At 60.0% G+C, this 57,671-nt stretch carries 50 protein-coding genes (2 of these 50 only partly in view); 6 read left to right on the forward strand and 44 right to left on the reverse strand.

Features of this window, described 5'->3' with window-relative positions; translation table 11 throughout:
- The 15 genes from hflC to B9Z33_RS10810 all read right to left on the reverse strand — a co-directional run.
- A protein-coding gene (gene hflC, locus B9Z33_RS10740; RefSeq protein ID WP_108286958.1) for a protease modulator HflC crosses the window boundary here: on the reverse strand, positions 1–231 show its beginning. It extends 669 nt beyond the left edge of the window; 231 of the gene's 900 nt are visible here — the first part of the coding sequence; it begins with the start codon at positions 229–231; the stop codon falls past the left edge of the window.
- 11 nt (positions 232–242) lie between these two features.
- Positions 243–1,622, reverse strand: a complete 1,380-nt coding sequence (hflK, locus tag B9Z33_RS10745) for an FtsH protease activity modulator HflK (protein ID WP_108286959.1) — start codon at positions 1,620–1,622, stop codon at positions 243–245.
- Positions 1,623–1,678: 56 nt separating this feature from the next.
- The gene (gene hflX, locus B9Z33_RS10750) at positions 1,679–2,866 is read right to left on the reverse strand and encodes a GTPase HflX (protein ID WP_108287109.1); all 1,188 of its coding nucleotides are present in this window, start codon (positions 2,864–2,866) and stop codon (positions 1,679–1,681) included.
- A gap of 52 nt (positions 2,867–2,918) precedes the next feature.
- On the reverse strand, positions 2,919–3,182 hold the full coding sequence (hfq, locus tag B9Z33_RS10755; protein ID WP_082431612.1) for an RNA chaperone Hfq: 264 nt from the start codon (positions 3,180–3,182) through the stop codon (positions 2,919–2,921).
- A 70-nt stretch (positions 3,183–3,252) separates the two neighbouring features.
- Complete coding sequence (der, locus tag B9Z33_RS10760; RefSeq protein ID WP_108286960.1) at positions 3,253–4,593, reverse strand: ribosome biogenesis GTPase Der; 1,341 nt, start codon at positions 4,591–4,593, stop codon at positions 3,253–3,255.
- Positions 4,594–4,612: 19 nt separating this feature from the next.
- Positions 4,613–5,746: an outer membrane protein assembly factor BamB gene (gene bamB / locus B9Z33_RS10765; protein WP_108286961.1), complete on the reverse strand. Its 1,134-nt coding sequence runs from the start codon at positions 5,744–5,746 to the stop codon at positions 4,613–4,615.
- A complete protein-coding gene (locus B9Z33_RS10770) occupies positions 5,746–6,417 on the reverse strand; it encodes a tetratricopeptide repeat protein (protein WP_108286962.1) in 672 nt (223 codons plus the stop codon). The genes bamB and B9Z33_RS10770 overlap by 1 nt, the downstream gene beginning before the upstream one ends.
- 25 nt (positions 6,418–6,442) lie before the next feature.
- Positions 6,443–7,783 (reverse strand): histidine--tRNA ligase, encoded by a 1,341-nt coding sequence (gene hisS / locus B9Z33_RS10775; RefSeq protein WP_108286963.1) that lies wholly within the window; start codon positions 7,781–7,783, stop codon positions 6,443–6,445.
- Entirely contained in the window at positions 7,780–9,051 is a 1,272-nt protein-coding gene (gene ispG / locus B9Z33_RS10780) for a flavodoxin-dependent (E)-4-hydroxy-3-methylbut-2-enyl-diphosphate synthase (RefSeq protein WP_108286964.1), read from the reverse strand. The genes hisS and ispG overlap by 4 nt, the downstream gene beginning before the upstream one ends.
- Complete coding sequence (locus B9Z33_RS10785; RefSeq protein WP_158270208.1) at positions 9,048–10,007, reverse strand: helix-turn-helix domain-containing protein; 960 nt, start codon at positions 10,005–10,007, stop codon at positions 9,048–9,050. Before B9Z33_RS10785 ends, ispG begins: the two co-directional genes overlap by 4 nt.
- Positions 10,000–11,151: a 23S rRNA (adenine(2503)-C(2))-methyltransferase RlmN gene (rlmN, locus tag B9Z33_RS10790; protein ID WP_108286966.1), complete on the reverse strand. Its 1,152-nt coding sequence runs from the start codon at positions 11,149–11,151 to the stop codon at positions 10,000–10,002. Before rlmN ends, B9Z33_RS10785 begins: the two co-directional genes overlap by 8 nt.
- Positions 11,152–11,182: 31 nt before the next feature.
- Positions 11,183–11,608 (reverse strand): nucleoside-diphosphate kinase, encoded by a 426-nt coding sequence (ndk, locus tag B9Z33_RS10795; RefSeq protein WP_108286967.1) that lies wholly within the window; start codon positions 11,606–11,608, stop codon positions 11,183–11,185.
- 125 nt (positions 11,609–11,733) lie between these two features.
- A complete protein-coding gene (locus B9Z33_RS10800; RefSeq protein ID WP_108286968.1) occupies positions 11,734–12,942 on the reverse strand; it encodes a pseudouridine synthase in 1,209 nt (402 codons plus the stop codon).
- The gene (gene scpB / locus B9Z33_RS10805) at positions 12,939–13,706 is read right to left on the reverse strand and encodes an SMC-Scp complex subunit ScpB (protein WP_108286969.1); all 768 of its coding nucleotides are present in this window, start codon (positions 13,704–13,706) and stop codon (positions 12,939–12,941) included. Before scpB ends, B9Z33_RS10800 begins: the two co-directional genes overlap by 4 nt.
- A gap of 142 nt (positions 13,707–13,848) precedes the next feature.
- Positions 13,849–14,850, reverse strand: a complete 1,002-nt coding sequence (locus B9Z33_RS10810; RefSeq protein ID WP_108286970.1) for an RluA family pseudouridine synthase — start codon at positions 14,848–14,850, stop codon at positions 13,849–13,851.
- A 73-nt stretch (positions 14,851–14,923) separates the two neighbouring features.
- Here B9Z33_RS10810 and B9Z33_RS10815 point away from each other — a divergent pair, with 73 nt between their 5' ends.
- The gene (locus tag B9Z33_RS10815) at positions 14,924–15,709 is read left to right on the forward strand and encodes an outer membrane protein assembly factor BamD (protein ID WP_108286971.1); all 786 of its coding nucleotides are present in this window, start codon (positions 14,924–14,926) and stop codon (positions 15,707–15,709) included.
- Here B9Z33_RS10815 and B9Z33_RS10820 read toward each other — a convergent pair.
- The 9 genes from B9Z33_RS10820 to B9Z33_RS10860 form a co-directional block, all read right to left on the reverse strand.
- A complete protein-coding gene (locus B9Z33_RS10820) occupies positions 15,675–17,693 on the reverse strand; it encodes an ATP-dependent DNA helicase (RefSeq protein WP_233252808.1) in 2,019 nt (672 codons plus the stop codon). The two genes, B9Z33_RS10815 and B9Z33_RS10820, sit on opposite strands and share 35 nt — an antisense overlap.
- A 95-nt stretch (positions 17,694–17,788) precedes the next feature.
- The gene (locus B9Z33_RS10825; protein WP_108287110.1) at positions 17,789–18,004 is read right to left on the reverse strand and encodes a DUF465 domain-containing protein; all 216 of its coding nucleotides are present in this window, start codon (positions 18,002–18,004) and stop codon (positions 17,789–17,791) included.
- Entirely contained in the window at positions 18,004–18,342 is a 339-nt protein-coding gene (locus B9Z33_RS10830) for a hypothetical protein (RefSeq protein ID WP_108286973.1), read from the reverse strand. Before B9Z33_RS10830 ends, B9Z33_RS10825 begins: the two co-directional genes overlap by 1 nt.
- A complete protein-coding gene (gene zapE / locus B9Z33_RS10835) occupies positions 18,339–19,436 on the reverse strand; it encodes a cell division protein ZapE (protein WP_108286974.1) in 1,098 nt (365 codons plus the stop codon). The genes B9Z33_RS10830 and zapE overlap by 4 nt, the downstream gene beginning before the upstream one ends.
- Positions 19,437–19,549: 113 nt before the next feature.
- Complete coding sequence (gene lpdA, locus B9Z33_RS10840; protein ID WP_108287111.1) at positions 19,550–20,977, reverse strand: dihydrolipoyl dehydrogenase; 1,428 nt, start codon at positions 20,975–20,977, stop codon at positions 19,550–19,552.
- 60 nt (positions 20,978–21,037) lie between these two features.
- Positions 21,038–22,273, reverse strand: coding sequence for a 2-oxoglutarate dehydrogenase complex dihydrolipoyllysine-residue succinyltransferase (odhB, locus tag B9Z33_RS10845; RefSeq protein ID WP_108286975.1), 1,236 nt, complete (start codon positions 22,271–22,273; stop codon positions 21,038–21,040).
- Positions 22,274–22,317: 44 nt separating this feature from the next.
- Positions 22,318–25,185, reverse strand: a complete 2,868-nt coding sequence (locus B9Z33_RS10850; protein WP_108286976.1) for a 2-oxoglutarate dehydrogenase E1 component — start codon at positions 25,183–25,185, stop codon at positions 22,318–22,320.
- 208 nt (positions 25,186–25,393) lie between these two features.
- Complete coding sequence (locus tag B9Z33_RS10855) at positions 25,394–27,292, reverse strand: propionate--CoA ligase (protein WP_108286977.1); 1,899 nt, start codon at positions 27,290–27,292, stop codon at positions 25,394–25,396.
- Between the two features lie 191 nt (positions 27,293–27,483).
- On the reverse strand, positions 27,484–28,089 hold the full coding sequence (locus B9Z33_RS10860; RefSeq protein WP_108287112.1) for an isochorismatase family protein: 606 nt from the start codon (positions 28,087–28,089) through the stop codon (positions 27,484–27,486).
- Between the two features lie 88 nt (positions 28,090–28,177).
- Between B9Z33_RS10860 and B9Z33_RS10865 the strand changes: the two genes are divergently transcribed.
- On the forward strand, positions 28,178–28,885 hold the full coding sequence (locus B9Z33_RS10865; RefSeq protein WP_108287113.1) for a VOC family protein: 708 nt from the start codon (positions 28,178–28,180) through the stop codon (positions 28,883–28,885).
- Positions 28,886–29,008: 123 nt separating this feature from the next.
- Here the strand turns inward: B9Z33_RS10865 and B9Z33_RS10870 are convergent, their stop codons facing one another.
- On the reverse strand, positions 29,009–30,202 hold the full coding sequence (locus B9Z33_RS10870) for a YbfB/YjiJ family MFS transporter (RefSeq protein ID WP_108286978.1): 1,194 nt from the start codon (positions 30,200–30,202) through the stop codon (positions 29,009–29,011).
- A 181-nt stretch (positions 30,203–30,383) separates the two neighbouring features.
- On the opposite strand from B9Z33_RS10870, the gene B9Z33_RS10875 reads away from it, so the two are divergent.
- On the forward strand, positions 30,384–31,409 hold the full coding sequence (locus B9Z33_RS10875) for a tripartite tricarboxylate transporter substrate binding protein (RefSeq protein ID WP_108287114.1): 1,026 nt from the start codon (positions 30,384–30,386) through the stop codon (positions 31,407–31,409).
- Between the two features lie 37 nt (positions 31,410–31,446).
- On the opposite strand, the gene B9Z33_RS10880 is transcribed toward B9Z33_RS10875, so the two are convergent.
- From B9Z33_RS10880 to B9Z33_RS10890, 3 genes are all read right to left on the reverse strand, one after another.
- Positions 31,447–31,941, reverse strand: a complete 495-nt coding sequence (locus B9Z33_RS10880) for a hypothetical protein (protein WP_108286979.1) — start codon at positions 31,939–31,941, stop codon at positions 31,447–31,449.
- A 218-nt stretch (positions 31,942–32,159) separates the two neighbouring features.
- Positions 32,160–34,238: an ATP-dependent DNA helicase RecQ gene (locus B9Z33_RS10885; protein ID WP_199220325.1), complete on the reverse strand. Its 2,079-nt coding sequence runs from the start codon at positions 34,236–34,238 to the stop codon at positions 32,160–32,162.
- Positions 34,239–34,621: 383 nt separating this feature from the next.
- Complete coding sequence (locus tag B9Z33_RS10890; protein ID WP_108286980.1) at positions 34,622–35,782, reverse strand: nitroreductase family protein; 1,161 nt, start codon at positions 35,780–35,782, stop codon at positions 34,622–34,624.
- 107 nt (positions 35,783–35,889) lie between these two features.
- Between B9Z33_RS10890 and B9Z33_RS10895 the strand changes: the two genes are divergently transcribed.
- Both B9Z33_RS10895 and B9Z33_RS10900 read left to right on the forward strand, forming a co-directional pair.
- Complete coding sequence (locus B9Z33_RS10895) at positions 35,890–36,813, forward strand: LysR family transcriptional regulator (protein ID WP_108286981.1); 924 nt, start codon at positions 35,890–35,892, stop codon at positions 36,811–36,813.
- A 329-nt stretch (positions 36,814–37,142) separates the two neighbouring features.
- Positions 37,143–37,802, forward strand: a complete 660-nt coding sequence (locus tag B9Z33_RS10900; RefSeq protein ID WP_158270209.1) for a helix-turn-helix domain-containing protein — start codon at positions 37,143–37,145, stop codon at positions 37,800–37,802.
- A gap of 52 nt (positions 37,803–37,854) precedes the next feature.
- Here B9Z33_RS10900 and B9Z33_RS10905 read toward each other — a convergent pair whose 3' ends face one another.
- The 10 genes from B9Z33_RS10905 to B9Z33_RS10945 form a co-directional block, all read right to left on the reverse strand.
- Positions 37,855–40,347, reverse strand: a complete 2,493-nt coding sequence (locus B9Z33_RS10905) for a penicillin acylase family protein (protein ID WP_108286983.1) — start codon at positions 40,345–40,347, stop codon at positions 37,855–37,857.
- A gap of 88 nt (positions 40,348–40,435) precedes the next feature.
- Positions 40,436–41,347 carry an LD-carboxypeptidase gene (locus tag B9Z33_RS10910; protein WP_108286984.1) on the reverse strand — a complete coding sequence of 304 codons (912 nt, stop codon included), beginning with the start codon at positions 41,345–41,347 and terminating at the stop codon, positions 40,436–40,438.
- Positions 41,348–41,362: 15 nt separating this feature from the next.
- The gene (tadA, locus tag B9Z33_RS10915; RefSeq protein WP_255418208.1) at positions 41,363–42,736 is read right to left on the reverse strand and encodes a tRNA adenosine(34) deaminase TadA; all 1,374 of its coding nucleotides are present in this window, start codon (positions 42,734–42,736) and stop codon (positions 41,363–41,365) included.
- Positions 42,737–42,738: 2 nt separating this feature from the next.
- On the reverse strand, positions 42,739–43,353 hold the full coding sequence (locus B9Z33_RS10920; protein ID WP_108286985.1) for an FMN-binding negative transcriptional regulator: 615 nt from the start codon (positions 43,351–43,353) through the stop codon (positions 42,739–42,741).
- A 677-nt stretch (positions 43,354–44,030) separates the two neighbouring features.
- Positions 44,031–44,504 carry a hypothetical protein gene (locus tag B9Z33_RS15460; RefSeq protein ID WP_146183857.1) on the reverse strand — a complete coding sequence of 158 codons (474 nt, stop codon included), beginning with the start codon at positions 44,502–44,504 and terminating at the stop codon, positions 44,031–44,033.
- A 454-nt stretch (positions 44,505–44,958) separates the two neighbouring features.
- Complete coding sequence (gene guaA / locus B9Z33_RS10925) at positions 44,959–46,572, reverse strand: glutamine-hydrolyzing GMP synthase (RefSeq protein ID WP_108286986.1); 1,614 nt, start codon at positions 46,570–46,572, stop codon at positions 44,959–44,961.
- 70 nt (positions 46,573–46,642) lie between these two features.
- Positions 46,643–48,112, reverse strand: a complete 1,470-nt coding sequence (gene guaB, locus B9Z33_RS10930) for an IMP dehydrogenase (protein WP_108286987.1) — start codon at positions 48,110–48,112, stop codon at positions 46,643–46,645.
- A gap of 99 nt (positions 48,113–48,211) precedes the next feature.
- On the reverse strand, positions 48,212–49,120 hold the full coding sequence (locus tag B9Z33_RS10935) for a class I SAM-dependent methyltransferase (RefSeq protein ID WP_108286988.1): 909 nt from the start codon (positions 49,118–49,120) through the stop codon (positions 48,212–48,214).
- Positions 49,121–49,128: 8 nt separating this feature from the next.
- Positions 49,129–49,497, reverse strand: coding sequence for an RnfH family protein (locus B9Z33_RS10940; protein ID WP_108286989.1), 369 nt, complete (start codon positions 49,495–49,497; stop codon positions 49,129–49,131).
- Positions 49,490–49,930, reverse strand: coding sequence for a type II toxin-antitoxin system RatA family toxin (locus tag B9Z33_RS10945; RefSeq protein ID WP_108286990.1), 441 nt, complete (start codon positions 49,928–49,930; stop codon positions 49,490–49,492). Before B9Z33_RS10945 ends, B9Z33_RS10940 begins: the two co-directional genes overlap by 8 nt.
- A 94-nt stretch (positions 49,931–50,024) precedes the next feature.
- Here B9Z33_RS10945 and smpB point away from each other — a divergent pair, with 94 nt between their 5' ends.
- Positions 50,025–50,513, forward strand: coding sequence for an SsrA-binding protein SmpB (gene smpB, locus B9Z33_RS10950; protein ID WP_108286991.1), 489 nt, complete (start codon positions 50,025–50,027; stop codon positions 50,511–50,513).
- Between the two features lie 102 nt (positions 50,514–50,615).
- On the opposite strand, the gene B9Z33_RS10955 is transcribed toward smpB, so the two are convergent.
- The 6 genes in view from B9Z33_RS10955 to infB are tightly spaced (at most 14 nt apart) and all read right to left on the reverse strand, a layout consistent with a single transcriptional unit that may run on beyond the window.
- Positions 50,616–51,698, reverse strand: a complete 1,083-nt coding sequence (locus tag B9Z33_RS10955) for an enoyl-CoA hydratase/isomerase family protein (protein WP_108286992.1) — start codon at positions 51,696–51,698, stop codon at positions 50,616–50,618.
- On the reverse strand, positions 51,691–52,575 hold the full coding sequence (locus B9Z33_RS10960) for a DMT family transporter (RefSeq protein ID WP_108286993.1): 885 nt from the start codon (positions 52,573–52,575) through the stop codon (positions 51,691–51,693). Before B9Z33_RS10960 ends, B9Z33_RS10955 begins: the two co-directional genes overlap by 8 nt.
- A gap of 14 nt (positions 52,576–52,589) precedes the next feature.
- Positions 52,590–54,407 (reverse strand): translational GTPase TypA, encoded by a 1,818-nt coding sequence (typA, locus tag B9Z33_RS10965; protein WP_108286994.1) that lies wholly within the window; start codon positions 54,405–54,407, stop codon positions 52,590–52,592.
- 13 nt (positions 54,408–54,420) lie between these two features.
- Positions 54,421–55,401 carry a tRNA pseudouridine(55) synthase TruB gene (truB, locus tag B9Z33_RS10970; RefSeq protein WP_108286995.1) on the reverse strand — a complete coding sequence of 327 codons (981 nt, stop codon included), beginning with the start codon at positions 55,399–55,401 and terminating at the stop codon, positions 54,421–54,423.
- A 2-nt stretch (positions 55,402–55,403) separates the two neighbouring features.
- Positions 55,404–55,778 (reverse strand): 30S ribosome-binding factor RbfA, encoded by a 375-nt coding sequence (rbfA, locus tag B9Z33_RS10975; RefSeq protein WP_108286996.1) that lies wholly within the window; start codon positions 55,776–55,778, stop codon positions 55,404–55,406.
- On the reverse strand, positions 55,779–57,671 hold the 3' portion of the coding sequence (gene infB / locus B9Z33_RS10980) for a translation initiation factor IF-2 (protein ID WP_108286997.1). 1,098 nt of this gene lie beyond the right edge of the window; only the last 1,893 of its 2,991 coding nucleotides appear in the window; its start codon lies beyond the right edge, outside the window; it ends in the stop codon at positions 55,779–55,781.

A 57,671-nucleotide genomic window follows, 5' to 3' on the forward strand; every position in this document is an offset into this window, starting at 1 on the left:
CATGGGTTCGTTGTCAGGGCTGTCCAGCGTCAACAAGCGCTTGTCGATGTAATTGACGTTTTGCAACGGGGGCGGCAATTTGAAGTGCAAACCGGGCTCGGTGATGACTTCCTTGATTTGCCCCAAAGCGTAGACCACGCCAAATTGGCGCTGATCGACCACAAACACGGTCGAGCTGAACAGCACAAAGGCCAGCAGCAAAGTCGAAATCCACAATCCAATGCGATTCATTTTGTTTGTCCTTATCGTGGATCGCGGTCACGCGAACGCTGCAGGTCACGCGAACGGGTGTCCACGGCTCCGTTGGCAGTGGCGGCAGGCGTTGCTGCAGCAGCAGCTGGCACATCTGCGGCAGGTGGGGTCACGGCCGTGACCTGCTGCATGATTTTGTCGAGTGGCAAATAAAGCATGTTCGAGCCCTGCTTGCTGTCCACCAGCACCTTGGTCACATTGCTGTAAATCTGCTGCATGGTGTCGGTGTACATCCGGTCACGCATGACTTGCGGGGCCTTTTGATATTCAGGCAGGATGGTCTTGAAGCGCTGGGCATCGCCTTCGGCTTGCGCCACGATGCGTTCGCGGTAAGCGTCGGCCTCTTCTTTCAGGCGCGATGCCGCACCCACAGCGCGGGGCACCACGTCGTTGGCATAGGCTTGCGCTTCGTTTTTGGCACGCTCGCGCTCCTGGCCGGCTTTGAGCACATCGTCAAAAGCGGCTTGAACTTGCTCCGGAGGACGCACGCCGCCTTGTTGCAAGTTGATGCCCACCACCTCGATTCCCACTTTGTAGCGGTCCAGGATGGTTTGCATTTTTTCGCGCACGCGGGGGGCGATCTGGTCGCGCTCTTCGGCCAGAGCAGAATCCATCTTCATCTTGCCCACCACTTCACGCACAGCGGTCTCTGCCGACTGCACCACGGCTTCGGTGGGGTTGCGGCTTTCAAACAGGTACGCACGGGCATCGTTCAGGCGGTATTGCACGGCAAATTTGATCTCGACGATGTTCTCGTCTTCGGTCAGCATGGCCGACTCACGCAAGCCTGTGGCTTTGATGATGTTGTCGCGACCAATGTCCACCGAACGGATCTGGGTCACAAACACCAACTCGTGGCGCTGGATGGGGTAAGGCATGCGCCAGTTGAAACCGGCCCCCACGGTGGAGTGGTATTTGCCAAATTGGGTGATCACGGCTTGCTGACCTTCTTGCACGATGAAGAAGCCCGTGCCCAACCAGACCAGCAATGCCGCCGCCAAAATGACGCCCAAGCCCAGGTTCTTGAAGAAAGCGGGCATGCCAGGGCCACCCGAGCCACCGCCAGAACCTTGCGGGCCTTGAGGTCCACCTTTGCCACCGAACAGCTGGCCCAACTTGCGGTTGAAGTCACGCCACAGTTCATCCAGATCCGGAGGGCCACTTTGTTGTGGCTGCTGCCCACGGGGCGGCTGCCATGCGTCCGGTTTGGGCCCTGGGGGCGGCGGCGGCAAATCGCCTGACGCTTTGTTGCCCGAGTCAGGTGTTGATTTGTCATCGTCCCGACCCCAACGTGGGTCATTCAGATTGAACATGCCTCGGATCTTTGCCGGGAGCAAGGACCATCGCAGGGCTGGGAGTTGAAAATTCATGGTGAAGTGTCTTTGTCAGAATGACGAATCCGCATTGTGCCGAATTCGGTTGGCCTTCAATGCAGATCACCCGGATATTCCCGGGTCAAGTCACGGGGATCTGTGGGTTCTTGAACAACGGGGGGTAAGGCGGCCTTGACGATGTCGGACAAGGCCGAACGCAACAAGTCGAGCCCCTTGCCGGATTTGGCACTCAAAAATACGCGGGGCACGGCCACACCGTCTTGCTCGTACTGGTCCTGCATTTGCAAGGGATAGCGCTCTGGCTCTAGGGCATCCAGCTTGTTGAACACCAGCAATTGGGGCACGGTATCGGCACCAATCTCAGCCAGGACTTTTTGCACCTCGGCCATCTGCTCCGGGAAATCCGGGTTGGCCGCGTCCACCACATGCAGCAGCAAATCGGCTTCGGTCGCCTCTTGCAAGGTGGCCTGAAAAGCCTCCACCAAACCGTGCGGCAAATCACGGATAAAGCCCACCGTGTCGGACAAGGACACCGAACGGCCGGCCTCGCCCAAATAAAGCTGTCGCGTGGTGGTGTCCAAGGTGGCAAACAACTGGTCGGCGGCATAGGCCCGCGCTTTGACCAAGGCATTGAACAAAGTGGATTTGCCTGCGTTGGTGTAACCCACCAGCGAAATGTTGAAAGTGTCGCGCCGCTCGCGTTGGCGGCGCTGTGTGTTGCGCTGTTTTTTGACCTTGACCAAGCGCTCCTTGATGCGCTTGATCGAGTCGTTGATCATGCGGCGGTCCAGCTCGATCTGGGTCTCGCCCGGGCCACCGCGCATGCCGATGCCGCCGCTTTGCCGCTCCAGGTGCGACCAGCGGCGCACCAATCGGGTACTCAGGTATTGCTGACGGGCCAACTCGACTTGCAACTTGCCTTCGTGGCTGTGCGCGCGTTGGCCAAAGATTTCAAGGATCAGCAAGGTGCGGTCATTCACTGGCAAGCCAATGTGGCGCTCCAGATTTCGCTGCTGCGCCGGGCTCAGGGCCTGGTCAAACAAGACCTCGACAGCGCCATGCATCAAGGCCAATTCCTTGATTTCGTCGGCTTTTCCGCTGCCCACAAACAGCGCAGGATCCGGTGCTTTGCGCTTGCAGGTCAGGCGAGCGACGGGCTTGAGCCCGCCCGATTCGGCCAGCAGACCCAGCTCTTTCAGGTCGGCGTCGAAATGCGGTAGCCCAAAGTCAACGCCGACCAATAAGGTCGGCGCGGGCTGGTTGGAAGATGTTTCAGACAATGTCAGCAACCTCCGGCGGTGGGTTCAAACCGCCGGCCGAGCAAAAACCGCATCAAGCGGTGATTTCACCCGTTTCGGGTGTGCTGAAAGTCACAGAACGACCGGGAACGATGGTCGAAATGGCGTGCTTGTAGACCATTTGCGTCACGGTGTTGCGCAAGAGAACCACGTATTGGTCAAAAGATTCGATCTGACCTTGCAGCTTGATGCCGTTCACGAGGTAAATCGAGACAGGCACGTGCTCGCGGCGCAGTGCGTTCAAGAAGGGGTCTTGCAAAAGTTGACCTTTGTTGCTCACGATATTCTCCGTGTTCAGAAGTTTTGAAGCCATGACCTTACCACAGGGCCAACAGCTGATTGAGAGAAAAACGCTATTTCCTCAAATCTCAACTGGATTCCTTGTCGGCAAACGGGTTGGTAGATGTCTTCATCTCGATGCGCAAAGGCGTGCCCGACAAATTGAAGGCTTTGCGGAAGCGTCCTTCCAGAAAACGCTTGTACGTGTCGGTCACATGTTCGAGCGAGTTGCCATGGATCACGATCACCGGCGGGTTCATGCCACCCTGGTGGGCGTAGCGCAACTTGGGGCGGAACATGCCGCCGCGCTGCGGACTTTGAAACTGCACGGCCTCCAGCAGCAGGCGGGTCAAAATCGGCGTGCTCATCTTGCACATGGCCGATTTGTGCGCCTGGATGATCGACGCCCAGACCGGGCCCAATCCCTGGCGTTTTTTGGCCGAGATGAAGTGCATGTTGGCAAAGCTCAAAAACGGCAGGCGGTTTTCAATCGAGCGCTGCACCAACTGGCGCTGGTATTCATCGATCGCATCCCACTTGTTGACAGCCAGCACCATGGCGCGGCCACTTTCAAGGGCGTAGCCTGCAATGTGCGCATCTTGGTCGGTCACGCCCTGCTCGGCGTCGAGCAAGAGCAAAACCACGTTGGCTGACTCGATGGCTTGCAGGGTTTTGACGACCGAAAACTTTTCGATGGCTTCAAACACCTTGCCTTTGCGGCGCAAACCGGCGGTGTCGATCAGCTCGAATTTTTGGCCTTGGCGCTCGAACGGCACCGAAATCGCGTCGCGCGTGGTGCCCGGCATGTCAAAAGCCACCAGACGCTCTTCACCGAGCCAAGTGTTGATCAGGGTCGACTTGCCCACGTTGGGACGTCCTGCCACGGCCAGCTTGATGACCGAGGGATCTTCTTCGGTTTCTTCGGGCTCATCGGGCAAATTGAGCAACTCAAAGGCCAACTCGACCAGACCACGTGTGCCCTGGCCGTGCGCAGCCGAGATGGCGATCACCTCACCCAGACCCAGTTCATAGAACTCGGTCAGCTGGATGCCTTCCAGCATGCCCTCAGCCTTGTTGGCGACCAAGAGGCAAGGTTTGCCGATCTTTCGCAGGTATTTGGCGATGTCGTGGTCTTGTGCGGACAAACCGCCGCGGGCATCGACCACAAAAATGACCACATCGGCCTCAGCCACAGCTTGCTGCGTTTGCTTGGCCATCTCTTTGTAAATGCCGCTGCTGGCGTCGGGCTCAAAACCACCCGTGTCGATCACAATGAATTCTTGACGACCTTGTTTGCCATTGCCGTAATGGCGGTCACGGGTCAGACCCGCAAAGTCGGCCACGATGGCATCCCGGCTCTTGGTGAGTCGGTTGAACAGCGTGGATTTGCCCACATTGGGGCGGCCAACGAGGGCCAGTACAGGTTTCACTTAAAAATTTTCCGATCCATCATTCAGGGCGAAATCCGAAGACGCCCCCGGTGCGTGTCACCACCACCAAAGTTTGGCCAGCGGCCACGGGTTTGCCCACCACGGCGCTGCCATCTGTGCTCAAGCGTTGCAACGCTTGGCCATCCTGACGCGCCAAAAAGTGAACCAAGCCCTTGTCATCTCCCAGCACCACCGAGCGCCCCAGCACCAAGGGCGCACTCAGGCCCCGAAAGCGCAAAGCGTCTTGCGTCCAGGCGGGCTGACCGCCCTGCCGCTGCCAAGCCACGACCTTGCTGTCGGACTCAGCGCCAAAAACCAGATTTTCGTCACCATCCAAACCTTCGTGGCCTTGCGCTGGGCGTGTCCACAAAGTGGTGCCACGGTTGGCATCCACGCACGACACAGCCGACTGGAATGCGCGCACGCACACCGCATTGCCCTGACGGCTGGCCCCTGCGACCAAGTCCACCATACGCTCAACTTCGTTGGTGCCCCGCGACGAACCGATCAGGGTTTCCCAGCGCACAGCGCCTGTGCTCGGGTTGAGGGAAGCCAGACGCCCACCCCAGCCCGCCAGCAAGGTGTCGCCAAACGGGATCAGCAAACCAGCCTGCTGCAACACCAGCGGATCGCCCGTGCGCTGCTGGGTCCAGAGCTTTTGTCCGGAAGCACCATCGAGCGCTGTGACAGCACGGTCAGCGGTCAACACAAAAACGCGGGCACCGGCCACCAAAGGCGCGGTGTAAGACAAGGCGGGCAAGCGGTAGCGCCAAACCACTTTGCCCGCTTCGATGGCCACCACTTCATTGGTTTGCGTGATCACGGCAAAACGCTGACCGTCACCGCTCACACCCGCCTGAATGGGCGTATTGAGGTTGAGACGCCAAACATCCTGACCTGTGCCCGCATTGATCAAGGCCACTTGGCCTTGTGTGGAGGCCACAGCGACTTGATCGCCATGAACCGAAGCAAACAAAGGGGTCGTGACAGCGCCAATGCTGTTGGACCAGATTTTTTGGACCGCCAACTGCCCCGACACAGCGGGCAATGCCGCTGGCTGTGGTTTTTCAGGTGCGCTGGAACAGGCAGAAATGGCAATCGCCAAAGCGCCCAGCAAAGACACGCGAATCCAGGTGTTCGAAAAAACAGTCATCACTTTTGGGTCTCCGAAACAACAGCCGTGTCAGGCTCGACGCCCAAGGCATTGAGTTTGGCTTGCACCAAACGACGATAGTCAGGGGTTTCCACCAGTTTTTGCCAAGCTTGCTGGTAAGCCGCAATGGCTTCAGCTGTTTGCCCCCTGGCTTGCAAAACATCCCCACGCAAATCCGCAGCCAAGCCGACCATGGCCGGTGTGAACTCTTGGGTCAATTGTTTCAAGGCATCGTCGTAAGCCTTGGCATCCAGCTGCAAAGCGGCCAAACGCAAACGGGCGATGTCACGGTAAGCCTTGTCAGAGGCCCCGTTGGCAACCCAGCTCAATGCCTCACGGGCCGCATCGGATTTGCCTTGGGCTTGCAGTGTTTTGGCGGCCAACAAAGCCGATTGCTGGGCAAACTGCGTTGCGCCAAACTTGTCTTTCATGTCGGCCAGACTGCGCTTCACGCGAGCGACATCACCCGACGCAGCGGCGCGCTCGACTTCGTCGTAAAGTGCCGCAGCCTTGGTGGCCTGCGTCCGTTCCCAATATTGGTAACCGTTCCAGGCTGCATAGCTGCCCAAAATCGCGATCAACAACCAGGAGATCAGGTTGCCATAGGTCTTCCAGAAATGCTTGATCTGGTCGAGTTGTTCTTGTTCTTCGAGGTCGAGTGGGGTGGCCATGGTGTTTTTAAATGCAATGAACGCGTCAAGTGTTGGATTGTAGGCTGTGGGCCCATTCGGCCACCTGCGCCAAAGGCTCGGTGCGCTGGGCACCTGCGCCATCGCGCAGCGATTTGACTGCGACCAGGCCCTGGGCCAGTTCTTCTGCGCCAAAAACCAGCGCATAACGGGCACCCGAGCCATCGGCTTTTTTGAACTGGGACTTCATGCTGCCCATGCCGTCGCCCCCCGCCCCGCTTGCACCCGCGTGCATCTGGGCCGACACGCCCTGCGCGCGCAAAGCTTGCAGCACCTGCATCGCCACCGGCAAGGCGGCGGTCTCCGGGATGATGGCGTAGACATCGGGGGCCAGATCGGGCAAAGCCTCGCCTTGCTCTTTGATGAGTTCGAGCACGCGCTCGACCCCCAGCGCCCAGCCCACCGCAGGCGACGGCTTGCCACCAACTTGCTCTATCAGGTAATCGTAGCGACCACCGCCACAGATCGTGCCTTGCGAGCCCAAACTGGTGGTGATGAACTCGAACACCGTGAGGTTGTAGTAGTCCATGCCGCGCACCAGGCGCGGGTTGATGCTGTAGGCCACGCCATTGGCATCCAGAATGGCTTTGACCGCGTTGAAGTGGGCCAAAGAGGCTTCACCCAAAAAGTCGAGCAGACGCGGTGCCGACTCGACCACGCTTTGCATGGCCGGGTTCTTGGTGTCCAGAATGCGCAGCGGGTTGCTGTGCAGGCGGCGCTTGGCCTCTTCGTCGAGCACATCGCTGTGTTTTTCGAGGTGAGCAATCAGTGCGGCGCGGTGGGCTTGGCGCTCTGCAGGCTGACCGAGGCTGTTGAGTTCCAGGCGAACATCTTTCAGGCCCAGCACTTTCCAGAGGTCGTTGGCCAGCAAGATGAGTTCGGCGTCGACCTCAGCACCGCCAAAACCCAGCACTTCGGCACCGATCTGGTGAAACTGGCGGTAGCGGCCGCGTTGGGGGCGCTCATGGCGGAACATGGGGCCCATGTAATACAGGCGTTTGCCGCCTTCGTAGAGCAAGTTGTGCTCGACCACGGCGCGCACCAAACCGGCCGTGCCTTCAGGGCGCAGGGTCAATTGCTCGCCGTTCAGGCGGTCTTCAAAGGAGTACATCTCCTTTTCGACGATGTCGGTCACCTCGCCCAGACCGCGCACAAACAGTGCCGTGGGCTCGACGATGGGCAGGCGCACATTGCGATAGGCATAGCGGGCCATCAGGCCGCGTACTTGCGCTTCCAGCCATTCCCAGCGCGCCGAGTCGGGCGGCAGGATGTCGTTCATGCCCTTGACGCCCACCAGCTTCTGGGCTTTGGCCGCCTTGGGCGCTTGTTCTTTTTGAGGCTCGCTCATTTTTTCTCAGCAGATCCTGAACCAAAACGGTTCTCAATGTAGTTTTCAACCAGCACCTGAAACTCTTGCGCAATGCCCTCGCCGCGCAACGTCAGGCGCTTTTCGCCATCGATGAACACGGGGGCAGCAGGCGCTTCACCCGTGCCGGGCAAGCTGATGCCGATGTCGGCGTGCTTGCTTTCACCAGGGCCATTCACGATGCAGCCCATGACCGCCACCTTGAGGTTTTCCACCCCGGGGTAGCGCACACGCCAGACGGGCATCTGGGCGCGCAAAAAGTCGTCGATTTGCTTGGCCAGCTCCTGGAAAGTGCTGCTGGTGGTGCGGCCGCAGCCGGGGCAGGCCGTCACGCTGGGCACAAAAATGCGCAAACCCAGCGACTGCAAAATCTCAGACGCGATCACCACCTCTTGCGTGCGGGCTTCGCCCGGCTGGGGCGTGAGCGAGACACGAATCGTGTCGCCAATGCCCTCTTGCAACAGCACCGACAATGCCGCAGCCGAGGCCACCGTGCCCTTGGTGCCCATGCCCGCTTCGGTCAGCCCCAGGTGCAGTGGGTAATCGCAGTGGCGGCCCAACTCGCGGTAAACCGAAATCAGATCCTGCACACCCGAGACTTTGCAGGACAAGGCAATTTGCGCCCCGTTCATGCCCATAGCCTCAGCACGCTGCGCAGACGAGATGGCCGAGGTGATCAGCGCCTCGTACATGACCTGGCGTGCTTCCCAGGGCTGGGCGCGCTGGCTGTTGGCATCCATCAGCTCGGCCAGCAATTCCTGGTCGAGGCTGCCCCAGTTCACGCCGATGCGGATGGCTTTGTCAAAACGCATGGCCGCTTCGATCATCTGACCGAACTGCACATCGCGCTTGTCGCCTTTGCCCACGTTGCCGGGGTTGATGCGGTATTTGGACAGCGCCTCGGCGCAAGCCGGGTAATCGGTCAGCAGGCGGTGTCCGTTGTAATGGAAGTCACCGATCAGCGGCACATCGATGCCCATTTTGTCGAGCTGATCGCGGATGTGCGGCACGGCCTCGGCGGCTTCGGGGGTGTTCACGGTGATGCGCACCATCTCGGAGCCGGCAATCGCCAGCTCCTTGACCTGGATAGCGGTGCCGATCACATCCACCGTGTCGGTGTTGGTCATGGACTGCACGCGCACGGGTGCGCCGCCGCCCACAGTCACCACACGCGAACCCCAGACCACTTTGGACTGGCGGCTCGTGCGCTGTGCGGGCACAGCGATGGCAATGGCCTTGGGCGAGTTCATGGCTGCACCTCGAAACGTGCCACGTTGACCTTGGTATGGGGCTTGAGATCGAAGGCCTGGCCTTTGAAAGTAACCTGAATGGCCTCTGCTCGGCCAATCACCACATTCACGGCTTGCGGTGTGGGCAAGCGATTCGTTTCACCCGCTTTCAAAACGCCATTCCAGACCACTTGGTTTTTGGCATCGCGGACTTCGATCCAGCTGCTTTCTGTGGCGGTGAATTGCAATTGCGGCACGGGCCCACTGGCAGCGGGCGGTGGCGACTTCGGCGCGGCGTTGGCTGCCGCTGGCAGGTTTTGAATGGCCACAGACGTTTCGAGAACCGTCGTCACCGATGGCGACGATGCAGGTGCTGTCACCACGGTGGGCACCACAGAAACAGCCCCCAAGGGCGCGGCATCTGCCGCAGAAGTCGAGGCTTGAGCGTCGGGCTCGGAGGTGACCGTTCGCACCTCGGGGGCCGATGCGGTGAATTGAGCAGATACCTGATCCAGCCAGGCCCACTGCGCAGGACTTGGCAACCAGATCAAGGCCGCAATCATGACCAACATGCTGGCAGCTGCCCAACCGGCACGCGCTGGAATACGCGGCGATGGGCCACGCATACGACCAAAATCAGTGGGGCGCACATAAGCTTGACGCACAGCGCCATGCGGCTCCAGATAGGTGCCACCATGGGGCAACAAAGCCAAAACAGGTGCAGGGTCGATGCGCAGTTGCCGACAAACACTGGAAGCCAAGCCGCGGACAAACACCGGACTCTGGTCAAGCTGGTATTGATCCGCCTCCAAAGCCTCCAGTTGACGAACCGGGATCTTCAGGTTCACGGACAAAACGGCCAAATGCACGCCGGCTCGAAGGCGCGCAGCTTTGAGCCATTGCCCAGCCGTTTTTGCAGCATCCGGGGTGCTGTCGGGCGTGACCAAAACTTCATCCTGCGTTGGGTTTTCAGACATCACCAGGCTCCTGGGGTTGAACAGAAGAAACAGGCACCAACTGGATGGTGCGTTGTTGTGCCATGCGACTTTGCACTTGTGTGCGGTCTTTGACATCGCCCGCCAATTGCCCGCAAGCGGCGTCAATGTCATCGCCCCGGGTTTTGCGCACCGTGGTCACCAAACCCGCGTCCTGCAGTTGTTTGGCAAAGGCTTGCACACGGGCTTGCGACGAACGCAACAGGCCCGAAGCAGGGAAAGGATTGAAAGGAATCAAATTGAACTTGCAGCGCAGGCCCTGTTTGGCGTGTTTTTGCACCAGATCGATCAGTTGATGCGCGTGCTCTGCCTGGTCATTCACACCATCGAGCATGCAATATTCAAAGGTGATGAAATCACGCGGCGCATGGGCCAAATAGCCAATGCAAGCCTGCATCAGTTCATCCAGTGGGTATTTGCGGTTCAGCGGCACCAGGTTGTCACGCAGCGCGTCGTTGGGCGCATGCAGCGACACCGCCAGCGCCACAGGGCAATCGGCCGACAAACGTTCGATCATCGGCACCACACCCGATGTGGACACGGTCACCCGGCGACGAGACAGGCCGTAGCCATGGTCGTCGAGCATGGCGCGCAAAGCAGGTACCAAAGCCGAGTAGTTTTGCAAGGGCTCGCCCATGCCCATCATCACCACATTGGAGATGACGCGCTCTTCGGTCTTGAGGTGCTTGCGCAAAAAGTGTTCGGCAAACCACAGTTGGGCGAGGATTTCGCCTGTGGTCAGGTTGCGGCTGAAGCCTTGGTGGCCTGTGGAGCAAAAACGGCAGCCCACGGCGCAACCGGCCTGGGAAGAAATGCACAAGGTGCCCCGATCGTCTTCGGGAATGAACACCGATTCGATGGCATTGCCATCGCCGACATCGAACAGCCACTTGATGGTGCCATCGGTCGACATGTGTTGACTGATCACGGGCAGCGCCGAAACGTGCGCGTGAGATGTGAGTTTTTGACGCAAAGACTTGGCCAAATCACTCATCTGATCGAAATCAGAAGCGCCCCGCTGGTGAATCCAGCGGAACAACTGGGTGGCCCGAAAGCGCTTTTCGCCCAGCCCCTCACAAAAAACGGCCAGACCTTCCAGGTCGAATTCGAGAAGGTTGGCCGTCATGGGGTCTGGTCGCGCTGGAGCCGCGACGCTATCAGCGTGGGTAAACGTTCATGCCAGCGAAGAAGAATGCGACTTCAGCGGCAGCAGTTTCAGGGGCGTCAGAACCGTGCACAGCGTTGGCATCGATGCTGTCAGCGAAGTCAGCACGGATGGTGCCAGCGTCAGCTTTCTTGGGGTCGGTAGCGCCCATCAGGTCACGGTTCTTGGCGATGGCGTTCTCGCCTTCCAGAGCCTGGATCATCACGGGACCGGAGATCATGAAGTCAACCAGGTCCTTGAAGAAAGGACGTGCTTTGTGCACAGCGTAGAACTGCTCGGCTTCGCCGCGTGACAAGTGAGCCATCTTGGCGGCGACCACTTTCAGGCCTGCAGCTTCGAAACGGGCATAGATCTGACCGATGACGTTCTTGGCGACGGCGTCAGGCTTGATGATGGAGAGGGTGCGTTCGATGGCCATGGTATTTCCTGTAACGAGAGAGTTTTTAAAGCATTTTTGCCATGCGGCAAAGCCTACTATTCTAACCTGAGCAGACCTGCCAAATGACACCGCGAAGCCACATGGCCCCACGGGAGAAACTGAAATTAACGGCTGCGACCACCGCCGCCACGCCCACCCCGGCCTGGACCACCCGGGGCCTTTTTCAAGCGGTTGAAGCTCTCGGCGCCAATGTACTTGGCCTCGCTTTTCGGGGCATCCGCTTTGGCATGCAAGCCAGAACCGCCGGGGGCCTGGTTGGGCTTGGCTGCGGGTTTGGCGCGCGGCACGGCGGTTCCTGCCCTGCCCTGTCCACCCGTACGGGGGCGGCGGTCGTTGCGGTCGGTGCGTGAAACCGGGCGAGGCGCGGTTGGCCGCGTCCGGTCAACGGTGCCCGCAGCACGCATGAGCGAGCGGATATCGGCTTCGTCCAGCTCAAGCCAAGCGCCGCGACGCAAACCATGCGGCAACACCATGGCCCCGTAACGGATACGGATCAGGCGACTGACCGCGTGGCCCACGGCCTCCATCATGCGGCGCACCTCGCGGTTGCGGCCTTCCGAAATCGTGACGCGGTACCAGCAATTGGAGCCTTCGCCGCCTCCGTCCTCGATGGAGCCAAACTGGGCTGCACCGTCGTCCAGCATCACGCCGTCCAGCAGGCGCTGCTTTTCTTCCTTGCTCAAAGCGCCCAGCACGCGAACAGCGTATTCGCGCTCCAAGCCAAAACGAGGGTGCATCAGCTGGTTGGCCAGCTCACCCGAGCTGGTAAACAACAACAAACCCTCTGTGTTCAAGTCCAGGCGGCCTACCGACTGCCATTTGCCGTTTTGCAGGCGTGGCAATTTGCGAAACACCGAGGGGCGGTTTTGCGGATCGTCGTGGCTGACGATCTCACCCGCAGGCTTGTGGTAGGCGATGACACGCGGTGGTGGCGGGTCAATGCGGATGTGGATTGGCTTGCCGTTGACCTTGATCTGGTCACCGTATTGCACGCGCTGGCCCACGTGGGCGGGCTCGTTGTTGACCGAAATGCGGCCTTCGGCAATCAGCTTTTCCATCTCCAGGCGCGAGCCCATGCCCGCTTGCGCCAGCACTTTGTGCAGCTTGGGCGAATCGGTCTGGGGTGCCAAAACGCGCTTGCCCAAATCGATGGCAACGTCTTCGGTGGCCTCTTCGTCATCGAATTGCCCCGACACCACATCGGCCAACTCAATCGGCTTGTACACCGACTCGGCAGGCGCATCGGCCTTGGTTGAACGGCCAGCGGTGTCTGGTTTGGACGAGCGGCTGTCGTCTTGAGGATCTTGGTTCATGTATTGGAGGACTCTTCGCCATGCAGCGGACGGTCAGTGGGGTTATCTGTGTTCGCAGACAGGCTAGGATCATCGCTGTGATCGGGTGGCACGCCAGAGGCGTCTTGGGGTTCAAAAGGTGCGGCAGATTCAGCCGCCTCATCGGGCACGATGGGCATCTCAAAAGGCAAGGCATTGATGGCCTCTTCCAGAGACAAGGACGGCTGCACGGGCAACTCGTCCACCAAACCCGACAAGGCGGTCGTTTGGCCGTCGACCTGCGAGAGCATGGGCAATTGGTCGAGTGCAGACAAGCCCAAATCGTCCAGAAACTGGCGCGTGGTGGCATACAGGCCTGGTCGGCCTACGGTTTCACGGTGGCCAATGACTTCGACCCATCCTCGGTCTTCCAATTGCTTGAGAATTTGCGAGTTGATGGTCACACCCCGAATGTCTTCCATGTCACCACGGGTCACCGGTTGCCGATAAGCAATGATGGCCAGGGTTTCCAGCACCGCACGGGTGTATTTGGGTGGTTTTTCGGGATGCAGCCGGTCCAGGTACTGGCGCAATTCGGGGCGGCTTTGAAAACGCCAACCGCTGGCCACACTGGTCAGTTCCAGGCCTTTCTGGGCCCATTCTTGTTGCAGGTCTTGCAGCATTTGCCGCAGGGTGTCGGCCCCTAGCGCATCGTCAAATAAAACGCGCATGTCGCGCAATGACAATGGCTGACCCGCTGTGAGCAAGGCCGTTTCCAAGACACGCTTGGCTTGCGCCGTATTCATGTGTCGATCTTTCGGGAAAAAAACGCCTCACGGCGTCGAAGGTGCAGAGGTCATAGCCGTTTCCATCAAGAAACAACCCCGTTCTGGAAGGGGTTTGGCTGAAAGGCCAAACCCTGGATGCGCTCAAACCAGCGAATCTGGCTCAAGCTCCCTGAGTGGGCAGATTGTAGCCGAGGCCCCAAACCGCCAAGGCATCGGCCATGTCTGCGGGCAAGGCAGACCTGAGATCAATCGACTGCCCGGTGATGGGGTGGACAAAAGCCAAGTGCCAGGCATGCAAGGCCTGGCGTTCAATGCCTGCTGCCTTGGCCCCTCCGTAAACAGCATCCGCCAGCAAGGGATGCCCGATGTGGGCCATGTGAACCCGAATCTGGTGGGTGCGGCCGGTGTGCAGCGTGCACTGCACCAGGCAACCCAGGTGGTTTTGGTCCAGCACCTCGATCGTGGTGGCGGCTGTTTTGCCCGACTGGTAAGTCAAATCCACCACCGCCATGCGCAAACGGTTGGCCGGGTCACGGCCAATGGCGGCCTCTACCTTGGTTGGCGACGGCGCAGTCCAGGGCTTGTGGGCGATGGCCAGGTACTGGCGATGCACATCACGCGCCGCAATTTGCTGAACCAAAGCGTCCATGGCCTGGCGGGTTCGTGCAACCACCATCAAACCACTGGTGTCTTTGTCCAGGCGGTGGACAATGCCTGCCCGGGGCACATCGGATGCCAGCGGGTCAAGGGCCAACAGCCCATTCAGCAAGGTGCCGCGCCAGTTGCCCGGGGCCGGATGCACGACCAAACCCGCTGGCTTGTTGATCACGCGCAAATGCGCGTCTTCGTAAACCACATCGATCGGCATCTCTTCAGGCACAAAAGCCTGTGACTGCGGCGTAGCGCGCAGCGTGACCTCGACCCGGTGCCCCAAGCGGACTTTGGTTGACACCTTGGTCACGACACGCCCATCGATCAGGGCATCGCCCTGCTCGATCAGCTGCTGCAAATAGCTGCGCGAGAACTCCGGCACCATTTGCGCCAAAGCGCGGTCCAGACGCTGCCCATGCAGCGCCATCGGCACCTGCGTTGTGCGCACCTCTTCGTCCGACGCTTCCAGCGCACGTTCGCCATCCTCCATCAAGGCGGTGGCTTCTTCCATTTCGGGGTCGGTCGATATAATCAAGGGGTTCAACAGTACAAGGGTGTCACAGATGCGAAGCTTCAGATTATCGATGGTTCCAGGTGGCCTGGTTTTGGCCGTCGGCCTGTTTCTGTCGGGCTGCGCCAACACCCCCAAAGATGTGACCGCTGGCTGGACACCCGAAAAAATCTACGCAGAGGCCAGAGATGAAGCCAATGCCGGGGCCTGGGACAAAGCCATCGGTTTCTATGAAAAGCTGGAAGGCCGCGCTGCAGGCACCGTTCTGGCGCAACAAGCCCAGATCGACAAGGCTTACGCCCAATACAAAACCGGCGACAAAATCCAGGCCATTGCCACCCTGGACCGCTTTATCCGCCTGCACCCCGCCAGTCCTGCTTTGGACTACGCGATCTACCTCAAAGGTCTGGTCAACTTCAACGACAACTTGGGCATGTTCTCGTTCCTGACCAAGCAAGACTTGTCTGAACGTGACCAAAAAGCCGCCAAAGACTCTTACGAATCCTTCAAAGAGTTGACCACGCGCTTTCCCACCTCCAAATACGCCCCCGAAGCACGCCAACGCATGCTGCACATCGTCAACGCCTTGGCCGCTTACGAAGTCCATGTGGCACGCTACTACGCCAGCCGTGGTGCCCATGTTGCTGCCGTGAACCGGGCACAGCAAGCCATCGCTGAATACCCGGGTGTGCCAGCCGTCGAAGAGGCGCTGGGCATTTTGGTGAGCTCTTATGACGCCATGGGCATGAGCGCCTTGCGCGATGACGCCAAGCGTGTGCTGGAGAAAAACTTCCCCCAGTCGGATTACCTCAAGGCCGAAGGGGTCAAGAAGTCGTCGAGCTGGTGGCGTCTGTGGTGAGTTGACGCAAAGTCGATAAAAACTCGGGATGCCCGTTCAGGCGGCGCATCTCCGGCAACCCCCGAATCAACCGGCGACCGTAAGACATGGTGGCCAAGCGCGTGTCACACACCACCAACACGCCACTGTCGGTTTCACTGCGAATCAATCGCCCCGCCCCTTGCTTGAGCGCCACGGCGGCTTCTGGCAAAGCGTGGTCGGCAAACGCGCTGCGCCCCTCCCGCGTGATGCGCTGACTTCTCGCTTCAAAAAGCGGATCGCCAGGCGGTGGAAACGGCAACTTGTCAATGACCACCAACTGCAGCGCGTTGCCGGGGACATCAAAGCCCTCCCAAAACGAAGCCGAAGCGACCAGCACACACCCAGCACGGCCGTCTCCTGCACCTTCCCTGAAGCGCTCCATCAAACGCCGTTTGGGGCTTTGCCCCTGCACCAGAACTTCCACATTCGCTGCGGGGTCCAGGCGGGTCTGCAAATATTCACCGATGCTGCGCATCGCATTCAGCGTGGTCGTGAGCACCAGCGTCCGCCCGCCCAGCAACTCGACGGCCTCGACCACCAACTGCGCCACATGGCCCGCATGACCCGGGTCACCGGGCTTGGGCAAATGCTCGGGCACATACAAAGCCGCTTGCCTGGCATAGTCAAACGGACTGGTGACTTGCATCACTTGCGCCGAAGTCAGGCCACAAGGTTCGGTGAACCAGCGCAACGTGGGCTCATCCCCCAAGGTGGCTGAAGTGAACACCCAGGCGCGTTGCCCGACGCCGCCAGCCGCGCCCAAGGCCTGCGGCGCACCGTCTCGACAGGGGTCTCCGGCCATCAAGGCCTGAATCGATTCCGGGTTGGAGGGGTCTTCGTCGTCCAACGCCAATGGCGCTTGCACCGATTTGGTCAAAGCAGAGAACGCCTGCGCAATGTCCAGGGGCGACTCCACCAAACGCAGTTGCGCACTGACTTCCGCCCAGCGCACACCCTCGGGGTCCGGGGCATTCGAGAACAAGGCGGCCTTTTGTCCCAGCTCACGCGCACGCTCAAACAGCCGCTGAAAATCAGGGGCCAACTCGACCACGGTCTCCAGACCGCTTTGCGTTTGCTCCAAAGCCTGCACCAGGTTTTGCAGCGCTGGCGTCCATTCGGCGGATTCCACGCCTTCGGGCACGGCGTCGGTCCAGCGCAAACGCACAGAACCCCGGTGCATACCCGCGGCCAGTCGCAGGTCACGGGACGATTTTTCCAATCGGTCGGTCAGGGCATGCCAATCCACCAGGCCGCGCGCCAACTGCAAACCCGTGGCCAGCACATCGCGCGACAACTCCAGCAACTGGACCGTAGACAGCTGCTGCCCCAAAAAATTCACACCGATTTCGTTGAGCTGGTGCGCTTCGTCAAACACCGTGACACGCACCGTGGGGAGCAATTCGGCCACGCCCGATTCACGCACGGCCATGTCCGCAAAAAACAGATGGTGATTGATGACCACCACATCGGAAGCCATGGCCTCTTTGCGCGCCAGGTTCACATGGCAAGCCCGGTAACGTGGGCAGCTGGAGCCCAGACAATTGTCACGCGTCGATGTAACCAAGGGCCACAAGGACGAACGTTCATCCAGACCCGAGAGCTCGGCCATGTCGCCCGTGCGGGTGGCTTGCGACCAAGTTTCAATTTTGGCCAACGCACGCTGCGCACCGGGCTGAGCGGCTTCGGCACTGTGGCGCGCTTGCTCCATGCGGTGCAAACACAGGTAATTGGATCGCCCTTTGAGCAAGGCCACCCGAATGGGCAAGCCCAACACCTCGACCAGGCGCGGGATGTCACGGGAAAACAATTGGTCTTGCAGCGCCTTGGTGGCGGTGGACACCAGCGCCCGCTGGCCGCTGAGCAACACAGGCACCAGGTAAGCATAGGTTTTGCCGACCCCCGTGCCGGCTTCGACCACCAACTGGCCACCCTGCTCCAGCGTCTGGCAAACCGCCATGGCCATGTCGGTCTGCCCTGCCCGAGGCTGAAACCCTGGCACCGCCTGCGCCAGGCTGCCGTGACTGGACAGCGTCTCGGCAACGCGCTGCACAAGCAAGCTCAAGCGGGCTCCTTGGGGTCGAGCATCCACTGCAACTGGGTCATCTGATCGCGCAAAGCCAAGCGGCGCTTTTTAAGGCGTCTCAACAGCAATTCGTCTAGGTTCTGAGGCGCAAGCGACGCCTGATCGATCAAGGCGTCGAGGTCAGCATGCGCCATCTGCCATTCGATCAATTGCCGCTGCGGGGAACGAAGGTCTTCGGCGTTGTCGTCCATCATGGTCGGCTGCGGTTTTCTGGCTGCTTGCCTTCGAGTCGCAAAGTGCGCTGCTCGGTTCGCCACTGGCGTTCTTGTGCGTTCAAGAGCAGGTCTCGCTGACGCAAAGGCTCAAGGGCTGCACGTCGGTGTTGGCGCGCTTCACGTAAGCAGGCGTTGACCGCAAACTTTTGCCAGCAAGCTTTCGCCTCTTCCTGATAAACAGCCATGACCCCGTCACGCTCGCTGGCAATGGCGTCGCGTTGAACACGGATAAATTCCGGCTCGCCCACCAAAGACTGCGCGCTCAGCCCGCTGGTGCTCAATGCGGCCAAGACCGCTAAAAGGGAACGTTTCATGTGATGTGCGTGTCCACTGTGCGGTGCTCCAGCGCCAAAAATTCGCTGGACTGCATCTCGTGCAGGCGCGAGACCGTGCGCGGAAACTCGTGCGACATGGGGCCGGAGGTGTACAAGGCCTCGGGCGCGACAGCGGCCGACATGATCAGCTTGACACGGCGGTCATACAGCACATCGATCAGCCAAGTGAAACGACGCGCCTCGGACGCCATGCTCACAGGCATGTGCGGCACATTGCTCAGCAGCACCGTGTGGTACTGCGTGGCGATTTCAAGGTAATCGTTTTGCGAACGCGGACCGCCGCAAATGGCCTTGAAGTCAAACCACACCACATCGCCCGCACGTCGTTTGGCATGGATTTGTCGCGCTTCAATTTGCAGCACCGGGTCTTCGTCCGGGCCGGTGGCCAGGCGGTCGAAGGCGTCGTTCATCTCGCGGTCTGCCTGCTCGCCCAGCGGCGAGTGGTAGAGCTTGACCATCTCCAGGGTGCGGCGGCGGTAGTCGGTGCCGTTGTCCACATTGAGCACCTGCATGCGCTCGTTGAGCAAGGCGATGGCGGGCAGGATGCGGTCGCGGTGCAGGCCGTCCGGGTACAGGCCATTGGGCTCGAAGTTGGAAGTTGTAACGAAGCCCACGCCGTTGTCAAACAGCGCCACCAGCAGGCGGTGCAGGATCATCGCATCGGTGATGTCGGCCACATGGAATTCGTCAAAGCAGATCAAGCGGTAGCGCTTGGCCATGCGTTTGCCCAGCTCGTCCAGCGGGTTCACCGTGCCCTGGATGGCGGTGAGTTCGCGGTGCACTTCGCGCATGAACTCGTGAAAGTGCAAACGGGTCTTGCGCTCGATGGGAACGGCTGCAAAAAAGCAGTCCATCAAGAAGCTTTTGCCGCGCCCCACACCGCCAAACATGTACACCCCTTTGGGGATGGCGGGACGGCTCAGGAATTTACCCAGCACGCCGGAGCGTTTGGACTTGTACGCAGCCCACTCGCTGGCGCAGCGCTCCAACGCCTCAATGGCGCGCAACTGCGCGGGATCGCTTTGGTAACCACGCTTTAAGAGTTCTTCTTCGTAAACGGCACGAACGGACATGGGTGGCTTGCTCTTCGATTCAAAACAAAACCCGGGACAAAGCCCGGGTTTTCAGGGATGCAATAACTTTAACCCAACTCACCGCCAACCGCAGTCAGCGACGGGTCAAGGGCTTAGAAGTTCAACGTGCGTTTGTCCACGGCCAAAGCGGCTTCTTTCGTCGCCTCGCTCAAGGATGGGTGCGCATGGCAAATGCGTGCGATGTCTTCGGCAGAAGCCTTGAATTCCATCGCCACCACAGCTTCCGAGATCAACTCGGACACCTGTGGGCCCACCATGTGCACGCCCAGGATTTCGTCGGTCGTGGCATCGGCCAAAAACTTCACCATGCCGGTGGTGTCGCCCAAAGCGCGTGCACGGCCGTTCGCGAGGAACGGGAATGTGCCGGCTTTGTATGCCACGCCGTCGGCTTTGAGTTGCTGCTCTGTGCGGCCGACCCAAGCGATTTCGGGGCTGGTGTAGATGACCCAGGGAATGGTGTTGAAGTTGACGTGACCGTGTTGGCCCGCAATGCGCTCGGCCACGGCAACGCCCTCTTCTTCGGCTTTGTGCGCGAGCATCGGGCCACGCACCACGTCGCCCACCGCCCACACGCCGGGCAGGTTGGTTTTGCAATCGCCGTCCACGACGATGGCGCCGCGCTCGTCCAGTTGCAGGCCCACAGCTTCGGTGTTGAGGCCAATGGTGTTGGGCACGCGGCCGATTGAAATGATCAGCTTGTCAGCGTCCAGCACAATGGCTTCGCCTTTGGCGTTGGTGTAGTTGACGGTGACGTCCTTCTTGCCGTTGACGATCTCGCCGACTTTCACGCCGAGTTCGATCTTCAGGCCTTGCTTGTCGAAAGCCTTCTTGGCTTCTTTGGCGATTTGCTCGTCCACCGCGCCCAGGAAAGTCGGCAGACCTTCGAGGATGGTGACTTCAGCGCCCAGACGACGCCAGACCGAGCCCATTTCCAGGCCGATCACGCCGGAGCCGATCAGGGCCAGCTTTTTCGGCACGGTGCCCAGACGCAAAGCGCCGTCGTTGGACAACACGTTGACTTCGTCAAATGCTGTGCCGGGCAAAGCGCGGGCGTTGGAGCCGGTGGCGATGATGACTTGCTTGGCCGTGATGGCCTCTTCGGTCTTGCCTGCCACGTTGATGGTGTAGCCGCCTTCAGCTTGGCCGGCAAAGCTGCCACGGCCATGGAAGAAAGTGACCTTGTTTTTCTTCAACAGGTACAAGATGCCGTCGTTGTTTTGCTTCACAACGCTGTCCTTGCGGGCAACCATCTTGGCCACGTCCATCTTCACGTCCTTGGCCGTGATGCCGTGGTCTGCAAAGTGGTGGTTGGCATGCTCAAAGTGTTCGCTGGACTGCAGCAAAGCCTTGGACGGGATGCAACCCACATTGGTGCAAGTGCCGCCGGGCGCTGGGCCACCGGCTGCGTTTTTCCATTCATCGATACAGGCGACCTGGAAACCGAGTTGTGCAGCGCGAATGGCTGCGATGTAGCCACCGGGGCCACCGCCGATGACGACGACGTCGAATTGTTTGCTCATGGTGTTTGTCTTCAGGATGAAAAACGCCCCCTGGACAGGGGGCATTCAAAACAAGGGGATTTAGATGTCGAACAGCAAGCGGGCTGGATCTTCCAGCGCTTCCTTCATGGCCACCAGGCCCAAAACAGCTTCACGGCCGTCAATGATGCGGTGGTCATACGACATGGCGAAGTAGTTCATGGGGCGAACCACGACTTGGCCGTTTTCCACCATGGCGCGGTCTTTGGTCGCGTGCACGCCCAGGATCGCGGATTGTGGTGGGTTGATGATGGGGGTGGACATCATCGAGCCGAAGGTGCCGCCGTTGGAGATCGAGAAGGTACCGCCTGTCATCTCTTCGATGCCCAGCTTGCCGTCACGGGCCTTGACGCCGAATTCAGCAATCTTCTTCTCGATGTCGGCAAAGCTCATCTGGTCAGCGTTGCGCAAAATGGGCACCACCAAACCGCGCGGGGAACCGACAGCGATGCCGATGTCGAAGTAGCCGTGGTACACGATGTCGTTGCCGTCGACCGAAGCGTTGAGCACAGGGAATTTCTTCAGGGCGTGCACAGCGGCCTTGACGAAGAAGCTCATGAAACCGAGCTTCACGCCGTGCTCCTTCTCGAAACGCTCTTGCATGCGCTTGCGCATGTCCATGACCGGGGCCATGTTGATTTCGTTGAAGGTGGTCAGGATGGCGTTGGTCGATTGCGACTGCAGCAGACGCTCGGCCACGCGGGCACGCAGACGGGTCATGGGCACGCGCTGCTCTGGGCGGTCGCCCAAAGCCACGGCAGGTGCCGACACTTGAGGCAAGGTCTTGGCTGGTACGCCAGTAGGAATGACAGCAGCCGTGGACTTGACGCCACCGGCCACAGCGGACAGCACATCACCTTTGGTGACGCGGCCATCTTTGCCTGTGCCAGACACCGAGCCAGCGGCCAGGCTGTTGTCGGCCATCAACTTAGCGGCGGCGGGCATGGCCACGCCCGCTTTGCTCGCCGAAGCGGCTGCGGCAGGGGCAGCAGCGGCTGCGGGTGCAGCAGCAGGTGCGGCCACAGCACCGGCTTTGCCTTCGGTGTCGATGCGGGCGATCAACTGTTCGGCCGCCACGGTGCCGCCATCGGCGACCAGGATTTCGGTGATCACGCCTGCCGCAGGTGCGGGCACTTCGAGCACGACTTTGTCGGTTTCGATTTCGATCAGGATTTCGTCAGCAGCGACAGCTTCGCCCACTTTCTTTTTCCACTGCAGCATGGTGGCTTCGGCCACGGACTCGGACAGTTGGGGGACTTTGACTTCTACGATAGCCATTTTGAATTCTCTTTAAAAGTTAAACGCAAGGTTGTTCTGGAAAATCACTTGGTCAGCACGAAGCCCTTGAGCTTCGAGAAGGCCGCTTCGATCAGTGCTTTTTGCTGGTCCTGGTGCAGGTGTGAATAACCCACGGCAGGTGACGCGGAAGCTGCGCGACCGGCATAACCGAGCTTTTGACCTTCGAGCATGTTCTCGTGGATGTTGTGCTGAATGAAGAACCAGGCACCCTGGTTCTGCGGCTCGTCCTGGCACCACACGATGTCTGTGGCGTTGGGGTACTTCTTGATCTCGGCCGCAAATGCCTTGTGTGGGAAGGGATAGAGCTGCTCCACACGGATAATGGCCACGTCGTCAGCGCCCTTGGCCTCGCGGTGCTTGACCAAGTCGTAATAGACCTTGCCCGAGCAGGCGATCACGCGCTTGACCTTGTCGGCCTTGAGGGCCTTGTTTTCCGGGATCACGGTCTGGAAGCTGCCCTTGGTGAACTCGGACACCGGCGATGTGGCGTCTTTGTTGCGCAGCAGCGACTTCGGGGTAAAGATGACCAGCGGCTTGCGCAGGTCACGCACCATCTGGCGACGCAGCACATGGAAGATCTGGCTGGCCGTGGTCGGCTGCACGATCTGCATGTTGGTGTCGGCAGCCAGCTGCATGAAACGCTCGACGCGGGCCGAGCTGTGCTCTGGGCCTTGGCCTTCGTAGCCGTGCGGCAGCATCAAGGTCAGGCCATTGACGCGGCCCCACTTGACTTCACCGGAGGCGATGAACTGGTCGATCACGACCTGTGCGCCGTTGGCGAAGTCGCCGAACTGGGCTTCCCAGATCACCAGGGTGTTGGGGTCGTTCGAGGCGTAGCCGTATTCAAAGCCGAGCACGGCTTCTTCGGACAGGATCGAGTCGATGACGACGAACGGGGCCTGCTTGTCCGAGACGTTTTGCAAGGCCACATAGGTGCCGGTGTCCCACTTCTCGCGCTTTTGGTCATGGATCACGGCGTGGCGGTGTGTGAACGTGCCACGGCCGCAGTCTTCGCCCGACAAACGCACGGGGTAGCCACTGGCCACCAAAGATGCGAAAGCCATGTGCTCGCCCATGCCCCAGTCCACTGGCGTGTCGCCACGGCCCATGGCTGCGCGGTCGTCATAGACCTTCTTGACCAGCTGGTGCGGTGTGACCGACTCAGGGATGGTGGTGATCTTCTCGGCCAGGCGCTTCCAGTCGGCCAATGGAATCGAGGTGTCACCGGCGTCGGTCCACTTCTTGCCCATGTAGGGCGACCAGTCCACGGTGAACTTGGTCTTGATGTTGGCCAACACGGGTTCGGTGGTGTTCTTGCCGGCGTCCAGAGCGGCGCGGTAGGCCTTGGCCATGTCCTCGCCCAAGGTGTCGCCCAAGCCTTGTGCCGTCAACTTGTCTGCAAACAGCTTGCGGGTGCCTGGATGGGTCGCAATCTTTTTGTACATCAGCGGCTGGGTCAGCGCAGGGGTGTCCTGCTCGTTGTGGCCCAACTTGCGGAAGCAGACCACGTCCAACACCACGTCCTTCTGGAACGTCATGCGGTATTCGAGCGCCAATTGGGTGGCCAGGACCACCGTCTCAGGATCGTCTGCATTGACGTGCAACACAGGCGCTTCGACCATCTTGACGATGTCGGTACAAAACACGCTGGAGCGCATGTCGCGCGGGTCAGAGGTGGTGAAACCGATCTGGTTGTTGATGATGATGTGGACCGTGCCGCCTGTGGAGTATCCACGGGTTTGGGCCAAGGCCAGGGTTTCCTGGTTCACGCCCTGACCGCCGAAAGCGGAGTCACCGTGCACCAACACAGGCAGCACTTGTTTGCCCAGCGGGTCGTCGCGGCGGTCCATGCGGGCACGGACCGAGCCTTCGACCACGGGGTTCACGATTTCCAGGTGCGAGGGGTTGAACGCCAGAGACAGGTGAACGGGGCCACCGGCAGTGTTCACGTCCGAGCTGAAACCCTGGTGGTATTTCACGTCACCGGCTGGCAGGTCTTCGGGCGCGGTGTGGTCGAACTCGGCAAACAGGTCCGCAGGCAGCTTGCCCATGGTGTTGACCAGCACGTTCAGGCGGCCGCGGTGGGCCATGCCGATCACGACTTCCTGCACGCCTTGTGCACCAGCGGACTGGATCAACTCGTCCATCGCCGCGATGAAGCTCTCGCCACCTTCCAGCGAGAAGCGCTTTTGGCCGACGTATTTGGTGTGCAAATAGCGCTCAAGGCCTTCGGCAGCCGTCAAGCGGTCAAGGATCTGCTTTTTCTTTTCAGCGCCGAAGTTCGGCTTGCTGCGGATGCTTTCCAGCTTTTGCTGCCACCAGCGCTTTTCAGCCTGCTCGGTGGTGTACATGTACTCGGCGCCCAAGGTGCCGCAGTAGGTTTCGCGCAGTGCATTGAGCAACTCGCGCAAAGACATGTTGTTTTTGCCGAAGAAGGTGTTGCTGGTGTCGAACACGGTTTCCTGGTCGGCGTCAGAGAAGCCGTAGAAAGCGGGGTCGAGGTCGGGAATGTTGGGGCGCTCGGTGCGCTTGAGCGGGTCCAGGTCGGCCCAGCGCTGGCCCACGTTGCGGTAAGCGGCAATCAGCTGCTGAACGGCGGTGCGCTTGCGGCCCATTTCGACGTTTTCGCTGGCCATAACGACCTTGGTGCCGCCAGCTTTGGCGCGCTCTGCGAAAGCGTTGATGACGGGCAGGTGCGGTACGTCTTTGGCGTTGGAGCCATCGACTGCGGGAACGTGCTGGAGGGCGTCGAAGTATTCGCGCCAGGAGTCGGGCACGCTGCCTGGGTTGGCCAGGTAGTTCTCGTACATCTCTTCGACGTACGGGCCGTTACCTCCGAAAAGGTGGGTGTTGCCTGAGTAGGCAGCGTAGACGGAATTAGTCTCGCTCATGATTCGCTGACCTCCGTTTCCCTCTGGGAAACATAAGTTGGTTGATTTTTACCTTCCGCGACACGGCTGAACCGGTTGGCGGATGCGACTGTGGCATGGGAAGGGCCTGAGTTCAGCGCGCATTGTGCCATGGCTTGTCCGATATCAAACTTACAGGTTTATCAAGTTCCGATGAAAAAAGACCCCGCCGAAGCGAGGTCCCTGGTCATCAGCCCTTGATCAGTTCCACGATCTGCTGCAGCGCAGCCGGATCGTCCATCGTGGTCAGGTCGCCGGGGTCGCGGCCTTCGGCCACGGCCTGGATGGCGCGGCGCAGCAGCTTGCCGCTGCGCGTCTTGGGCAAGGCCGACACAAAGAACACGCGCGATGGACGGGCCACCGCCCCCAACTGGCTGTCCACAACCTTCATGACTTCGCCTTCGAGCTTGAGGCGCGCTGCCGCGTCGGTCAGGCCCGAAGTGTCTTTGGCAATGGCAAAGGCCATGGCCACCTGCCCTTTGAGCTGATCGGCCACACCGACCACGGCCACTTCAGCCACGTTGGGGTGGCTGGAGATGCTTTCCTCGATCTCGCGGGTGCCCAGGCGGTGACCGGCGACGTTGATCACGTCGTCGGTGCGACCCAGGATGAAGAAATAGCCGTCTTCGTCGCGCACCGCCCAGTCAAAGGTGCTGTAGACCAGCTTGTTCGGCACGGTTTTCCAGTAGGTTTTGACGAAACGCTCGTCATCGCCCCAGATGGTTTGCAGGTTGCCGGGGGGCAGCGGGCCTTCGATGGTCAACACGCCCTTCTGGTTCGCACCGGTGAGCTCTTCGCCGGTCTGGTCGTCGACCAGTTTGACGTTGTAGCCATAAATGGCTTTGCCGGGCGAGCCAAACTTGCTTGGTGCTTTTTCCACGCCATTGCAAATGCTCAAAATTGGCCAGCCGGTCTCGGTCTGCCAGTAGTTGTCGATGATGGGCTTGCCGTTCAGGCCTTCGGAAATCCACTTGGCGGTGGGCTCGTCCAGCGGTTCACCGGCCAGGAACAGCGCTTGCAGGCTGGACAGGTCGTACTTGGTCAACAAGGCGGGGTCTTGCTTTTTCAGCACGCGGATGGCCGTGGGCGCGCTGAACATCACGTTGACTTTGTATTTCTCGACCAGGCTCCACCAGATGCCGCCGTCGGGGCGGATGGGCAGGCCTTCGTACATGATGGTGGCCATGCCGCCGATCAGTGGGCCATAGATGATGTAGCTGTGGCCCACCACCCAGCCGATGTCGCTGGTGCAAAAGAAGGTGCCGCCGGGCTTGCCCTGGAAGATGTGCGGCATGCTGGCCGCCAGCGCCACGGTGTAGCCACCGGTGTCGCGCTGCACGCCTTTGGGCTTGCCGGTGGTACCGGAGGTGTAGAGCGTGTAGCTCGAATGGGTGGCATCGACCCATTCGCAAGGCACCACGGTGTCCATGTGCTTGGCGCGCTCGGTGGCGTAATCCACATCGCGACCCGCCACGGGGGTGAACGCGGCCAGTTTGCGGTCGACCATGATCACGTTGGCAGGCTTGTGGGCCGACAGGTTGATGGCTTCGTCGAGCAATGGCTTGTAGGGCACGCCCTTGCCGCCACGGGAGCCCGCGTCGGCGCTGATGATGACTTTGGGTGACGCGTCTTCGATGCGGGTGGCCAGCGAGTGCGAGGCGAACCCGCCAAACACCACCGAGTGGATCGCGCCCAGTCGCACGCAGGCCAGCATGGCGAACGCGGCTTCGGCGATCATCGGCATGTAAATCAGCACGCGGTCGCCCTTGACCACGCCCAGGTCCTTGAGGATCGCGGCCATGCGCTGCACTTCGGCGTGCAGGTCACGGAAGGTGTAGGTTTTTTCCTGATCGGTCTCGGTCGAGACGAAGATCAGCGCAGGCTGGTCGGCGCGCTCGGCCAGGTGACGGTCTACAGCGTTGTGGCACAAGTTGGTCTGGCCACCGACGAACCATTTGGCAAAAGGCGGGTTGCTGTAGTCGCAGATCTGCTGGGGCTGGACTTTCCAGTCCACCAGTTTGGCCTGCTCGGCCCAGAAAGCGTCGCGGTCGTTGATCGAGCGTGCGTGAAAGTCAGCAAAGCTGCCCATGAAAGTCTCCTGAATACCTGCCAAATGAATGCGTGGAAGGTGCGCCAGGCCACTGACGACCACTCTTCTGAATTCATAATTATGAGCAAGGGACTTGCAACAAGCTGACTTTGTCGCGCACCCGACAGCGCAGGGCTATAGGCACAGATGAACAGGCGCTTGACCGACAAGCCGTCAAAGCGCCTTAAAAATCACTTGAACAGGCTTTGCAACAGCTTGAAGTCGGGGTGTTCGGCTGTGCGAACCCACTCAAAAGCCACCATCTCGGCGGTCACCAGCTCGGCCCCTGCCCCAGCCAGGCGGTCATAAGCCGCATCGCGGTTGCGCTCGGTGCGCGAACTGCAGGCATCGGTCACCACCCACACCTCAAACTCGTCTTCCAGCAAATCGAGCGCGGTTTGCATCAGGCAAATGTGGGCCTCGCACCCGGCGAGCACGATGGTTTTGCGTTCCTCGGCCCCGGCTTGCGGCTTTTGCAAATGGCGCGGCAAGCTGCGGGCGTTGCCGCGCGGGGCCTGAACGGGCTCGGGTTGCAGCCATTCGCCCAAGCCTTCTTCGACAGCGCTGAACTGCATCTTGGCCAAAACTTTGCGGCAATGGTTGCGAATTTCGGGGGGCATTTCGCCCAGACGCGAAGGGTTTTGCTCGGTGCCCCAGGTGGGCACTTCCAACGCTTGGGCCAAGGTGGCCAGACGGGCCGCATTGGCCCAAACCGCATCGGCATCCAACATCACCGGCTTCAAACGGGCCTGAAAATCCACCAGCACCAATTGGCTTTCATCTGCATCGATCAACATCAACATTCCCCATATGTAATGGTCATGATTGTCGCAGGAGGCCAGCACGGCATCCGTTATGCTCGAAGAAACCCCAACCCCACAAAAAATGAAAACACAAATTGATCACCTCGTGGTGATGGCCTCGACACTTGAAGCGGGCGTGCAATGGTGCGAGGAAACGCTGGGCATCACACCCGGACCTGGCGGCGAGCACGAAAAATACGGCACCCACAACCGGCTCTTCAAAATCGCGTCGCCCAAATTCCCATTGGCTTATTTTGAAATCATCGCCATCAACCCGCAGGCGGTGATCCCCAAACGCTCTCAAGTGCCACGCTGGTTTGACATGGATGACAAGGCCTTGCAAAAAGCGGTGGCCGAGCGCCCCCAACTGATCCACTTTGTGACCAGCACCGACGACATCAAGGCGGCACGGCATCTGCTGCGCACCCAAAGCATTGAACGCGGTCAAGTGGTGCACGCCAGCCGCAAGTCGAGCAAAGGCACGCTCAACTGGCAAATCACGGTGCGCGAAGATGGCGAACGCCTGTTCAACGGCACCCTGCCCACCTTGATCCAGTGGGGCAAGCCCGATGCGACCGAGCCCCTGCGGCTGCACCCGCGCAACAGCCTGCCGCGCTCGGGTGTGACACTGCAAAGCCTGACCGTCAGCCACCCCAGCGGCACCAAGTTGCAGGAAGCTTATGAGGCCATTGGCCTGACCGACGTTGCCGTTGAAACCGGCCCGGCCAACATCACCGCCACCTTGCAAACGCCCAAAGGCTTGGTGCAGCTGCAAAGCCTGGGGATTTGACCCAGGCCTGCGGTTTGAGCGCATGCAACTTGTCGCAGGCCGGCAGCAACTTCTGGCGCTTAAGGTCAGCAACCATTTGCAAACCGTGAGCGGCAAGGCCCATGGGCGATTGGTTTTCGCAACTCAATCGGCCGTTTTCGCAGCCTCGTCTTCAGGCAATGTGGCCAACAGCGCCATGCCCGCAGCCATGACCGCAGCCGTCAACCACAAAGCACCCCTGAAGCTGCCCGTGGCCTGCGCCATGGCACCCGCCACCACCGGGGCAATGACCTGCGCCGCGCCATAGCTCAGCGTCAGGCGGGCCATGGCCTTGCCCGGGTTGTTGGGTGCGCGCCGGCCCACCAGCGCCAGCGTCATGCTGACGATGCCAATGAACGTGGCCCCGTAGCCGATGGCCCCGCCCAAAGCGGCAGCCAGCGAGCCGGAGACCGCAGGCAAGATGACCGACACGGTCTGCAAGCCAAACGCCAGCAACAAGGCCCTTGTGTCGCCCCAGCGCCGCGCCACCTTGTCCCACAAAAACACGGCAGGCATGGCCGCCAGCCCCACCAGCGCCCAGGCCAGAGCGCCCTGCCCGGCCAACGCCGGTTCGCGCTCGACAATCGCCACCGTGAAGGTGGCGCTGATCACAAAGCCCCAGCCCGCTGCAAAGTAGCTGCCCGCCATGGTCAGCATCCAGCGGCGCGACACCTTGGGTGCGGCATCAGCCGCGCTGGCAGCTGCGGGCGCAGGCGGCACGGGTGGACGCCAAGCCCAGGCGGGCACAAAAAACACCAGCCCGATGGCCGCCATGGCCAGCCACTGGTGTGACCAAAGCGCCCAAATTTGCGACACACTCCAGACCCCGACCGCTGACACCACAATGCCCAGCCCCAAACCAATGAAGTGCACCCCCAGCTCGGGCCTGCGGCCCTGGCGCATCAGCCAGCCCAGCACCAGCCCAGCCCCCAACAGCATGCCGGTGGCCCCGCACAAGCCGCCCAAATAACGCCACAGCGCCCAAGCGGGCATCCAGGTCGACAGCGCCATCCCGGCCACCGTGAGCAGCGACAACCACAGCCCCATGCTGTAGAGCCGGTGCCGCCAGCGCACATCGTCGATCCACGCGGCAGCCAGCGCGCCCGAGATGTAACCCGCGTAATTGATGGCGGCCAGCGCCCCAGCGCTGGCGTCGTTGAGCCCGGTCTGCGCCTGCAATGCGGGCAGCAAAGGCGTGTAGGCAAAGCGCGCCAGCCCGATGGTGAGCACCAGGCCAAAAATGCCGCCAACGATGACTTGCCAAGGCTGCAGCGAACGGTGTGTGGGTAAGTCTTGCATGTGGGGCACGAGTATCCACCCAATGGCGCATGGCAAGCCAGACAGAACCAGCAGCGGCTGACACCTTGGGAACAGGCCCACAGCGTCGCAGACACGACAGGCCCAGGGGCGGGGCAAAGGGTTTTCACCATGCCTGCCATGGGCCGTGCGCCCTAAAGTGAAATGCCAAGGAGGAACCTTCATGCGTCCACGTTTTGCACCTATCCGCTCGCTGACTTCACCCACTTCGAGGGCCATTGCCTCACCCCTTCGCCGCAACTTGGGGCTTTTGCTGCTGGGCTTGGGGGCGTTGGGCGCCGCAGGGGCCTCGGCTCAAAGCTTTCCGACCAAGCCCTTGCGGCTGGTGGTCACCTTTCCTTCGGGCGGCGCGCCCGACATTCTGGCCCGACTGTTCAGTGAAAAGGCCCAGCTGGGCTTTCCCATCGTGGTGGACAACAAGCCAGGCGCGGGCGGCAACATCGGCGCCGACATCGTGGCCAAATCGCCGGGCGACGGCCACACCATCGTCATGGGCACGGTGGGCACGCACTCGATCAACGGGGCGCTGTACGAAAAAATGCCTTACGACATGGTCAAGGACTTCAGCCCCATATCGCTGATCGCCTCGGCCCCCAACTTGCTGGTGGTCAACAACGCCCTGCCCGTCAAAAACGTGCCTGAATTGATCGCTTACATGAAGGCCAACCCGAACAAACTCTCATTTGGCTCGCCTGGCATCGGCACCTCGGTGCACGTTTCGGGCGAACTTTTCAAGTCGCTCACCGGCACCACCATGGAGCATGTGCCCTACAAGGGTCGTCAATTTGCCATCCCCGACCTGATCGGCGGCAGCATCCAGGTCATGTTTGACAACATGCCTTCGGCTTTGCCCATGGCCAAGGAAGGCAAGATCCGCGCTCTGGCCCAAACCACTGCTACGCGATCACCGGCCGCACCAGATGTGCCCACCGTGGCGGAATTTGTCCCCGGTTTTGAGGCCACCACCTGGTTTGCCATGTTTGCACCGGCCAACGTGCCGCGCCCTGTCATCGACAAACTCCATGCCGAAGTGGTTCGGGTGTTCAAGTTGCCCGAAGTGCAAGACAAGCTGAAAACCCTCGGCCTCGACCCGGTGCTGTCCAGCCCCGCTGAGCTGGCGCGCTACCAAGCCACCGAGATCACCAAATGGGCCAAAGCGGTCAAGGACTCAGGCGCCAAAGCGCAATAAAAATGCGCCAAGCGGGTTGGCGCGACCCTGGCAAGGTTCAGCGCCGCCCGCTGCCGGGCTTCGCAAACTCGGCATCGACCCAGGCCTGCGCGGTCTGGCGGTTGAGCTTGAAACCGGCGTCCACCTTGATTTCGGCCAGTTCATCGCCGCCTTCGTCCTGCGCGCTCAGCACCGCATAGGGGTTGTCTTCGTCGGGCACGATGCGCAAGAGCACTGTCACGCGGCCTTCCGGTCCATTGACGGTCACGCTCTGGTTCAGCTGGGCATGCAGCTGCTGTTCGCTGCGGCGCACAAACTCGCTGGCGGTTTTGACCAGGGTGATGAAGGCCGTGCCGTCCAGCGGCTTGGGGTTCTTTTTGTCGCGCCCCATGGTCCAGGGCCCCACCAAGGCGGGCTCTGATTCGCCGTCCTTGTACATCGCTACCGCCCAACCGTCGTCGTCTTCGTTTTTGATGACCTTGGCGGTCCAACGCTCGTCCTGCCAAAGGCGGGGTTCTTGCAGCAGAGGCGTGTCGTGTGTGTCGTCGGTCATGAGGTGTTGGAGAAAAGGGGGATGGCGATCATGCCTTATGAATTCAGCCTCTTGAAATCTTGATCATCAAGCATGGGAAGATTTTTTTGTAGGAGCCCACCTCATGGCGATTTCAGGCACACCACCAAGGCAAGCCATCGCCCACAGGGTGGGCTCCCACAAAGGCAAAAAGACATCGTCTGTGAGCTCCTGCAATAAAACGATGACTTGCCTGTTGCTCAAGGCTGCAAATGCAGCGCCAGCACCAGCACCTGGCTCGCGCCCTGCTCGCGCAACAACGCTGCTGCCACGGTGGCCGCCCAGCGACTGCGCACCGTGCTGGCCACCAGCAGCACCGGCCCAGTTGGCAGTTCCGCATCGGGAGCCAAGCGGATGGCCGACTCCAGATGCGCCACCACCGGGGTGGATGCAGTGTCGTCGGGCGCGGGACCGCCGGACCAGCTGAACACATCGTGCAGCGGCAAGCGCCCTTTGCGGGCGATGTGCTCGGCAAGCACGCGGTTGGCAGTCATGTCGGGCGCGGGCAGCGGCACCACGCACACCGGGCGAGCGGGCCACGTCTTGGCCCAGCGCCCCAGCGTGGCCAGTGCGCCAGCCAGCAGCGCCTCAGGCACCTCACCGGGTGCGCCCCGCCGCAAAGCCTGCAATTCGGTCACCCAGCCCGGGTCATCGGCGAAGGCCACGGCCCGGCCCACATCGAAGCCGCGAATCGCGCCTTTGCGCCCCACCCCGGCGGGCCAGCGTTTGCGCGGCTCAATGTCCACGTCCACGCCGCGCAAGAAGTCACGCGCCGCGATCAGTTTGTCTTGTGACGGCGTGAGGCCCGGAAACGGCAAATGCCCGGTGCACACCGAGCAGCGACCGCACGGCGCGGGCGAGGGGTCGTCCAGCGCGGTCTGCAAATACGCCATCAGGCAGCCCTGGCCGTGCGCGTACTGGCGCATGATGTCCGCCTCTTGCTGGCGCACCTGCGCCAGCGCCGTCCACTTGGCCGTATCGTGTTCGTAGGGCATGCCCGTGGCGCGCCAAGCCGTGCCGTCTTTGTCCACCACGCCCTCCACCGCCAAAATTTTGAGCAGCGCTTCCAACCGCCCTCGGCGCACGCCGGTGTCGGCTTCGATCTCGATCAGGCTGCGTGCATCGCCCCCCAAGGTTTGCAACACCTTGGCCGCAGTTTGCGGGTCAGGAATCGACGCCGTAGCGAAGTAATCCCAAATGCGCTCGTCGGCGTCCGACGGCAGCAGCACGCCTTCGGCATGCGCCACCGCCCTGCCCGCCCGGCCCACTTGCTGGTAATAGGCCACCGGGGTCGAGGGCGAGCCCACATGCACGCAAAAACCCAGGTCGGGTTTGTCGTAACCCATGCCCAGCGCCGACGTGGCCACCACCGCCTTGACCTGGTTGTGGCGCAGGCGGTCTTCCACCTTCAGGCGCTGATCGGCGTCGATCTGCCCGGAATACGCATCCACCTCATGGCCGCAGCTGCGCAAAAATGCCGTCAGCCGCTCGGCCTCGGCCACCGTCAGCACGTAAATGATGCCGGAGCCGGGCAGCTGCGCCAGCGCATCGGCGATCCAGGCGTAGCGCTGCAAGGGCGACAAACCGGGCACCACCGACAGCGTAAGCGAGGTGCGCGCCAGCGTGCCGCGAAAAGTCACCGTGTTCGCGCCCAGCTGCTTGCCAATGTCATGCGTCACCCGCTCATTGGCCGTGGCCGTGGTGGCCAGCACGCTGGCGGTGGGCGTCGAGAGCAGCGCACGCGCCAGCCGCTGGTAGTCGGGCCGAAAGTCAAAACCCCAGTCGCTGATGCAATGCGCCTCGTCGATCACGATCAGGCCCACCCGGGCCAGCAAAGCGCCCAGCCGCGCCGCAAAGCGCGGGTTGCCCAAACGCTCGGGCGAGACCAGCAGCACGTCGATGGCGTCTGCGTCCAGTTGCTGGAAGACTTCATCCCAATCGTCAATGTTCGTGGAGTTGACCGTGGCGGCCTTCAGCCCCGCCCGCTCGGCCGCGCTCACCTGATCGCGCATCAGCGCCAGCAAGGGCGACACCACCAGCGTGGGGCCCGCGCCCGTGCTGCGGATGGCATGCGTGGCGGCCCAGTACACCGCCGACTTGCCCCAGCCCGTGGCCTGCACCACCAGCACACGCGAGGCCGGTTGCAGCACCGCGTGCACGGCATCCACCTGGTCAGAGCGTGGCACAGCACCCGGCCCGGCCAGTCGGGCCAGGATGGTGTGCATGTGCTGTTCGGCGAATGCGCGCTCATGCGCCGCGCTGTGGTTTGTGGTGTTCATGTGCCCCCTGTCGCCGTGTTCGGCCTTGGTGTTGGAGGGCCATTTTGCAACGGTGAGCTGGCCGGCTTCGAGTCGCTCTTGCAAACACCGCTAACGCTTTGCCTCGTGGGAGGCCGCCCCTGCGGCCGAATGTGCGCAGTAGCCTAGGCACCCGTTCGCGCACAGGGGTGCGCTCCCACAAAAAGCCAGTCCTCATCAATCAGGGCGCTATTGCAAACACCACCAACGCTCTGCCCCCGTGGGAGGCCGCCCCTGCGGCCGAATGCGTGCATGGGCTCAGCCAACCCTTCGCGTACTGGGGTGCGCTCCCGCCAAAAGCCCGGCCGTTGAAGGTCAGACCTTCAGGTCCGAGGAACACACCCCATGAACCATCCGGCCAGGCCTCAGGCACGGCGCACATGCGCTTCCACCCCCCGGCGCGGCGCCGGGCCAATCGCAGGGCCATAGCCCAGCCGTGTCCACATCTGCACCGTGTGCCCGCGATCGGCAGCGCCCAGCAACTGGTGCACGGCCTTGTAGTGCGCGGCCTGCTCGGGGTATTCCTGCAAGGCCTGAGACAAGGGGTGCATCGACAAACCCTGCGCCGTGGCGGCCAGTTGGGCCCGCACATAAGCGCGCCCGGTTTGCAGCTGGGTGATGCGGTCGTTGCGCTCGGTGCTGAGCCAAAAATAAGCCGGGGTGCTGGCGATGCCGGCATTGAAACGATCCAGCTGGCCCTTGATTTCCGAGCTGTCCGGGGCCGAAGCCTTGGTGCGATCAAACAAGCCCAAGGCATTCAGGGCGCGCACCATGGGTGAGTTGAGCGAAATGCCGTCGCGGTGCTGGGCGATTTCTTTGGGGCCGATGCGCAGCACATGGTAGGACTCGAGCAGCGTGCGCGGCGTGACCAGCTCGGTACGCCAAGCGTCCATGGCGATCTGCGCGTGGCGCGCCATGACCGCGTCTTCGCCCCGGGTGACCAGACCCAAAGTGACGGGCAAACCCTTGACGCTGTCGCGCACGGCCTGCAGGGCGGCGGCATCGGGCGTGCGCGCTTCGTAAACGCCCTTGTGCGTGTGGCGCTTGAAGACCTGCGCAAACAGCGGATCAGGCTGCACCTGCGCATCGCGCACCAGGCGAATGCGGGCGGTGGGCCGGGTGTCGGGGGCCGTGGCGCTGAACTCGCCTTCGGGGAATGGCGTGACCTCGGTGCGGTAGCCGCGCTGGCGGGCGGCCAGGTCCAGTATCTCGATGAAGGTGCCCTGGCTGATAACCAGTTGGCGCGACAGCGGATCGGTCTCGGGCAACAGGCGGTTCATGTCCATGCGCAGCACGATGGTGCCCTGCGTGTCCAAGTCCACCAGCCACGACTGCAGGTTGTGCGCGTGCGGGGCCAACAAAGCGTGCGACAGCACCCAGCGGCGGATGTCCAGGTTATCGGCGGGGGGTTGCCAGGCCGCAATGGCCTCGGCGGGCATGCTGCTGTCGCAAGCGGTCAGGGTGGTTGCCGTGGCTGCGCCGATGAAGCCGCCACCGGCAATGCGCAAGAGGTGTCGTCTGTTCATGATGTTTCTCCAGAAGGTTCGTCAAAGATGTGTGAGGGGTGAAGACGATTGTCTGGAGACTGCGGCTATTGCACAATTGCATAAATTCAAGCACCAGCCATTCACTTATGAATAGATCAAACTTCAACTGGGCCTTGATCCAGTCTTTTTTGGCCGCGCTGGAACACGGTAGCCTGATGGGCGCGGCCCGCGCCACCGGCGTGAGCCAGCCCACGCTGGGGCGGCACATCGCCGAGCTGGAAAGCCAGTTGAACCTGCTGCTGTTTGAACGCACCGGACGTGGCTTGCAACCCACCACCCAAGCCCTGGCGCTGGCCGAAGCGGCGCGCGCCATGCACGCTGGCGCGGCCGACTTTTCTCGGCTGGCCTCGGGGGCCGGGCAATCGGTGCAAGGCAGCGTGCGCCTGTCGGCCAGCCAGCCGGTGGCCTGCCATGTGTTGCCCCCCGTCCTGGCACGCATGCGCCAGGCGCTACCCCAAGTGACGGTGGAACTGGTGGTCAGCAACTCGGTCAGCAACTTGCTGCTGCGCGAGGCCGACATCGCCCTGCGCATGGTGCGCCCCGAACAAAGCACGCTGGTGGCCAAACAAATTGGGCAGGTCAGGCTGTGCGCTTGCGCCAGCCAAGCCTATTTGCTGCGCCGTGGCACACCGCAAACGCCCGAGGCGCTGGTCCAGCACGATCTGATTGCGGGTGACCACCATCAGGAAATTCAGGCCGGTTTCGAGGCCATGGGCTTTCCGGCCAACACACTTGGTTTTGGATTGCGCACCGATGACCTGAACGCTCAGTGGGCAGCGGTGCGTGCCGGGCTGGGCATTGGCTTCATGGGGGACTACCTGCTGCGCAGCGACCCCACGGTGACGGCTGTGCTGCCCATGGTGGAATTGCCGGTATTGCCCGTCTGGCTCACGGTGCACCGCGAATTGCGCACCAGTGCCCGCATCCGTGCGGTGTATGACTTTCTGGCCAGCGAAGTGCCCCAGCACCTGAACAAGCAAGCGCCCCTCGATCCGATTTCGGCCGATTGAGGCTGTCGGTCCGCACAGCTGAGCCCCTGCACAAGCCCATGGCCTGCCCAAGCAACAGGGCAGCGCCAGAGAGGGGCATCCACATCCCGGCCCTGCCGGGGTCGAGCCGGGCATTTCCAGTGAATTCTTACAAGTATTTTCGATTTTTTCGATAAATTCGATCCAAAAATCCCCAATTAGGGATAGGCAGTCGAATCAATCTTCTTGAAAATTGAAATTGAAAATTCATGGCGATTTTGATACTTCAGACACTGAATGCGTCAATACGATCAGATCCCATGTGACGATAAAACGCCCCACATGGAGCCTCCATGCACAACAGCCAGCCTATGAACGATATTGAATTTCAAGTGAAATCGCCTGCACCCATGTTTGCGGCTACAGACAAGGCAGAACCTCAAATTTCTGAATTTTTGACCAGCTCCCAAGCGGCAAAGCGTTTGGGCTTGTCTATGGCCACCATTCAAAAACTGGTCGACAACAACATCCTGCAAGCCTGGAAAACCTTTGGTGGGCATCGCCGCATTTCACTGGCGTCGGTTTTGAACTACCAATCGTCCAACACGACGACCCCACAAATCAGCGCACCGTCCAACCGGCCTTACCAAGTTTCGATGGTGATTGAATCGCCCGAACTGATCAAGCGTTTGTCCAAAGACGCCACGCAATGGGAACTGCCACTCAAAGTGGCATTTTTTGAGTCACTGACCGAAGCCCTGCTGGAGTTGCTCAATCAAAAGCACGATTTGCTGATCATGCAGATGACCTCGCCACGCAAGCAGCAGGAAAAAATTCTGGAAATCTTGCAAAAATTCATGGGTTCACGCCACACCCTGGCCCACACCTTGATCCTGACGCCTGAAACAGATTTGCTGCCCCCCACCAAGCCCGGTGAACACGCTGGCGGCATTCAAGTGGTCAACAACGATTTGTCACCCTTGTGGCTGTCAGCCTATTTGGCCGGCTTTGTAGCCCAGCGCCGCAACTGACCCCCAAGCCCCAGCCGGATGGGCCATGCGACCCAGCCGGCCCTCGATCCATCTAGGGCAAAAGCCTCATGCGGTGCACCACCGTTTGGGGCGTCTGCTGCAAATCGGCATACCCCCCCTGAGCCCAACGCGCGGCCATGCTGCGGCTGCGCGGGTCAAACGCATGGCCCGACTGACCAGTCTGGTAAATGAAGACCGACTGATCGGGCTGCGCCAAGTCGTACACCGCACGCATGGATGCGGCATGGCGGTTGGCAAAAGGCGCTTGTTTGTCGTTGGCCCAATACTGGCCGACGTTGACGGTGAACAAATCTCCGGCACTTTCCACACGCACATCGAACAGCGCATTGAGATAAGGCACTTTGCCAAAGGGCTTGTGACTGCTGATCGCAGGATGCCAAGCCCCCCAACGCCAAGCCTTCACATCGCGCCCCTGGCTGGCGGCGATGCGATCAAGTGCCCGGTTCAGCGCCGAGGCCACTTGCACTGAACACCCGGCTGGGCCACACCAAAACGCATCGGATCGGTCGAGGATGCCTTCTACGGCCGCCCTGAAATGGCGCTTGCCGTAAAGGGACTGAAAGCGCTCAGCCCCCAGCTGCGGGGCCAACAAGCCCCGAGTCAGCTCATCGGCCCAGACGTTCAACACCAGTGCAGCCGCGCTGTCGGTTCGCATCTGACCGTCAAATTCAGCCACCAGCTTCAAGGCAGCAGGCGCCAAAGGGTGCGCTGAAGCTTGACTTGACAGATGCTTGCCCAATTTGGCTTGCAAGGTCTTGGCTCCCAAAGACAACACATCGTTCTGAATGGCCTGCATGGATTCACGGTTGTGCTTGGGCGTGGCCGCCAACAACTGCTCAATGCGCTCAAAACGCTCGGGCGTGGTCCAGTCACCGCCCACAAAATGCGCATAGCCTGGCGGCAAGATGTTCTGGTTGGCCGTTGCATGCCAGCCTTTCTTCTCAATCTCTGCACCATCAACCGCCGGGTTTTGCCCATACGGCAACCAACCTGTCCAGTCGTATTGCGCCAGCCAACCTGGCGACGGCGCGACACCACGGATGTCGTTTTGAGGCGCACGCACGGGGACTTTGCCCATCGCTTTGTAGGCCACTTCACCCAAGGTGTCGGCCATCACCACGCTTTGCATGGGCGCGTGGTGCTCTGCAAACGCCTGCTGCAACTGCGGCACGGTCTGCGCCCAGTTGGCATGCATGCCCGCTTCCATCGTTTTGTTGTCTGGCGTAAGTGCCGACCAGCGCAGGCTGACGGCATAAAGCTTCGCATCCACCACACCTTGGTATTGCGGCTGCACATCACTGATGACAGGACCGTGGCGTGTGCTGCGCACCTTGAGCGCCACATCGGCCTGCCCCTTGACGCGGATGGTTTCGCTGCGCTCTGCAAAAGCGGCCCAGCCTTCTGGCGTGCGGTATTGGCCCGGCTTTGCGGCATCCAATTGCTCCAGATACAAATCCTGCACATCGGGGCCGGTGTTCGTGAACCCCCAAGCTACGCCCGAGGTGCGGCCCAGCACCACAAAAGGCAAACCGGGCAAGGTGGCACCGATCACATCGAGCGCAGGGTGCTTTTGCCCCCCTGGCAATTCACCCGCGGGGGCCTTCAAGCGGGCGTAGTACCAGATGGCGGGAGCACTCAAAGCCAAATGCGGGTCATTGGCCAGCAAAGGTTTGCCCGAAACCGTGTGGCTGCCGGGCACCACCCAATTGTTGCTGCCCTTGCCTTCGAGAATGCCCATGTCGTGCACCCAATCGGCAGACCACTGCGCCAAATGTGTGTGGGCTACAGGCACCGTGGCTGTCTTGGCCGCAGCGGGGGCATAAACGCCCAGTTCGCGGTACAAAGCTGGCAAATCCACCGCCGTGGCCGGTTTTTCGCCGGGATAAGCGGGCAAGAGCTGCCACAGCTGTTCATTGTTCAGCACCTGGCCTGCAGACAAACGCGCAAATTCCTGCCCCCAATTTCCCCCCAGGTCCAGGGCCATCATCAAGGCCCAACCCACGCTGTCTTCGGGCGTCCAGGCTTGGCCACTTTTGCCACCGGCTTGGGTGCCCAGCAGCTTGAACTCGGGTGATGGGCGCACCGCGCCGCTTTGCCAGGCGGTCTGAATGCCGTCGCTGTATGCCTGAAGCGCGGCTTGGGTCGCGGGTGACAGACCCTGCAGTTGCTGCTTGGCCATGCCGATGATGCCCAGCGTGCGCATCAGCTTGTCGGTGTCCAGCGTGGCCGTACCCAGAATTTCGGACAGCTCGCCGCGCATCACGCGGCGGTTGAACTCAAGTTGCCAACCCCGCTCTTGGGCGTGAACAAAACCCATGGCACGCCAAGCGTCCAAGGCACTGCTGGCATTGATGTGGGTCACATCGGCACCGTCGCGGGTGATGTGAACCGGCCCCGACAAGCCCTTGAGTGGCACTTCGCCATCCAACTGGGGCAATCCGCGCAACAAATACACACTGATAACCCCACCCATGGCCAACACGGCCGCGATGGCCAACAACAGGATTCTTGCGATCCACTTCATGCTTGTCTCCTCGTTTTCTACAGATACCAGTCCTGCAGCTGTCTTTTAAAGCACAGGCCCCAGAGAACTTCCCGGCGCTTGGTACCTCTTAAATATGGCCCCAAACCATCAGCGCGTCACGCCCTTCGGTGACAAGGTCGACCTTGGCGCCTACGGGCAGCAGCACCTTGGTTTCGACATGGCCAAAAGGCAAACAAGTGAGCACGGGCGCTTTGATCTGGCCACGCAACCACTCCACCACGGTGGCCAGCTTGAAGCCTTTGTCGTGCGTGGGCACCAGCTTGTAGTTGCTGAACTGACCGATCAAAACCGCTTTTTGCTGGGCCAAGACGCCCGCGTGCAACAGCTGCGTGAGCATGCGCTCGATGCGGTAAGGGTGCTCGCCCACGTCTTCGAGGAACAGCACGCCACCTTTGACTTGCGGGAAGTACGGAGTGCCCAGCAGCGAGGTCAGTACGGTGAGGTTGCCCCCCCACAGCGGCGCATCTTTCACCAGCACACGACGCTCGGCTTCGGCTTTGGGCAGTTGCCAGCCTGTGCCCTCACCCTGCTCCAGCAGCAGGTCATCAAAGCAGGCTTGCATGATGTCGTCGGGCTCCTGCTCGGAGCCAAAGTCTTCCCCCAGGGCCGGGCCTTGCCAGCTGATGCGGCCGGTCTTGGCATACACGGCATGGTTGAAGGCGGTGAAATCACTCAAGCCCACAAACTGCATGCCGCCATCAATTGCTTTGGCGATCTGTTTGTAGGGCAAGGCGGGCAGGATGCGCGTGAGGCCGTAGCCGCCGCGCGAGATCAGCGCCACGTTGGCACCACTGGCGGCAGCGCGGGTGATGGCTGCGATGCGCGTGGCGTCGTCGCCCGCAAAGCGCATGTGGCTGGCCAAAGCCGCTTCATCCACCTCGACCTGGTGCCCTTGGGCTTGCAAGCGCTTCACGCCACGGCGAAAAGCAGCTTTATCGCGCACCGCGCTGGAAGGGGAAAAAATGTAGATGTGGGCCATGTTCTGTGTTCTTTTTCAGGGCTTGAAGTGTCGCACAGCGGCCTCTGCAATCACCCCGCCCTGTTCCTGCACAAAATGCCCCGCATCGGGCAACAGCATCGGCTCGTGGCAACCCTTGATCTGAGTTTGTAATTGGCGCATCACCGGCTCGCCCAGCACCGGGTCTTGCTGGCCAATGGCCATGAAACTTTGGCCTTGCCAGTCGTTGAGCCAAAAGTCACGCGCTTGCCGAGATATGGCCGCGCCCGGCGAATCGGCGAACTCCGGCACCATGGGTGGAAAAGCCCGAAGCGCGGCTCGGCAGCCCTTGTCGGGGAACGGTGCGTTGTAGGCCGCCGTCTCGGCAGGCGTCATGCCGGGGTTGCCGCGCTTGAACAACTTGCCCACATCGAACAGCGGCTGGCTTTGACACCAATCGCGCCAGGCCAAAAAGCCTGCGCTCAAGGGGGCCTCGCCGGTGGCCAAGGTGGTGTTCATGACCAACACGCCCTTGTAACGCTCGGGCGCAACCATGGGCAAAGTCAGCCCCAAAATGCCGCCCCAATCCTGAACTACCAGCACCACGCGCTGCAGATCGAGCCGCTCGATCAAATCGAGCAAGGACTGGCGGTGCGTTTCAAACTGGTGAAAACTGTCCTTCTTGGGCTTGTCACTCTTGCCAAAGCCGATCAGGTCGGGCGCCACCACGCGGTGACCCGCCGCCAGCCAGACCGGGATCATCTTGCGGTAGAGGTAACTCCAGGCCGGGTTGCCGTGCAGGCACAGCCAGGTCAGTGGGGCATTCGTGTCGCCCTCGTCCAGGTAGTGCATGCGCAGGCCCGCGATGCTGGGCAGGTCGTTCACGTAATGCGGCTGCCAAGGATAGTCGGGCAATGCTGCAAACGCGTCGTCAGGGGTGCGCAGCGCGTCTTCTCTGAGGGGTTGGGCATTCATTCTTTTTGGCCTGAAAAAATCCTTGAGCAACTGGCCACATTCTTCGGCCAGCACACCACCCGTCACCTGCGTCTGATGGTTCAGTTGGGTGTGTCCAAACAGGTTCAGCACCGAACCCGCCACACCGGTACGCGGGTCGGACGCGCCAAACACCAGGCGGTCCACGCGGGCGTGCAGCATGGCGCCGCTGCACATGGTGCAAGGCTCCAGCGTCACATAAAGGGTGCAGCCGTCGAGCCGGTAATTGCCCAAGATGCGAGCGGCTTCGCGCAGAGCCACCACTTCGGCGTGCGCCGTCGGGTCGTGGCTGGCAATCGGGGCGTTGCGGCCTGTGGCGATCACTTGGCCATCCTTGACGACCACTGCGCCCACGGGCACCTCACCCGCTGTGGCAGCGTGGTGGGCCTGCTCCAGGGCCAGACCCATCCAGCGCGCGTCTTGGCTTGGCGTATCCACGGTCACGCCACCATGCCCAGCCGCTGCATCCACTGCGCGAGCGCTTTTTCCTGTTCACCGCCTTGAGCATACGCCGCGTGCATGGCTGCGTGCGACTCGGGGCGGTGCTGGTTGATCTTGACCTTGGTCTGCAGATCAAGAATCTTCAATTCAAAAGCCACGATACCGTTCAACATGGCGTGGGTGTAACTCTCTGGCAGAGAACGCCATTGCGCCGCATAGCTGGGCTCGTGATCGGCGATCAGCTGCTTGAGCAGGGCGTCCTTAGCTTCGTCACCATCCAGCAGCCGAGCTTCAACTCGGGCGTGAACGGCCAGATAAGTCCAGGTTGGAACGCGCAGCAGATCGGGATAAACCGCTGGCGACATATAGGCCTGTGGCCCCATGAAAGTCACCAGCGCCTGTGGCCGGTCTTGCAAGAAACCGGCATGCGGATTGGCACGGGCGCAGTGTCCCAACATAGCCACCGGCTGGCCGCCCTCCTCGATCAGCTTGAGCGGCAAATGCGTGACAAACGGAAAACCATCACCATCAGTGGACACTAAACTGGCAAACGGGTGCTCGCGCATGATGGCCGCAGAGTGCTGGGAGTGGTTGAATTGTGCAGGTAGATACATCAAAAGACTGTACCAAAACAAAGGCAGCCGAAGCGGCCTTATCACTCATTCCCACTCAATAAACACCAAATCCAAAAATCTGGTGTTTATACGGGTTGCCGCGTAGTTTGTGCCTTTACTTTGTGTGTAACTTTAGTGCGGTTACGGTAACCAGTGTGGGAAAAAGACGACATCGTTGAACGTTGATATAAAAAAGGCACTCAGGTAAAACTTACACGCAGTGGTCCTGCTAGCAAACATGCACGCCACAAAGCACTGTCACTTCTTGCTTGCTCTCCGTGCAGTTATTGCAGTAAAAAAGACGCATGTACAGCCTGCCAGCTTACATGCCTAGCGCAAATAGATAGTTTGCAACATGTTTACAGTCAAATCGCTACGCTAAAGTAAGTGGCGTTGATTTCTTGCTCTACTTAACACTCGGATTCAAAAATGTCGAAAAGCCACTCAGTAGTGCCCCAATTATCTGTAGTTTGAGATGTTACTATATATACAGATTTTTTAAGCATAGTATTTGCTTTAATTGCCAAACTTACAGCAACATGAGCAGGCCATTTCCCGCCTTTTGCAAGTGAGCGAACGAAACCATCACTGAAGTGCAATTTCAAATATTTCTCATCAGTATCATCAATGCACTCAAGAATGAATGGCCCAGTTTTAACTCTTATGGCATTCATTTTTTAGAAAGCAGCCTTTTTAGACTTGCATGCGCCTGACAGCGTTGTCTCAACATTACCTTTGCCAATTGGATTAACAATAGTTGATGTTGCGTAAAATCGTCCTGTCAATCGATTTATATTCAAAATTGTATAGCCAACATCTTTATTATACTGATAAATTCGATTATAGGCTTTGATCGCCTGCTCATCCACGCTCCAAGTGCCAGCCCATCCGAAGCCATTTGAGTCCAAATCAACTTTATTATTTGTATTGTAAAAATATGAAACTTCAGAATCAACATTTGCAAGACTTAAGACGTTTTTTTTCTCTACCGTAATCGCCACAGCACAAGCTTTGCACCAAACGCCACTATTTTTCGGATCGATTATTTTATCTCTAATGAATTCTGTATTCAAATCGCAACTCAATACAAATGGCTGTGCAAAGGCACTAGCGCAGAAAAGAAAAATAAAAGATTGCAAAAGTGATTTCATTTTATGAACACCATTTACGAAATGAACTAAATTGTGAATTACTGCTGATAACTACTGGTACCTGATATACGAGAAGAGCTATTTCGCATCAATTTCCAGCAAAACATTAAAATGCTGCACAGCTCTTCTGCATTTAATTAATTGCGATTAGCCTGTTCTTAGTCTTTAAACTAAACCGTGCGTACTTGAGATCCTGCGGAAGCCACACCCTAAAGCGCCAAAAGTCGCCACTATTTGACAGCCGTACGCTGTCAAAAGTGCTGTCTCGTCTTCGCTAAAGTTCTTCTTTTTTATTTTCATCGCTCACAACAATTACGGTTTACAACATAGACTGCAAAGTGCAGGTGCTTGCACAACTGTAATCGAAGTAAGTAAAAAATTCAACAAATTAACTTATTTCATTTAATAAAATATTAATTGCACGACGTATTTACATAAGAATTTGTCCTATTTTTCACTCCCACTCGATCGTCGCCGGTGGTTTTGAGCTGACGTCGTATGTCACCCGGTTGATGCCTCGGACCTCGTTGATGATGCGGCCCGACACTTTTTTGAGCAGCGCGTAGGGCAGCTCAGCCCAATCGGCCGTCATGAAATCGCTGGTTTGCACTGCGCGCAGGGCCACCACGTAGTCGTAGGTTCGGCCGTCACCCATCACACCCACGCTTTTCACGGGCAGGAACACGGTGAAGGCTTGGCTGGTCAGGTCGTACCAGGTCTTGCCCGTTTCATCGGTGAAGTTGCGCAGCTCTTCGATGAAGATCGCGTCCGCACGACGCAGCAAGTCGGCGTATTCTTTTTTGACTTCGCCCAAAATGCGCACGCCCAAGCCTGGGCCTGGGAAGGGGTGACGGTAGACCATCTCGCGGGGCAAGCCCAGCGCCACGCCCAGTTCACGCACCTCGTCTTTGAACAATTCGCGCAGCGGCTCCAGCAGTTTCAAGCCCAGTTGCTCCGGCAAGCCGCCCACGTTGTGGTGGCTCTTGATGGTGACGGCTTTTTTGCTCTTGGCACCGCCCGACTCGATCACGTCGGGGTAAATCGTGCCTTGGGCCAGGAAGGTCGCGCCTTTGTGGCCGCCGTCGCCTGCTTTGAGCTTGGCCGCTTGTTCCTTGAACACGTCGACAAACAAGCCGCCGATGATCTTGCGCTTGGCTTCTGGCTCGCTCACGCCGGCCAGTTTGCCCAAGAACAGCTCGCTGGCATCCACGCGGATGACATGGGCGTGCAACTTGCCAACGAACATGTCCATGACCATGTCGCCCTCGTTCAGGCGCAGCAGGCCGTGGTCCACAAACACACAGGTCAGCTTGTCGCCGATGGCGCGGTGGATCAAAGCTGCAGCCACCGACGAATCGACGCCGCCCGACAGGCCGAGAATGACTTCTTCGTCACCCACTTGCTCGCGGATTTTGGCGACGGCTTCTTCGATGTAGTCGCCCATGATCCAGTCCGGGCGGGCCTTGCAGATGTCGAGCACGAAGCGGTTGAGCAGCGCCTGGCCCTGCAAGGTGTGCGTGACTTCAGGGTGGAACTGCACCGCATAAAAGCCGCGAGCCTCATCGGCCATGCCGGCAATGGGGCAAGCCGGGGTCGAGGCCATGACCTTGAAGCCTTCAGGCAACTGGGTGACCTTGTCGCCGTGGCTCATCCAGACCTTGAGCATGCCGTGGCCTTCGGCCGTGGCGAAGTCTTCGATGCCCTTGAGCAATTCGGTGTGGCCATGGGCGCGGACTTCGGCGTAGCCAAATTCGCGGGTGTGTCCGGCTTCGACCTTGCCGCCCAATTGCTCGGCCATGGTCTGCATGCCATAACAAATGCCCAAAACCGGCACGCCCAGCTCAAACACCGCATCGGGGGCGCGGTCGTCCACCTCGTAGACGCTGGCGTGGCTGCCGGACAAGATCACGCCTTTGAGGTTACCGTCTTTGGCGTACTCGCGAACCCAATCGCTGCTCACATCACAAGGATGCACTTCGCAAAACACATGGGCTTCGCGCACACGGCGGGCGATGAGCTGGGTGACTTGGGAGCCGAAGTCGAGGATCAGGATCTTGGAGTGCTGCATGGCAGGCGTCGTTCTTTGAGAAATGAAAAGGCGTCTGGGGTGCAGACGCCTTGGTGGTCAAGTGCAGATTTTATTCGGCCCGGTAATTCGGCGCTTCTTTGGTGATCTGCACGTCGTGAACATGGCTTTCGCGGATGCCAGCAGCGGTGATTTCCACAAACTGCGATTCGTTGTGCATGGCCTCGATGGTGGCGCAGCCGCAGTAACCCATGCTGGCGCGCAAGCCGCCTGCCATCTGGTAAATGATCGAAACGACCGAGCCTTTGTAGGGCACGCGGCCTTCAATGCCTTCGGGCACCAGTTTGTCGGCGTTGGGGTTGCCGGTGCTGGACTCCTGGAAATAGCGGTCGGCGCTGCCTTGCTGCATGGCGCCAATCGAGCCCATGCCACGGTAGCTCTTGTAGCTGCGGCCCTGGAACAAGACGATTTCACCAGGCGCTTCTTCGGTGCCCGCAAACATGCCGCCCATCATCACGGTGCCTGCGCCTGCGGCGATGGCTTTGGCAATGTCGCCGCTGTAGCGGATGCCGCCGTCAGCGATCAAGGGCACGCCCGTGCCTTTGAGCGCGGTGGCCACAGAGTCGACCGCCATGATTTGCGGCACGCCCACACCCGCCACGATGCGGGTGGTGCAGATCGAGCCAGGGCCAATGCCAACCTTGACGCCGTCAGCACCCGCTTCGACCAGGGCCAAAGCCGCAGCGCCGGTGGCGATGTTGCCGCCAATGACTTCGATGTGGGGGTAGTTTTGTTTGACCCAGCGCACGCGGTCGAGCACGCCTTTGCTGTGGCCGTGCGCAGTGTCCACCACGATGGCGTCCACGCCTGCACGGGCCAGCGCTTCGACGCGCTCTTCGGTGCCCTCGCCCACGCCCACGGCTGCGCCCACGCGCAGTTTGCCTGCGGCGTCGCGTGCGGCATTAGGAAAGTTCAGCTGTTTGGTGATGTCCTTGACGGTGATCAGGCCCTTGAGTTCAAAGGCGTCGTTGACCACCAGCAGGCGTTCGAGTTTGTGCTTGTTGAGCAGGTGCTTGGCTTGCTCGGGGGTCGTTCCTTCGGGCACGGTGATCAGGCGCTCACGCGGCGTCATGATCTCGCTCACCTTTTGGTCGTAGCGGGTTTCAAAGCGCAGATCGCGGCCAGTGACGATGCCCACCACCTGGCGACCATCGCACACCGGGAAACCCGACACGCCCAGCTCTTCGCTCAGGGCCATGACCTGGCGCACGGTGGTGTCGGGGGTGATGACGACCGGGTCGCGCAGCACGCCGGATTCGTAGCGCTTGACCTTGGCCACTTGAGCAGCTTGCTCTTGGGCGGTGAGGTTTTTGTGCACGATGCCGATGCCGCCTTCCTGCGCGATGGCAATGGCCAGGCGGGCTTCTGTCACCGTGTCCATGGCGGCGGACACCAAGGGCAGATTCAGGCGGATGTTGCGGGTGAATTGCGTCGCGAGCGACGTGTCCTTGGGCAGGACTTGGGAATAGGCGGGGACGAGGAGAACGTCGTCAAAAGTCAGGGCTTTACCGAGTAGGCGCATAAGCTAGGGCTCCAAAAAATGGATTGTACCCGCGCCGCGCAAGGGATTTCCCTGCCTCCGTGCCAAAAAATGGCCCGAGCTGAAGCTGGTCAGGACGGGTCAGGCGTTCTGGTAATGCAGCACTTTGAGGGATTTTTCGGGTGAAACATCCACAAATGCGGCCGGATTGGCCAAGCGCTCCACAAAGCGCAGGCTGGGTGCAGCCTCGGTCACCTGGCTGTGCAAAAACTGCGTATCCAACTCCGGCGCGTTCAGACACAGCAGCACATGGCCTTGCGGTTCCAGCAGATCGGGCAGGCGGCGGATCAGCTTGATGTAGTCCTTGGTCGCGATGAAGCTGCCCTTTTGGTAGCTGGGCGGGTCGATCACGACCACACCGTAAGGCCCCATCTTGTTGATCTTGCCCCAGGTCTTGAAGACGTCGTGGCCCAGAAAACGAGCTTTGGCAGGCAAGTCGTTCAGGCGGTGGTTTTGCTGGCCAATGGCCAACGCGCCTTGGCTCATGTCCAGGTTCACCACCTGCGCAGCCCCGCCCTGCAAAGCCACCACCGAAAACGCGCAGGTGTAGGCGAACAGGTTGAGCACGTTTTCGTGTTGGGCATGGTTTTTGAGCCACTCCCGCCCATTGGCCATGTCCAGAAACAAGCCGTGGTTTTGCCCACGCATCACATGCACGATGTAACGAGCGCCCTGCTCGGTCACCACATGCGGCTCGGGCACACTGCCCGCCATCAGGCGCGTTTCGGCTTCGCCGGTGACCCGGCTCTGAAACACCCAGTTGAGCGGCTGGTTTGGGGCCAGCACTTGCCAGCGGGCTTCCAGAGCGCGGTGGCACTGGGCCAGTTCTTCGTCGGTCACCCGCTTAAAACTGGTCAAAACCCAGACGGGTGCAAACCAGTCCAGCGACCATTGCTCACAACCCGGATACATGCCGCCCCGCCCATGAAAAACACGTTGCGCGTCGTCGGTCAGGGCCATCTGGGCGATGGCATTCAAAAGTGCTTGCATGGTGTCTTTCAGTAACCCGCCGCCGAGCCGCTTTTGCGGTTGGCAAACAGGCCCGTGCGGCCCTTGCCCTGGCGCTTGAAGCGCTGACGCCGGGCCACTTTGGGGTCAACTTTGAGCGGACGGTACAGCTCAATGCGGTCACCTGCTTGCACGGGGTGTCCCCAAGCGACTTTGTGGCCCCAGATGCCGGGCTGCTGAAATCTCAGCGATGACAAAGCCGTCATATCGGCAGAACCATGGCTTTGCAGCCATTGGGCCATGCCCTGATCCAGCACAGCCCCTACCGTGCTGCCCTCGGGCACATGCAGGCTCATCTCCTGCACGTGCCGGGGCGCAAGGCTCCAGCAGAGCGTGACCTGAAGCGTCGACTCAGCCATAAACGGCTTCAGCGCGTTTCACAAACGCATCGACCAGGCTAGCCGCGATCTTGTCAAACACAGGGCCCACCAAAGTGGCCAGGGTTTTGCTGGAAAAGCCATACTGCAAATCCAGCTCGACCTTACAGGCACGCTGCGAGCCGTCGCCCACGGGCGAAAAACGCCACATACCGCTCAAATTGGAAAACGGGCCCTTGACCAGGCTCATGCCCACTGAGCGCCCTTCTTCGTGGGTGTTGCGGGTGGTGAAGGTTTGCTGGATGCCGCCCAGGCTGATGCCGACTTCGGCCACCATGCCTTGCGCGTCGGTTTCGAGCACGCGGGCCTGGTCGCACCAGGGCAAAAACTCGGGGTAGCTGGCCACATCGGTGACGAGGCGAAACATTTCCTCTGGGGCATACCAGATCAGGACGGACTTGTGGATATTCTTCATACAATGATGCGATTGTAGTTTTCCAATCCGGCGCTTTGTTTTCCAGCCGCCTGGACTTCCTTGAGAACGGCCAGGCCGTCCCTATCTGTTCACCATGGCCACCACCAAAAAAACAACCGCCGCCCCCACCTTTGCCAAGATCGCCGAGAACAAAAAGGCCGCCTTCGACTATTTTTTCGAAGAGCGCTACGAGGCAGGCATGGTGCTGGAAGGCTGGGAGGTCAAGGCCATCCGCGAAGGCAAGGTGCAGCTCACCGACGGATATGTGGTCATTCGCAATGGTGAACTGTTCATCATCGGTTGCCTGATCAACCCGCTCAAAACCGCATCCACCCACATCAACCCCGAAGCCGCACGCACGCGCAAGCTGCTGCTGAACAAGGAAGAGATCAAACGGCTGATCGGCAAGATCGAACAAAAGGGTTACACCTTGGTGCCGATCAACCTGCACTGGAAATCAGGCAAGGTCAAATGCGACATCGCGCTGGCCAAGGGCAAAGCTGAACACGACAAACGCGACACCATCAAGGACCGCGAAGGCAAGCGCGAAGTGGAACGCGCCATGAAGAGCCGGCACCGCTGAATTTCTGTAGGAGCAAGCGCTTTGTCTTTGTGGGAGGCTGCCCCTGCGGCCGAATCTGCCAGCACAGCGGCAGATCAGGCATTCGCGAGCGGGGGCTCGCTCCTACGTTAAATCGCGCAATGGGTGGTGGTCCGAGGGCCAGGGGCTCACAAAGAAACGTGCGGCTTCAGACAGATCCACCTCCTCCACACGCGCAGGCTTCCAGTTCGGGCTGTGGTCTTTGTCCACCGCCAGGGCACGGATACCCTCCACCGTGTCGCTGTCGCTGACGGCGCGCAGGTGAAAGCAGTGGTGCACCATGTCACGCTCCATGCGCAGGTCGTCGGCCAGGCTCATTTGACGGGCGCGGCGAATTTGCTCCAGCACCACATGCAGCATCAAGGGAGAGCGCTGACGCAAGGCGTGTGCCGTCTTCTGGCTCCACTCGTCGGTAGAAGACTCCAGCTTGTCCAGCATGGCCTTGACGCTGGGCAGGCCAAAGACTTCATCCATCTGGGGCTGTGGCGTCAGCTTTTCAGGCGTCATCGCTCCCGCCTGGGCCAACACCCAACGCTCCACCGATTCGGCATTTTCAAAGGGGCTGCTGATCAGGGTTTGCCAGATCGGCTCCAGCATGCCGCTGGGCAGCGCGATGTCCGCCAGTTTGGCGGCCACGGCTTGGGGACCAGAGAGCATGTGGCCGGTGAGGCCCAGGTATTCACCCAGGCGGCCGGGACAGCGGCTCAGAAAATACCCGCCGCCCACATCCGGAAACAAACCGATGTTGGTTTCGGGCATGGCCATTTTGGTGCGCTCGGTCACCACGCGCACGCTCGCGCCCTGGCTGATGCCCATGCCACCACCCATGACAATGCCGTCCATGAAGGCGATGTAGGGCTTGCTGTAGGTGTGAATCAGGTGGTTCAGGCGGTACTCTTCGGTGAAAAAATCACCCAAAGAGGCATCACCCGCGTGAGCAGCCTGATGGAAAAACCGGATGTCTCCGCCTGCGCAAAATGCACCGAATGGGCCTTCTTTGCCAGTGCCGCGAACAGCCACCGCCAACACTTGGGGGTCGGTCTGCCAGGCCAGCAGGGCTTGGGTCAAGGAGCGCACCATGTCGAGTGACAAGGCGTTGAGCGCCTTGGGACGGTTCAGGGTGATGCAGCCGATACGGCCTTCAATTTGCGCGATGACATCAGACATTGTTTTGTCTCCAGCCTAACCATTCATTGAGAAGCAAGGCACCCAACACCAGGGTACCCCCCAAAAGCACACTCAGCTGCGGCGCTTCATTAGCGCCCCACCAGGCCAAAGCGATGCCAAAAACGATTTCAAGCAAGGCCAGCAAAGCCACTTCAGGCGCTTTGAGCACCCGGGCACACACCACCGACAAAGCACAGGGAATAGCCAACTGAAACAAGCCCAGTATGCCCAACAAACCCACATCATGAGCCGAGGCCTGAAACGGCCAAGCCAGCGGCAAAGTAAGCGCCGACGAGATCAGGGCGCCCAACATGACCGACGGCACCAGATCTAGGTTGTGGCCTTCACTCTGGCTTTTTTGCACCAGTGTCCATTGCACGGAGCCTGCAATGGGCACGCACAAAGCCACGAGGGAACCGACCAGGAAGTTCGGATCGCCCAAGCTCAGTTGCGAGCCATACATCCAGCCAATGCCGATGCCTGCCAACACAATGGCCAGCCAAGTGCGGGCTGGCAAACGATGGCCCAAAAACACCCGTGTGATCAGCGCTGTGAGCAAAGGCCCGACCGCCATGGTGATCAGCACATTGGCCACCGCCGTCAAGGTGAGTGCCACCATGAACGCGGTGAACATGACGCTCCAGCACACGCCGGAGAACCAAAAGTAACGGCTGCGCAAAGGCAGCCGTGACCAGACACTTCGGCCCTGCCACAAAGGCAGGATGACCAGCAATGACACAACGGTGAAGAAGCTGCGCCAGAAGGTGACTTCAAAGCTGCGCGCTTGATCCAGGTGCCGCGTCACCACCCCGGCCATGGACCACAGGGCAGTGACGCCCAACATGGTCCAGACGGCCATGCCGTGGGTCATACGCATCGGGGGTCAGCCGATCACTTGTTGCGCTTGCGATCGCTTTCCTTCAGGAAGCGTTTGCGCAGACGCACGCTCTTGGGCGTGATTTCGACCAGTTCGTCGTCCTCGATGAACTCAACGCCGTATTCCAGTGTGAGGTCAATCGGGGGGGTGATCTTGATCGCGTCTTCTTTGCCGGACACGCGGAAGTTGGTCAGCTGCTTGGTACGTGTCGCGTTGACGACCAGGTCGTTGTCACGACTGTGGATACCCACAATCATGCCTTCGTACACCGGATCGTTCGCCTTGACGAACATGCGGCCGCGGTCGTCCAGCTTGCCCAGGGCGTAAGTGAAGATTTCACCGTCGTCCATGGAGATCAGCACACCGTTCTTGCGGCCACCGATTTCACCTTTGTGCGGCTCGTAGCCGTCAAAGATGTTGGAGATCAGACCGGAACCACGGGTCAAGTTCAGGAATTCGTTGGTGAAACCGATCAGGCCACGGGCAGGAATGCGGTATTCCAGACGGACACGACCACGGCCATCGGGTTCCATGTTGACCAGCTCGCCCTTGCGCTCGCCCAGGGCTTGCATCACGCCGCCCTGGTGAGTTTCTTCGATGTCGGCAGTCACCAGCTCGATAGGCTCGTGGCGCTCACCGTTGATGTCGCGGTACAGCACACGTGGCTTGGACACTGCCAGCTCATAGCCTTCACGGCGCATGTTTTCCAGCAAGATGGTCAGGTGCAATTCACCGCGACCAGCGACTTCAAAGATACCGTCTTCATCGGTTTCTTTCACACGCAGGGCCACGTTGTGTTGCAGTTCTTTTTGCAGGCGGTCCCAGATCTGGCGGCTGGTCACAAACTTGCCTTCACGGCCAGCCAAAGGCGACGTGTTCACGCAGAAGTTCATGGTCAGCGTGGGCTCGTCCACCTTGAGCATGGGCAGTGGTGCGGGGTTGACCGGATCGGTCACGGTCACGCCGATGTTCAGGTCGGCAATGCCGTTGATCAACACGATGTCGCCAGGACCGGCTTCGGTCACTTGCACACGGTCCAAGCCTTGGAATGTCAGCACCTGGTTGACACGGCCTTTGATGGTGGAGCCATCTGGACCTTCCATCACAACCACGTCCATGTTGGGTTTGACGGTACCTTGGCTGATGCGGCCCACGCCGATACGGCCCACAAAGGTCGAGAAGTCGAGGGCGGAAATTTGCAACTGCAGTGGCGCTGCAGGGTCGCCGGCGTTGGGTTTGACGTGCTTGAGCACGGTGTTGAACAGGGCCGACATGTCGGGGCCCCACTGCTCACCAGGTGCGCCTTCTTCCAGCGATGTCCAACCGTTGATACCGGAGGCATACACCACAGGAAAGTCCAGCTGCTCGTCGTTCGCACCCAGTTTGTCGAACAGGTCAAAAGCGGCGTTGACCACTTTGTCGGGGTTCGCACCGGGCTTGTCGACCTTGTTCACCACAACGATGGGCTTGAGGCCCAACGCCAGGGCTTTCTTGGTCACGAAGCGGGTCTGAGGCATAGGGCCTTCTTGCGCATCGATCAGCAGCACCACGCCGTCCACCATGGACAAAGCGCGTTCAACTTCACCACCAAAGTCCGCGTGACCGGGGGTGTCCACGATGTTGATGTGGGTGCCTTCCCAGCTCACAGCGCAGTTTTTGGCCAGGATGGTGATGCCACGTTCGCGTTCGATGGCGTTGTTGTCCATGACGGTGTCGACCACTTTTTCGTGGTCAGCGAAGGTACCAGACTGGCGCAGCAGTTGGTCGACCATGGTGGTTTTACCGTGGTCAACGTGCGCGATGATGGCGATGTTGCGAATTTGCTTGCTCATGCTTTCTCTTCCTTTAAACCTGCTCGGCCAGCAAAGGCTCGTTCACAGGTGATTTTTCCAAAATCTGTTGAATTTCCATCGGGCTCAACAATCGACCCGGAATCAATTCGCCGCCATGCACAACAGCTGTTCCCAGCAAGGCACGAGGATGCTCTCCATACACCACGACTTGATCACAATCAACCCAGAGGCCGCGTCTGCGCACCCCACTCAAAAAACGCCCAGCGTTGTCGCTGTCCAGGCTCACCTCGGTGTAGCCCGGCAACAAAACATCGACCGGCAGCAAAGCGCCCAGACGCTTGGCTTCGTCCATCGCTTCCAGATCCTGCAGCGTCACGCACTGTGACGCCTCAAAAGGACCTGTGACCACGCGGCGCAACGCGCTCAAGTGGCCACCACAACCCAAGGCCTCGGCGATGTCTTCGCCCAGTGTCCGGATGTAGGTCCCTTTGCTGCAACGCACACGCAAACGCAGAAAAGGCGCATCGCCTTGCAGTTTCATGTCCAGCAGATCCAGGTCATGAATCACCACGTTGCGCGCTTCGCGCTCAACGGTTTCGCCCTCACGGGCATATTCGTACAAAGCCTTGCCGTCCTTTTTCAAGGCGCTGTGCATCGGTGGCACCTGACTGATCGGTCCCATGAACCGGTCCAGCACTTCCACCACTTGGCCGGGAGTACAACGCACTTCACGCGTTTCAATCACTTCGCCTTCGGCATCGGCCGTGCTGGTTTTCAGCCCGAGACGAACCGTCGTCTCATAAGTTTTGTCGGCATCCAGGAGCTGCTGACTGAACTTGGTAGCCGCACCAAAACACAAAGGCAACACACCGGTGGCCAAGGGATCCAAAGTCCCTGTGTGGCCAGCTTTCTCGGCCCGCAACAACCACTTGGCTTTTTGCAAAGCCTGGTTGCTGGAAAGACCCAGCGGTTTGTCGAGCAACAGCACCCCGTGCACAGGGCGCCGTTGCACCCTGGTGCGTGGCGCGTTCATGCTCAGTCCTCTTGGGCGCGAGACGACACGGCCTTGGCGATCAATGCGTTCATGTCCGATGCACGCTCGGTGGTGCGGTCAAACAAAAAGTGCAATGTCGGCACGGTGTGGATGTGCAAACGCTTGAACAAACCATTGCGCAGGAAGCCCGCTGCCGCATTCAACCCTTCAGTGGCTTCTTCGGGATTACCCGTCAAAACACTGAAATAGACTTTGGCGTGGGCGTAATCGGGCGTGACCTCAATCGCGTTGATCGTGACCATGCCCACACGCGGGTCTTTCAACTCGCGCGCGATCAATTCGGCCAGATCGCGCTGGATCTGGTCGGCCACGCGGAAACCGCGATTGGGAACGGACGATTGCTTCTTGCGCGCCATTTACAGCGTTCTCGCAATTTCCTTGACGTCGAAGAATTCGAGTTGATCGCCTTCTTTGATGTCGTTGTAGTTCTTGAGCTTGATACCGCACTCGAAGCCTTCTTTGACTTCGCGCACATCGTCTTTGAGACGCTTGAGCGAATCCAGCTCGCCTGTGTAGATGACCACGTTGTCGCGCAGCAGACGGAATTTGGCGTTGCGGGTGACTTGACCCGATGTGACCATACAACCTGCAACGGTACCGATCTTGGAAGCCACGAACACGGTGCGGATTTCGGCCATACCCATGATTTCTTCGCGCTGCTCTGGTGCCAACATGCCCGACATGGCGGCCTTGAGCTCATCCACAGCGTCATAAATGATGTTGTAGTAATGCAGGTCAACGCCATTGCCTTCGGCCAATTTGCGCGCGCCGGCATCGGCACGCACGTTGAAACCGATCACGATGGCTTTGGATGCGATCGCCAGGTTGACGTCGGATTCACTGATACCACCCACGCCGGAGTAGACCAATTGCACTTTGACTTCTTCAGTCGACAGCTTGAGCAAGGAAGCGCCCAAGGCTTCTTGTGAGCCCTGCACGTCGGCCTTGATGATGATCGGCAGCATCTTGACTTCGCCGGCAGACATGTCGGTGAACATGTTTTCGAGCTTGGCCGCTTGTTGCTTGGCCAGCTTGGTGTTGCGGAACTTGCCAGCGCGGTAAGTGGCGATTTCGCGGGCACGGCGTTCGTCGCCCATGACCATGAATTCGTCACCGGCTTGTGGCACTTCGGTCAAACCCTGGATCTCAACCGGGATCGATGGACCTGCGGACTTGATCGGTGCACCGTTTTCGTCCAACATGGCACGTACGCGACCAAAGGTCTGACCAGCCAGCACCACGTCCCCCGTGTTCAAAGTACCAGACTGGACCAGGATGGTGGCCACAGGACCACGGCCTTTGTCCAAGCGCGCTTCGATCACCAAGCCCTTGGCCGCAGCGGCGACCGGGGCCTTGAGTTCCAGCCCTTCGGCTTGCAAGAGCACTTGCTCCAACAGGTCGTCAATGCCCATACCGGTTTTGGCCGACACCGACACGAAGGGAGAGTCGCCACCGAATTCTTCGGGCACGACTTCTTCGGCGATCAGTTCGCTGCGAACGCGTTCGATGTTGGCATCGGGCTTGTCCATCTTGTTGATGGCCACCACGATCGGCACACCGGCTGCTTTCGCGTGCTTTATGGCTTCTTTGGTCTGAGGCATCACGCCGTCGTCACCCGCCACCACCAGGATGACGATGTCGGTGGCTTGTGCACCACGGGCACGCATGGCCGTGAAAGCCTCGTGACCAGGGGTGTCCAGGAACGAAATCATGCCGCGATCTGTTTCGACGTGGTACGCACCAATGTGCTGGGTGATACCACCGGCTTCACCCGAAGCCACTTTGGCTCGGCGAATGTAGTCGAGCAACGAGGTTTTACCGTGGTCAACGTGGCCCATAACGGTAACCACAGGGGCACGCGGTAAAGACTCTGCATGCTGATCCAACACTTCGTCGTCGGTGAACGCTTCTGGATCGTCCAGCGCAGCGATCACGGCCTTGTGACCCATTTCTTCCACCACGATCATGGCGGTGTCTTGGTCCAAAGGCTGGTTCATCGTGGCCATTTGGCCGAGCTTCATCAAGTGCTTGATGACCTCGGAAGCCTTGATGGCCATTTTGTGAGCCAATTCGGCCACGGTGATGGTTTCGGGCACGTGCACTTCGATCACGCGCACTTCTGCGGGTGCCGACTGGGTGTGCGAATCATCACGATCACGCTCATTGCCACGGCGACCACGTGGTCCACCGCGCCAGTTGTTGCGGCCCACACCACCGCTGCTGTCGCCGCGTGTAGGAATCGCCTTTTT

This window comes from Limnohabitans sp. T6-20, assembly GCF_003063505.1.
Classification (GTDB): Bacteria; Pseudomonadota; Gammaproteobacteria; order Burkholderiales; family Burkholderiaceae_C; genus Limnohabitans_A.

Bases quoted from the DNA above. Each gene is read 5' to 3' on its own strand.
- B9Z33_RS10865 (WP_108287113.1), top strand. From the start codon at position 28,178: ATGAAAACACAAATTGATCACCTCGTGGTGATGGCCTCGACACTTGAA.
- B9Z33_RS10905 (WP_108286983.1), bottom strand. From the start codon at position 40,347: ATGAAGTGGATCGCAAGAATCCTGTTGTTGGCCATCGCGGCCGTGTTG.
- guaA (WP_108286986.1), bottom strand. From the start codon at position 46,572: ATGCAGCACTCCAAGATCCTGATCCTCGACTTCGGCTCCCAAGTCACC.
- B9Z33_RS10940 (WP_108286989.1), bottom strand. From the start codon at position 49,497: ATGGCTGAGTCGACGCTTCAGGTCACGCTCTGCTGGAGCCTTGCGCCC.
- B9Z33_RS10770 (WP_108286962.1), bottom strand. From the start codon at position 6,417: ATGGCCACCCCACTCGACCTCGAAGAACAAGAACAACTCGACCAGATC.
- B9Z33_RS10875 (WP_108287114.1), top strand. From the start codon at position 30,384: ATGCGTCCACGTTTTGCACCTATCCGCTCGCTGACTTCACCCACTTCG.
- B9Z33_RS10960 (WP_108286993.1), bottom strand. From the start codon at position 52,575: ATGCGTATGACCCACGGCATGGCCGTCTGGACCATGTTGGGCGTCACT.
- rlmN (WP_108286966.1), bottom strand. From the start codon at position 11,151: ATGACGGCCAACCTTCTCGAATTCGACCTGGAAGGTCTGGCCGTTTTT.
- B9Z33_RS10830 (WP_108286973.1), bottom strand. From the start codon at position 18,342: ATGAAACGTTCCCTTTTAGCGGTCTTGGCCGCATTGAGCACCAGCGGG.
- zapE (WP_108286974.1), bottom strand. From the start codon at position 19,436: ATGTCCGTTCGTGCCGTTTACGAAGAAGAACTCTTAAAGCGTGGTTAC.
- lpdA (WP_108287111.1), bottom strand. From the start codon at position 20,977: ATGAGCAAACAATTCGACGTCGTCGTCATCGGCGGTGGCCCCGGTGGC.
- B9Z33_RS10825 (WP_108287110.1), bottom strand. From the start codon at position 18,004: ATGGACGACAACGCCGAAGACCTTCGTTCCCCGCAGCGGCAATTGATC.
- B9Z33_RS10800 (WP_108286968.1), bottom strand. From the start codon at position 12,942: ATGAACCAAGATCCTCAAGACGACAGCCGCTCGTCCAAACCAGACACC.
- hflK (WP_108286959.1), bottom strand. From the start codon at position 1,622: ATGAATTTTCAACTCCCAGCCCTGCGATGGTCCTTGCTCCCGGCAAAG.
- B9Z33_RS10815 (WP_108286971.1), top strand. From the start codon at position 14,924: ATGGTTCCAGGTGGCCTGGTTTTGGCCGTCGGCCTGTTTCTGTCGGGC.
- B9Z33_RS10945 (WP_108286990.1), bottom strand. From the start codon at position 49,930: ATGAAGAATATCCACAAGTCCGTCCTGATCTGGTATGCCCCAGAGGAA.
- ndk (WP_108286967.1), bottom strand. From the start codon at position 11,608: ATGGCCATCGAACGCACCCTCTCCATCATCAAGCCTGACGCCGTCGCC.
- B9Z33_RS10885 (WP_199220325.1), bottom strand. From the start codon at position 34,238: ATGAACACCACAAACCACAGCGCGGCGCATGAGCGCGCATTCGCCGAA.
- odhB (WP_108286975.1), bottom strand. From the start codon at position 22,273: ATGGCTATCGTAGAAGTCAAAGTCCCCCAACTGTCCGAGTCCGTGGCC.
- B9Z33_RS10895 (WP_108286981.1), top strand. From the start codon at position 35,890: ATGAATAGATCAAACTTCAACTGGGCCTTGATCCAGTCTTTTTTGGCC.
- B9Z33_RS10910 (WP_108286984.1), bottom strand. From the start codon at position 41,347: ATGGCCCACATCTACATTTTTTCCCCTTCCAGCGCGGTGCGCGATAAA.
- B9Z33_RS10870 (WP_108286978.1), bottom strand. From the start codon at position 30,202: ATGCAAGACTTACCCACACACCGTTCGCTGCAGCCTTGGCAAGTCATC.
- scpB (WP_108286969.1), bottom strand. From the start codon at position 13,706: ATGAATACGGCGCAAGCCAAGCGTGTCTTGGAAACGGCCTTGCTCACA.
- B9Z33_RS10855 (WP_108286977.1), bottom strand. From the start codon at position 27,292: ATGGGCAGCTTTGCTGACTTTCACGCACGCTCGATCAACGACCGCGAC.
- smpB (WP_108286991.1), top strand. From the start codon at position 50,025: ATGGCCACCACCAAAAAAACAACCGCCGCCCCCACCTTTGCCAAGATC.
- truB (WP_108286995.1), bottom strand. From the start codon at position 55,401: ATGAACGCGCCACGCACCAGGGTGCAACGGCGCCCTGTGCACGGGGTG.
- B9Z33_RS10810 (WP_108286970.1), bottom strand. From the start codon at position 14,850: ATGGAAGAAGCCACCGCCTTGATGGAGGATGGCGAACGTGCGCTGGAA.
- B9Z33_RS10880 (WP_108286979.1), bottom strand. From the start codon at position 31,941: ATGACCGACGACACACACGACACGCCTCTGCTGCAAGAACCCCGCCTT.
- typA (WP_108286994.1), bottom strand. From the start codon at position 54,407: ATGAGCAAGCAAATTCGCAACATCGCCATCATCGCGCACGTTGACCAC.
- B9Z33_RS10890 (WP_108286980.1), bottom strand. From the start codon at position 35,782: ATGAACAGACGACACCTCTTGCGCATTGCCGGTGGCGGCTTCATCGGC.
- B9Z33_RS10935 (WP_108286988.1), bottom strand. From the start codon at position 49,120: ATGCAAGCACTTTTGAATGCCATCGCCCAGATGGCCCTGACCGACGAC.
- B9Z33_RS10900 (WP_158270209.1), top strand. From the start codon at position 37,143: ATGAACGATATTGAATTTCAAGTGAAATCGCCTGCACCCATGTTTGCG.
- B9Z33_RS10860 (WP_108287112.1), bottom strand. From the start codon at position 28,089: ATGTTGATCGATGCAGATGAAAGCCAATTGGTGCTGGTGGATTTTCAG.
- B9Z33_RS10955 (WP_108286992.1), bottom strand. From the start codon at position 51,698: ATGTCTGATGTCATCGCGCAAATTGAAGGCCGTATCGGCTGCATCACC.
- B9Z33_RS10820 (WP_233252808.1), bottom strand. From the start codon at position 17,693: ATGGCCATGGCGGTTTGCCAGACGCTGGAGCAGGGTGGCCAGTTGGTG.
- B9Z33_RS10920 (WP_108286985.1), bottom strand. From the start codon at position 43,353: ATGTATCTACCTGCACAATTCAACCACTCCCAGCACTCTGCGGCCATC.
- B9Z33_RS15460 (WP_146183857.1), bottom strand. From the start codon at position 44,504: ATGAAATCACTTTTGCAATCTTTTATTTTTCTTTTCTGCGCTAGTGCC.
- ispG (WP_108286964.1), bottom strand. From the start codon at position 9,051: ATGAACTCGCCCAAGGCCATTGCCATCGCTGTGCCCGCACAGCGCACG.
- guaB (WP_108286987.1), bottom strand. From the start codon at position 48,112: ATGCGCCTACTCGGTAAAGCCCTGACTTTTGACGACGTTCTCCTCGTC.
- B9Z33_RS10785 (WP_158270208.1), bottom strand. From the start codon at position 10,007: ATGTCTGAAAACCCAACGCAGGATGAAGTTTTGGTCACGCCCGACAGC.
- B9Z33_RS10850 (WP_108286976.1), bottom strand. From the start codon at position 25,185: ATGAGCGAGACTAATTCCGTCTACGCTGCCTACTCAGGCAACACCCAC.
- rbfA (WP_108286996.1), bottom strand. From the start codon at position 55,778: ATGGCGCGCAAGAAGCAATCGTCCGTTCCCAATCGCGGTTTCCGCGTG.
- bamB (WP_108286961.1), bottom strand. From the start codon at position 5,746: ATGACTGTTTTTTCGAACACCTGGATTCGCGTGTCTTTGCTGGGCGCT.
- hisS (WP_108286963.1), bottom strand. From the start codon at position 7,783: ATGAGCGAGCCTCAAAAAGAACAAGCGCCCAAGGCGGCCAAAGCCCAG.